The sequence below is a fragment of the Funiculus sociatus GB2-C1 genome (assembly GCF_039962115.1).
Lineage (GTDB): Bacteria > Cyanobacteriota > Cyanobacteriia > Cyanobacteriales > FACHB-T130 > Funiculus > Funiculus sociatus.
The window spans coordinates 1-57,671 of the sequence record NZ_JAMPKJ010000031.1 but is presented as its reverse complement, the minus strand read 5'-3'; the positions used below and the strand labels follow the sequence as shown (position 1 = coordinate 57,671).

Below are 57,671 nucleotides of genomic sequence, written 5' to 3'. Positions count from 1 at the left end.
TCCAGTACCGAAAGGGAAAAGAGCAAAAAATCCAATGATAATGCCAAAAAGTAGTCCTAAAGGCACTTTTAAAGCTACAAATGCTAGTGTTAAAGCAGATCCCACTATAGTTGCTAATGTCACCTGACCGATGAAATAATTGTGGAAATCTTCCCGGAGGGATTGTCGCACTTGGACTCCAAAGCTAGGAGGAAACCATTTAAAAACTCCGTCCCAAAGGCGCTCTCCGTTTAATATCAGGTAAAAAGTTAATACTACGGTAAGCAGCACATTAAAGACACTACCAATAGTATCAAAAGCAAAATTAACAATTCTACCTGTTATGCTTTGAAGTTGGTTAGATAATCGGTCTGTCAGTTGAGTAACTAACCCGCTTAAATTAATCGGCAATTGTTGTTCCAAAGCCCAATTTTGGAAAGTTTGAAGTTGTTGTCTACCAGAATCAATCCAACTGGGTAAAATGTTAGCCAGTTCATTTAGCTGTTGCAGAATCAGCGGTACTAAGGTTATACCCAAACCTACTAAAATTACCCCAGCGAGCAAGGAAACTACAACAACGGCGGTGTTTCTTTTTACTCCCCGTTTTTGTAAAAATTGAATTGGATAGTCCAAAACAAAAGCCAGCAGTAGGGCGGCAACTAAAACGCTTACTAATGGTTGAAGATACTTCAAAACTAGCAGCAATAGCCAACCATTAAGAACAGCGAGGGGAAATGCCAATCCTAATACAACCCATCGCGGTAATTTGTTTTGTGATTGCATCATCGTAACTTTCGGAACTTTTGTCATTGCTAATTGAAAGATTGCTAATTTCTAATTGTTGAACAGGCATTAGCCATTAGCAAAAAATTAAAAGCCGGCTAATAGATTAAGTTGGGAAACTTCTCAATAAAATCCAGTAAAATTTTTTGGTGAGGAGTGCCTACAGGTCTGACTTGGTTTGCTTTTTCAGAGTAACGTTCGCCCAGGCGAATTTCTTCAGGTGTTAATAAATCCATATCCCAACCTTCTCCTAACACCAACTGGTCAAGCTCTACCTCTAGTGGTGCATAAAAAACGTGGCGAACAGCGTAGTCGTCGGGATAGTAGTCAAACAAGGTGGGGTTAGGCGGAACATAGGAGATTTCTTCGAGTAATTCCCGTTTCAATGCTTCTTCCGGGGTTTCTCCAGGTTCCATGTGTCCGCCAAAAAATGCCCAGTGTCCGGGGTAGAGAATGTTAGGGATGTTGTCGCGCAGTTGCAGGAGAAACTTGTTTTGGCGATATAAGATAGCGATCGCTACCTCGGCTGGTTTATTGTTCATAGCTCCCTTCTGGTAATATAGGCGATCCTTTCTTCGCTGGTGTCCTTTCTAGCTGTTGAAGCTGCTGAAGGTAAACTTCTCCTAAATCTTTCCCAGCTACGGGAATGCTTTGATACTGCACTTTACCCTGAATTAAAACTTCATCCCCCTCTACTGGGAGCATTTCGCTACTTAAAACCCAAATTTTCCCAGTTGGATCTTGCAACTCGTAAGCACCGCTTCCTAACATAGGAGCTGGAGATCCCACTTTACCTTGCAGGTAAACCGTCGAGTCACCCTGCTGATTTTGCTGGATATCGCCGATTTTGGTGACAGGGACGCGGTTACTAAATATACCGAATCCTGACTGAGGTAATTTACCACAGCTAAACAATCCCCCCAACAGCAGCGTCGCCGTGGTTAATTGCAATACCCTTGTTTTTAATGGCATCATCTCCATGCTCTTGAGTAACGTCTTTTCCATGCTAAGTGCCAAATAGGTTTAACACACATCCTCAATCATTTCGCATCTTGTAGATTGAAATCTGGGAAACTATCGTAGAGGACGCAGTAACCGTATTACAATTTCATCCGCAAATACTACAGAGATTTCTCACCGAACCTCAATGGATGCCAAAACTGCCCAGTTGCTAGATGGTAAAGCTCTAGCCGAACAAATTTACACGCAACTACAACAGCAAATTCAGCAAATGCAGCCGACTGTGGGACGCGCTCCGGGATTAGCAGTGCTGATGGTTGGTGACAATCCAGCCAGTGCTGCTTATGTGCAGAATAAAGAGCGTGCTTGTGCCAAAGTGGGCATCGCCTCCTATGGGCAGCATTTCCCTACTGAAACCAGCTTTTCAGAACTAGAAAAAATAATCCAAGCCCTGAATCAAGATGACCGAGTTGATGGCATTTTAGTTCAGCTGCCCCTACCGGATCCTTTAGATGCTGTGGCGCTACTGCACCAAATTAATCCAGATAAAGACGCTGATGGACTGCACCCGCTAAATCTGGGACGACTGGTGCGCTCTGAACCGGGTTTACGCAGTTGTACGCCCGCAGGGGTGATGCGGCTGTTGCAAGAATACAAGATTGACGTAAAGGGGAAACAGGCTGTGGTGGTGGGGCGCAGCATCCTTGTAGGCAAGCCTTTGGCTATGATGTTCTTGGAAGCGGATGCCACTGTAACGATCGCGCATTCGCGATCGCACGATCTCCCAACCATTACCCGCAATGCTGATATTCTAGTGGCAGCAGTGGGAAGACCGGGATTAATTACCGCCGAGATGGTCAAACCCGGTGCTGTCGTGATAGATGTTGGCATCAATCGCGTCACCAACGATGCTGGAAAATCTCGCTTGGTGGGAGATGTTGACTTTGATTCTGTTCAAAGAGTCGCTCAGTTTATCACTCCAGTTCCTGGCGGTGTTGGCGCGATGACCGTCGCCATGCTGTTGCAAAATACAGTCTGGAGCTACAGTCAGCGACAATAAAGTGCTTCGGTTCTAGTGCTGAGCTAATCCCAACTCAATACTTTCAGGGATACCTCTTTCCAACCACAAGACGGAATCATTAGGTTTGTCTTATCCCTGGAAGTATTGAATCCCAACTCCCAACTCATAACTCTTAACTCTTTGTGTCCCAAAGCCCCGTAGAATAATTACGGAAAAGATACCAGCACTCAAGGAATCAAGGGATGGTTGCGACGGATGACCTTCATGCCCCAAAAGGGGAAGCCCCGGCTTTTGACCTATCGGCTTACCTGAGCGAGCGGCAGGGCTTTGTCGAAGCCGCTCTAGACAGTTCCCTGCCTGTCACGTATCCAACGCAGATTTATGAGGCAATGCGCTACTCGCTTTTGGCAGGAGGAAAGCGCCTGCGTCCAATTCTTTGCCTTGCCACCTGCGAACTGGCAGGAGGTACTGTAGAAATGGCGATGCCTACTGCCTGCGCTCTGGAAATGATCCACACCATGTCATTGATTCACGATGACTTACCCGCGATGGATAATGACGACTATCGTCGGGGAAAGCTGACAAACCATAAAGTATATGGTGAGGATATCGCTATTCTGGCAGGGGATGGATTGTTAGCTTATGCCTTTGAATTTATTGCCTCCCAGAGCGATAATGTACCCGCCCAACGGCTGTTACAGGTAATTTCCCGTTTAGGCAAAGCCGTTGGCGCTGCTGGCTTAGTTGGCGGTCAAGTTGTTGACTTGGAATCAGAGGGAAAGCCGGATATTCAAGAGGAAACCCTTAATTTCATTCATACCCACAAAACAGGTGCGCTTTTAGAAGCTTGTGTGGTTTGTGGAGCGATTTTGGCGGGAGCCGAGTCGGAGAACTTGCAAAGATTGTCTCGCTATGCTCAGAATATTGGGCTGGCGTTTCAGATTGTGGATGACATTTTGGATATCACGGCGACTCAGGAGGAGTTGGGAAAAACTGCCGGGAAAGACCTCCAGGCACAAAAAGCAACTTATCCTAGCCTTTGGGGAATTGAGGAATCTGCCAGTAGAGCTAAACAACTGGTTAAAGCTGCCAAGGACGAACTCGCACCTTTTGGGAAAAAAGCCGAACCCCTGATAGCGATCGCAGATTTTATTACTACTCGCACTCACTAACAAGGATGAAGGATGAATCAAATTCTGATCATCCTTCATCGGTAAACTCAATCCTTCCTATGCCAATCTTTCCTACCCAACGCAAAACACAATGCAGGACTTTGCCCATATCCTAGAAAACCATGTGCTAGTGGTTGCTACCCTGGCTTGTTTAATCGCTCAAGCATCCAAGATAATCGTTGAATTAGTCCAACATGGCAAGGTAAATGTGCGTGTCTTAGTAACCACTGGTGGAATGCCTAGCGCCCATTCAGCATTAGTAACAGCCTTGGCTACCGGAATTGGGCAAACGCTGGGATGGGCTAGCACTGAATTTGCTCTCGCCACCATTTTTGCGGTCATCGTCATGTACGATGCCGCAGGTGTCCGTCAAGCCGCGGGTAAGCAAGCTCGTATTCTGAACCAAATCATTGACGAACTATTCCAAGAACACCCTAAATTTAACGAAGACCGACTCAAGGAGTTGTTAGGACATACACCGTTTCAGGTGATTGTTGGTTCAGCATTAGGTATCGCCGTCTCCTGTTTAGCTGGGCCTGCTTATTAGTCAGTTGTTAGGGAATCGGAAAGTTATTAAAACCTTTTAACTCTCCAACGCCAACCAACTACTGACTAACAACTGACTTGAGTAGCGTGACTCGGCGACTATCTACAAGCATTGTTAAAAAACCGCGATCGCTTAGTTTCTGCAATGTCGAACTCGCCTCTTGAGAGCTATTTGTATAAACTGCCAATAAGTAGGGACGTTGCCCATAAGAAACTAAGCCCACACTGTTTCCCAACACTTGCCGCATTTGCGTAGCTACTTCCGGTTTATTGAAGTAATCTACCAACACCGCATAACCAGAACCTAAAGCTTGTGGTCTATATGTTGGTAGATTCGGATTTAACGGTATCTCTGGCGGTCGCAGAACGAAGGCAGACAAGCCCACAATTTCATTAACATATCGCGCCCAACTATTGGCATCATCAAGGGTTTTGAAACCACCAATCCGCGTCATCATGTCTTCAAAATATCTACACATTGAAGTCTTGATATTTGGCGGCAAGGTGCGTTGAATTTGTTCTTGACTTGTGCTTGTCTGGTTCACCAACACCAAATACTCGCCCTGTCGCGGCGGCTGGCAAGTTGGAGAAGGGGATTGAGCAGATGCAATTTTTAAAGGTAAAAAGCAAAAGGCAAGAGGTAAAAGAGATATTTTTTTCATGATTTAGCTGTCACAAGGTAAAAAGAAAAAGGCTTTCATGCAAAAGAAATGTTTTTTCATGGATGAGCTTTTTTCTCTTTTCATTCACTTTTTGCTTTTTCTTCGTTACTAATTGGTGAGGAAGCGATCGCATTAGGGTGGAAGTCTTACCCAGTCCCTCGTCCCTAGCCCTTAGCCTCCAGTTCCTTCAATTCAGGACACTGGTGAAAGGGAAGCCAACGGATCGGGAATAGACTCGTTGGGTGCTTGAAATTCCCCAGTAAGTACAAACTCTAACCGCAGCTTTAACCAGGTAATAAATTGGGAATTTGTAGAAATTACAGCGGCGGCAGGTTGGGGACACTTAGCTTTGATTGTTGCCATTTCTGGGGCCTCCAAAAATGCAGGTTGTTTAACTAACCAAAAATCAATTTCTTTTTCTTGTTCGTTGTAGTTGCGGATGCGCTCTTTCAACACTTCGTCAAAGGGTTCTTCTTCTAGTAAAAAACGTTGACTTGCCAAAACGTAGTAGTAAGTTTGCATTTTTGTTAATGGGGATTGGGGATTGGGGAATTGGGGATTGGGGATTGGGGATTGGGGATTGGGGATTGGGGGTTGGGGAAGAGGAAAAAGTCTTACTTAGTCCATAGTTCCTAGTCCATAGTTCCTAGTCCATAGTTCCTAGTCCCCAGTCCCTAGTCCCTAGTCCCTAGCCCCCAGCCCCTAGCCCCCAGCCCCTCGAATTGCTTGTTTCATCTCTCGCACTGCTCGTTCCATGCCGACGAGTGCTGCGCGACTGATGATGGTATGACCTATATTGAGTTCTTCCATACCCTCAAGGCAAGCTACGGGGTAAACGTTCCAGTAGGTGAGTCCGTGTCCCGCGTTGACTCGAATGCCAGCTGCGATCGCAATTTCGCATCCTTTGGCTAAGGCGGCTAATTCCTTCTCCCTACTGGCTTCGTCTTTCGCCTCAGCGTAGCAACCCGTGTGCAGTTCGATAAACTTTGCCTTCATCGTTGCAGCTGCCTCGATTTGGGCTTTTTCGGCATCGATAAATAGGCTGACAGGAATTAAAGCATTTTGCAAGCTTGTCACTATCTCGCCTATCCTGTCGATTGAGGATGCGACATCTAATCCGCCTTCTGTCGTTACTTCTTCCCTTTTTTCGGGAACGAGGGTGACATAATCAGGTTTGATGTCGAGAGCGATCGCTACCATTTCCGACGTAGGGGCGCACTCCAAATTCAAATGAGTCCGCACTGTCTGCCGCAATAATCGCACATCCCGGTCTTGGATGTGCCGTCGATCTTCACGCAGATGCACGGTAATGCCATCAGCACCCCCAAGTTCCGCCAGCACCGCAGCTGCTACGGGATCTGGTTCTACTGTCCGCCGTGCCTGCCGAATGGTGGCAATATGATCGATATTCACGCCAAGTGTAGGCAAGAAAAGAACCCCTCCCTCTCAGAGTCTTCCGCAATTCATATTATCAGAAGTCGTTTGTGGCTAGGGGAGAAGCATTCGTGCAAAAAACCTTATGGTTTCGCCACAAATTCTCGCCACGAATTGCTTCTCCCATACTGATTTAGCGCACCAGTTCAAAAAAAGCATCATCCAACTCGTAACCCAGCATTTTAGCCATTGACTTCAGCCGCGATTGGCTAGGTATTCCCATCTGCTGCATCCAATCCGACAAAACAAAGATTTTTTGCATTACAAAAATCTCTAGGGCTTCTGGGTTATATTGAATCCCCTCTGTACGATGGAACTGGTGTGGTATCAGCATGGCGGCATAGCGGGCAAATTCGCCAGATTTCCAATCCAGCAGAAACGGCATCCAAGGATAGCGACTATCCAGGCGAAGAAACCAAAGTCGTACTTCTGGGATTTCTGAAAGTTCTCGTGGATCTTCCGGTTCGCGGGGGTAGTCGATGTCAAAAAGCAGCTGCTGTTCCCCGGATGCGATCGCCTCTTCTTGCAACAGCTTTTCGATTACCGTTTGCACTGGCGACAGATCCAAACTGTGAATGATGTTAGAATTTAGCGCGATTGTCGTCGTCATTTAACCATGTTTGGGTGAGACATTCCAAATACTGACAACAGCGCTATCTAGCGCTGGCTTCTCTCTCCATTGTTACAGCATCGTTACGCTTTCAACGCTCTCACCTGTTAGCTTTTTGTTATCGCCGCTGTTAGAAATGCGTTAACAGTTACTTTTTTTATTAACGCCCAGCTTGGTTACTCCAATATCAGCCAAGCTCCGAAATCTGTTTTCGGTTCAGTGTAGCAATAAAGTGTTAGCAATCTAGTATTTTCCCTAAATTTTATGAAGAATACATACACACTTTGCTTTTATTCCCGATAAGTTGCGTAAATTCACGAATTTTAACCGTTAAATAGAAACTAAGTATAAGGCGAGGATAGGTAATGATTCCGCAAGAAATGCTGAAACACCTCGTAGAGCAAGTAGATGCTTCTTCTCCATCGAAAGTGCTTCAAAAATCTGAGCAGACGGTGAATGAGGTAATATTTGAGTCAGATGTTGACGGAATACGCTATTATGTGGTAAGGTGCAGCCCTAGTTTTAGGAATCAGATTACTTTAAGTCCGCGTGAACTGGCGATCGCGCGTTTGGTGGCACAGGGTCTACCTAACAAGTGCATTGGGAACCAGCTTGGCATCACCCATTGGACTGTCGCTACTTATTTGCGGCGAATTTTTAGCAAACTAGGTGTAACTTTTAGAACAGCTATGATCGCGCGGCTTATAGAAAAAAATTTGCTGTAAGAATAAAATCGCCTGAGTATTCTATCGTATAGGGTGCTTTACTTTCCCTCAACTTATAAACAGTGGACATTCACAGAAAAACTAGGTTAAAGTTGAAATGAGTTTGTGTTAGCACATAAAAGTGTAAAATTCCAAAGTATGCAAAAAGAAGCGGCACCTGTCAAACCTATACGCTCCTTGGAGGATGCCTTAAATCGGTGTCAGACGCTGGGTATGCGCGTCAGCCGTCAACGCCGCTTCGTCCTGGAATTGCTCTGGCAAGCCAAAGAACACCTTTCGGCGAGAGAAATCTATGACCGCTTAAATCAGGAAGGCAAGGATATCGGTCATACGTCTGTGTATCAAAATTTAGAGGCGCTATCGGCTCAAGGGATTATTGAGTGTATTGAGCGTGCAGATGGTCGCTTGTACGGTAATATCAGCGATGCTCACAGCCATGTAAACTGTTTGGATACCAATCAGATTTTAGACGTTTACGTGGAACTACCGGAATCCGTGCTTAAAGAAATTGAACAACAGACAGGGGTTCGGATTACTGACTATTGTATTAACTTCTACGGCTACAAAGGTAAGGAATCAGACTCTCAGCCTGTATAGTCATTTGTAATTATTTTCAACTCAATACTAAACTCTTGGTAGGGAATAGTTGAGGCACCTTACCCAACAGGGTGAAGCAAAAGTTGGGTTTTGCAGTAGCTCAACCATTCCCAACGTTGTGAGTACCTAGTTGCGATTCAGGGGATTTTCTGCGATCGCTGTCTCATCACGGTACTGGTAATCTGCGTCTGTAGGATCTTCATTAGGCAGAGTCGATCCCTCCATCCCATAAGTGTCTGCTACTACTGTCTCATCTTCTTCGCTCTCGCTCTCCTGATCATCCGGCAAGAACGGTTCTCCTTCGGCACTCTCTATCGGAAAAGCTGTAGATTCTGTTTCCACTTTAGTTTGATTGCTGCCCATTGATGGGAAATAAGCTAAACTTTGGCGGTATGCCTGAAACTCCTCTAAGGAAAATATTGCTCCATTTTTCCTGGCAAAGTGATGGTTTTGGTCATCTAGTAAAGCTTCAAACAGACAAGCATGGTTTACATTCGCTTGGGTAAGATTAGTTTTTAGCAGGTTAGCACCTGACAAATCAGCCCCTTCTAGCTTAGCTCCTGATAGGTTAGCTCCTGATAAGTTAGCTCCTGCTAAGTTAGCCCAGGATAAATTTGCTTGCTGAAGGTTCGCAGCTGCTAAATTTGTTCCAGTTAAATCAGCCCAGGACAAATTTGCTTGTTGCAAGTTAGCATCTGCAAACCAGGCATGATTTAAGTAGGCAGCAGTAAGTTGCACTTGCAAAAGGTTGTGTCGCGCCCGTTCCCAGAAAGCTGTAGGAGACAGAACAGCGGTGCGACCGATGAAACTCAGCAAGGCGTCAGGGTCAAAATCAAGAGGCTGGTTGGGATCGCCGCAAGGCAAAAAGGGAATTCGACTTTGGCGGGCGATCGCGCACAGCAGCAAAAATACATTCACCCCAACCGCAGCATCGATTTGCAGCACTTTTAGGGGGTTGTGCAGTGCTTGAAACTGGGCATAAACCTGATGGGCAATTCCTTCATCCAGCCAGCGACCCCGACAGTAAGCGCGATAGAAGCGATAAAGGCGTTTAAACAGCGCACCTAAACTAAAGTGTACTTCTTTGCGTTCTTGCTGTCGCCGCAGCCGCTCAACCACCATTTCTTCTATTTCAACTGACAACAAGCCATAACCTAGTAATTGGTAAAGATGCTGGGCTACAGCAAGTGAGGATTTGATTGTAAAGTTGAGTTCACCGTAGGTATCTTGAAATTGATCGGTGAGGGCTTGCAACTGGAGGGCAATTTCTTCTGCACAGAGGTATTCTCCCAGGTTGGGATGGGAGAACTCAATGCTGGAGATTGGGGATTGGGAATTGGGGATTTGGAAGAAAAATATTGGTAAGTTGTCTTCTAAGTGCTTCGACTTTAGCGCTGATTGCGTCACCTTGTTTTTACAGGTTTGCACAATCGAAAGTGCTGTAACTTGCATTACTTGGCGCACGTCTTCGGGGCGACGGTTGGCTAAGAGATTAGCGATCGCATCCGTACTGCGGTAGGCATGGGCTAGACCTTCCTTTACTACAAAAGGTATGGTGGTATTGCCAGCATCTGGGTATGCTAACAGCCAAGAATAAATCCGGTCGTAAATTTCAAATTTGACCTCGGATAATGCCCGATGAAAAATGCTGTCGTCTAGCAAACCATCTCGATGTAAAACACCCATCAGATAAAGCATTAAAGGCTGTCCGACAAGAGTGTTAGCTACTGAACTAGCACCGCCTGGGGTTCTTTCTGGAGTTGGAGTAAAAGCACTTCTTTGTTTTAAAAAAGAAAAATATCCCTGTGCGATCGCTTTTGATTGTAGTTTCGCCCAATTCTTGAACCACTGGCGAAATTCATCTTGTTCTAGCGGCTGGATGGTTATTCGCCGCATCAATGGGAATAGAGAGTAGGGAATTTCTTCGCTTCCCTTACCCCATTCCCCGATTCCCCGGCGACTGGTGAGAATAATTTTGTGGCGAGGAGTACCTTTGGTTAAGGAGAGCGATCGCGCCTGAAACGAAGTTACCTGGTTCAGGAAGGCAGCGAAATGATATCCTGTGCGATCTGAGCGGGGCAGTTCATCTAAGCCATCCAGAATCAACAAGCAGGGAGGATGCAGCACTGAGAACCAACCATCTGCATCTTTGAATCTGCCCAAGGGGAAGGCGGAATTCAATGTTTCTTCTAGAGTTTTCCCTAAAGTGGCATCCTTGAGGCGGATTAACACTGGCATCCACTTGGGATACAGTTGCTGGGCAACGTGTGTTGCGAATATCTGGCAGAAACTGGTTTTGCCCATACCCGGATCGGCTTCGATCGCGGTAATAGTTTTCTTATCCTCCAGTTGCAGCGTCACCCACTCCATTAAATCAACTGGTGGCGAAGCGTCATTAGTGATCGCAGCCTTCCCCAAAGGCTGCTTAGTTGTAACTAATACCTCTTTGCCTTTTAGCGGCACGTATAAATCTTTTAAAGAAAAGGGTTCTGCCAGTAACGGGTTTGAGAGAGATTGGAGTAGCGCCGCCCGATAGCTTTCCCGGTGTCGGTTGAGAGGAAAGGATTGGGGGGGGAAATTTAATTCCGGTTCCTCAGAATTAAGAGTTGTTGAGAACCGAGAACTCTGATCGTTGCTTGCTGACGCTGGGATGTTATCATAACCAGTTACTAAACTTCCCAACTGGACAAACTTTTGTAGTTGTGCCAAGGGGAGAGCATTTTGGGCGATCGCTTCCAGCAGATAACCAGGCAGTCCATTAACCAAGCGTTGGGTAATCAGTTTAGCTTCTGTTTCCTCCGCACCATTGGCAATCAACCAGGCGATGCAGGTGCTGTTCATCTGCTGCACTAGAAACGAGTTGCCAATTTGCAACAGGGCTTGTTCTGCTTGAGTATCGCTCAAGCGTCCGGGGCGCAGGGTTTTTAGAAAAGCTTGCAAATGGACATCAGCCAGGGGTGAATCCCACACCTGCCCATACAAGTCTTCCGAGCCCCCTGGTATCCCGGCACGGGATAGCCACGGCCTTCTAAGTAAAGATTCTTGCTCTAAAATGCCTTGTAAAGCATTAATATAGGCAATTTGGAAGGTGAGCCAAGTACCTTCGTTGCGCTTGAGGGGCTTTTTCTGACTTAGAATGTGCAGCAACCCAACACTCAGCTGGGAAACTACTCCTGCCACTAGACTCGCGGTTCTCAGGGGCAGTTCTAGGACTTCTGCCAAGGCGCTGATATCAAAAGGTGTCAGGCTCTTAACTTCCATGTCCTGTGCAATGCGAAAGGCAATTCCGGCGATTTGCGTGCCGGGGTGCCTCAAGGTCGCCAGTTCAATCTGGCGCTCCGCCAGCCAATGCCGAATGCTCAGGCTCATGGCACCTCTATCAAAGGAAATAAATCAATATGCCTCTTCTTAGTTATGTTAAAGGGCAGCAGCGATCGCTTGAGTAAAAGTTTTGCCGGGAGAAAGTTGGAGGAAGGCATAAGTGAATGTGAACCCAATGGGGCTAGACAGGCAAAAGGCAAAAATGAAGAATCCTTCTTAAAGCTTTTTGCCGCCCCCCACGCTCTCCATCTGGTTCGCCAGCTGGGGAAAGATAAGGAAATTTTATTGCTAGGAGGTTGGGAGGAGCGCCTTTTTCCGGTTTTAGGGGGAGAGGGGGTAAAAGGGTTCAGGAGGGACATTCGTTAAATTGAAATTACAGACGGCTTCAAGCGGGGGAGAGGCATTCAAGCGGGAAATCTGTGGCTCTAATCCTAAATTCCAGCATAAAGGTTTAGGCTCTAGAATCTCAAAACTTTTATTATCAGTCTTAGACCCTTTACAGTAGCGACGATTTAAATCCAGATAAAGTTGGCATCGCTTTTTGTTGCAGAACGCAGAATAAGGACAGGACTCAAGGGTAGTGGTTGTGAGAAGACAGTTACAAGAATTTCAAGTACGAGCAGCTAATAGGTTGCGCTCTGGGCAAGGGCGTAAACTGGTGATCAGAGTTGTCCCGAATGCCAAAGGATCTGCCACGAGTGTTAAGGATGACGATTCTCCAGAAATTGAATCTAATGTTGAGGTTATCCAAACCTCTATGGCATCGCCTAAAAAACGTTGCGGCTTATCGGGTTTGTGGTTGTTTTGGTTAACTCTCTTGTTAGGTTTGGGAGGGACGGTAGCAGGGGCGTTCTTTTGGCTGGCAACGATACCGCCGCAGGCTAACTGCAAAAATATCTCGCCTATAGCTCCGGAAACGGATCGGCTGTTTTGCGCTCAGCAGGCGGCCGAGACTGGTAAGTTAGATCAATTGCTCGAAGCAATAACGTTTGTTCAAAGTTTACCGCCGGATCACTCGCTCTACTCTCAAGCGCGGGGGATGATGGAGGAGTGGTCGAAATCAATTTTAGGGTTTGCTCAGGCAAAATTTGACGAGGGAGATTTAGCCGGAGCGATCGCTATTGCCCGCAAGATTCCTTCCTCAAGTCCTTTTCATCCCCAGGTGAAAGAGAGGATGCAACAATGGCAATTAGAATGGCGACGGGGCGAGGAAATTAGTAAAAATTTCCATGTTGCTTTAAAAGAGCAAAAATGGTTTGAGGCTTCCCAACTAATACAAAATCTATCTGCGTTAAATAGCCCTTACTGGGATGACAAACTAATCGAGCGACACGTCGATCGGATGTCGTTAGAAAAAAACGCTTGGCAGCAGTTGGAAGAGGCGCGAAAATTCGCCGATAGAAAGACGAGTGAGAATCTGGCACAAGCGATCGCTTTGGCGGGAAAAGTAGACTCGAAAAGCTACGTCAAACCCAAGGCGCAAGCTGATAGAAATCTCTGGAGTCAGGAATTGCTGAAAATTGCAGCCGAACGCTTTCAGGAAGAAAATTATGACGGTGCGTTGACTGCTGCCAAGCTGGTTCCCTCTGATGCTTCAGTTTATACAGAAGCTCAAGATTGGATTAAACTCGGTCGCTCTTATGTTATTGCCCAACAAGATAATATTTTCAGCTTTTTAGAAGCGAAAGCGGGTGTGCGCGAGATTTCGCCAAAAAGCCCCCTTTATCAGAATGCAAAAGATACAGCCAAAACTTGGGCTAATAATTTGCAAGATCGCGTCCATATGCACTATGCCGAAACCATAGCCAATTTCGATCAACCGTTGGCGTTCCAACTGGCAATTAACCAAGCTTCTGCGATCGCGCCTGAGCGTCCCGGACGCTTACAAGCCCAAACTTTAATTGCTCATTGGCGCAAGCAAATTCAACAGATTGAAGACAGAACGGCTTTATTAACCGCTAGACAACTGGCGACACCAGGAACACTGGAAAGTTTAAAGGCTGCTGTTACCGAGGCGAGTAAAATTAAACAGGGTCAGCCTTTGCGGATAGAAGCACAAACCTACATCGCTCAATGGACTAAAAAAGTCCAAACGATGGAAGATCAGCCAATCTTGAATTTGGCAAAGGGTTTGGCGACTCAGGGAAATCTCAAAGCTGCTGTTGAAGCTGCTCAAAAAATTAGCCCCGGACGGGCTTTATATCCAGAAGCACAGGCGGCGCTGACTGAATGGGTGACACAAATTCAAACTACTGAAGATATGCCCATTCTCGACGCGGCGGTTGCTCTGGCGGCTGAGGGACGGTTGACTGGTGCGATTAATAAGGCTTCTGAGATTCGTTCTGGTAGGGCGCTTTATCGGGAAGCTCAAGGCGCGATCGCTCGCTGGGATGCGGAACGAAATGCGATTTGGGAGGCAAGACGAAGGGCTGCTGAGGCTGCGGCTTCACCAACAGAAGACTTTTCTGAGAGTGATTCCCAATCCCAGGATAATAACTGAAAATATCCATCTTTGCCCTGAAGATGGATATTTTCTACATCTTAACCCTGCTGCAATCTCTTGATCATAGCGTCCCAAGTCCCACGTCCCATCACGCCATCAGGAGTTATGTTTACTGACTCCTGAAAGACTTTGACGGCGGCTTGCGTCTCTGGCCCATAAATGCCATCAATCGGGCCATTATAGAGTCCCTGTTGTGTCAGTACACTTTGAACTTCAATAACTGTTGCTCCTCGGCTACCATAGCTCAGCAGTGGAGCTGTCTTAGGAATATAACCTGTGATCGGACTAGATGCGGTGGGTGTAGCCCTTTCAAGAGGCGCAGTTGGCCCCTCATTTCGCCCAGTTGGATCTAGTGGATTTTGAGCATAAGGAGTTGAATCGAAATTCAACTCCTTTGGTCTTTGATTATTACTACGATTAATATCAGTTGGAGCCTCATTCATCATCCCTGGATTTATCTCCGGGTAACGTGTCTGAGCATTTGCACGTCCACCGTTAAATAATAGCGGTGATAGAGAAATGGCAGAAAAAATACCCAGTGCCATGAGACTTGATTTGACAATTTTGATTGCCATAATCTGAATATCTCCTTGAGAGAATACAACGGAATAAATTCGGTTTCGGCTTTCTATATGTATTTCAGATTACGAAAAATATCGCATCTAAACGTGGCTCTCAAGTTATAAATTACACTGAGAACAAATATAACCATAGATATACGTTAGGAGAAGGGATTTACGTTTTATGCTTTTTTTATGTGCTACCGCTCTTAGCTCAAACCAAGACTCCATCAAGGTTCTCAGCTTTGAACAACATTTATTCACTAGATGATGTTGTTGTAGAAAAAGCACGATTGAATATTATTTCAATAATTTAGGTATAAACAACAATTTTTTTAATGAATGGAGATAAATTTCCCTTAAATATAGGAATCATGTTTAAATTAGGAAAATTCTAGGACAGAAACCTAGTTTCGGGTATTCCCGGTAAATTTATACTGATTTGCCTCGATCCGCTTAGCACTTTAGCCGATTCTCCCTGTAAATGAGTAATCTGTTATAGCAGGGGATTGCGGCGTGAATAAGGAGGTTTTTGATGAGCGATCGCCAACTGGATGCCCAACGAGCGGCTCGCCCGTTTAAACTGATCTTGATTGATAATGACCCAATCTTCCGGCTTGGTCTACGGATGGCGCTGGAGCCGTTTCCCGCCCTGCAAGTCGTCGCCCAAGCAGATTCTGGCGCAGCCGCCTTGGAGAGGCTGTTAAGTAGCACTGGGACAGAAAACACCCCGGACTTGGTAGTGTTAGAACTAGGTTTAGGTTCCTCTGGGTCGGATCGGTCGCCTGGGTTGCAGCTGTGTGGGGAATTAAAGGCGCAGTATCCCAACTTGCCAGTGTTTCTCCTGACTTGGGTTCAGGAACCAGCCCAGCTTGCAGCCGCAAAAGCTACAGGTGCGGATGGCTATTGCCTCAAAGGAACCGACATCTCGGTAATAGCACAAGTTTTGTGTCAGGTAGCCTCTGGCGAAGCATATTGGTCAGAACTTGTACAGACGCAAAATATCCCTTCTGTAAGGGGTTCAGGTGTCACACAGAAAAATCGTTCATTATTGTTGCTGCAAATGCGGCAGTCTGGACTAGGGCAAATTGAGGAAGCGATCGCTCAAGTAGCAGCCGAAATCCAAAATCCTAATCTTTCCAATCTAGACTGGTTGATTTTAACAGGAAGGCTGCGAGAACTCCGAGCATCGCGTTGGCTAGTGAATCAGCTATTGCCAGTGGTAGGAAGTCCAGAGGCGACCAGGAAGACCAAGGAGAATCTATTTTTCACCACCACCCCAGCCCGTAGCACAGATGTCCCGCCTGTGAATCCCCAGCCCTCAGCACTCAGTCCTCAGCCTTCAGCACTCAGCTCTACTTTGAACAAGATCCAGTATGGCGTGCAAAACTTGACTGGCGCTCCGTTGGAAATTGATATCCTGCGAGATGAGAAAAAACGGGAATTGCTTTATCTGATTTTGGATAAATTGCAGGATGTCTTAGATGAATTGCGCCTTTCTCAGGTGCCGCCGGAAGCGATCGCGCAAAAGCGTTCTCTTATTTTACGAGATTTGTGGCAGCAGTCTACTACTGATTTCTTTGGCAAATACTACACGCTGCCAATTGGCAATTTAGAAGTAGACATTGTTAATACTTTACTGCGAGACGTACTAATTGTTCAATCATCTATTTTGGATAAAATTCCTTTTATAGGGGAGATGATTACGCATTTACTGTTTCAGACTCCACTTACAATCGAGAATGCTGTTTATCCCTATGGAACACCAGAAGCAAGGCAACATATAGAATTTATCTTAGAGAATTTAGTAATTCAAGTTGCAAATAGCGTAGTGCAACCACTTCTAAATTATTTTGCCGATGTGGAAGCGATTAAACAAGGTTTTTATACCCGTCGCTTGATTTCATCGCGGGAAATTGCCCGGTTTCGTAATGAGTTGAGTTGGAAGTATCGTCGAGAAATTAATATTGAGGAGCCAAAGGCAATTTTTGAAAGCCGATATATTTTATTGACTTTGAATGGTATCGGTATCAAAAAAGTCTCTATTTATGCGCCTCGCGCATTTGAGTTAGAACAACTAACAGGCTTGCAACTAGCGGTTACGCTGCTGCTAGAAACCCGGGATGCGATCGCGCCTCGTATCCGAGCAACCGTTGCTTTTTTAGGCAGCGGCGTTGTCTATATTTTAACACAAGTAATTGGGCGAGCCATTGGTTTAGTAGGTCGCGGTGTTATCCAAGGGATCGGCACTACTTTGCAGGAAACCCGCTTTGGAAAAAATAGTCAAAAACAAAAGTAGGAATAGCTTAGTCAATGTAAAGTTAAATGCCAAAAGCAGGTAATTCCTCCTTTTGGTGTGCTTCACGGAAAAATGGGCGCTGTAAACTGTAACGATGTTAAATAATAAGTTGCGGGAGATGCCATTATTTCCCTTTTTTAAAAAATCCGCCCTGTTACTGGTAATTTTGATAACAGCAGGTTACGTAGGTAATTATTTCAGCCTACCACTCTTTTTTGGAGTAGATTTTCTATTTGGTAGCATTGCTGTTTTGATTGTGGTGCGTCTCTTCGGAACCCTGTGGGGTACCATAGCCGCTATCATTGCTGGATCTTACACAATTTTATTTTGGAATCATCCTTATGCAGCAATTATTGCTACTGGCGAAGCTTTATTTGTAGGCTTGCTGTTGCGGCGCAAGAACCAGAATATGGTTCTACTGGATGGGATTTATTGGGTGTTGATTGGAATGCCTTTAGTATGGATATTCTATGGCACCATTATGGATATGCCTGCCATACCAACCAGTTTAATTATGTTAAAGCAGGCTGTAAACGGCATTTTTAATGCTTTAGTCTCCAGCCTAATTATTACCTGCTTGCCAATTCATAAATGGGTAAAAAGCCGTAAAGTAAAACAGGCTCTTTCCCTGAGGCAGATTTTATTGAATTTATTGGTAGCGTTTGTTTTTTTTCCAACAATTCTGCTGATGGTTTTGGAAAACCAGCGTGTACTTGACAACAGAACCCATATAATTCAAGCTGAACTAACAGCAACTTCTCAACAGGTAGCTGCTGAACTGATATTTTGGCACGAGGAAAATTTGAATGCACTTAGCGCTTTAGCAAAGTTCGCTGCTAAGTCGGATATGGCACCTTCAGACCGATTGCAGGAAAATACAGAAATTCTACAGCAAACATCCCCAAATTTTAACAACATATATTTGGTTAATGAGGCAGGTAGCATCATTGCTGCTTCCCCAACCACAAATAAAGAGAAAACTTTAAAGATTGGCGTAAACCTCAGCGATAATTACATCTTTAACGCCATAAAAACAGCTTTGCAACCTGTAATGAGCGAAGTTTATGCTAATAGTGACTTGTTGATTCCTCAGATTGATTTAGGCGTACCCGTGCTTGGAGAAAATCGATTTCGTGGGATTGCCTTTGCTTCCCTGGATTTGCCAGACATCAGCCAATTACTCAAAAACAATATTATTGCTCAGGATATGCAAGTAACTCTAGTTGATACTAAAGGTTTTATTATTGCCAGCACTCAGTCGGAACGAGTGGTAATGGAACGCTTCGACCGCAGGAGAGGTGGAGAGATAAAGGAAATTAATGGCGCTATATATCAGTGGCTGCCACCTAAAGGAAACTCACCTCCTATAATGCAGCGGAGAAACTCTTTTTACGTCGAAGAGATTCCCATTGGCGGCAATATTCCGTGGACTTTGGTGGTAGAAATACCCGCCGCAAAACAAGTAAATTACCTAGAGAGCATTTATATTATTGCTCTAGCGCTCATGATATTAATTGCGATGGTGGCGCTGATCCTGGCGATTTTTCTAAGTCGCGGATTAGTTAGCCCATTGTTGCAATTGGCAGGGGTGACTACTGACTTGCCAAATCGACTCTGGGAACGAGAAGCAATTAATTGGCCCAACAGCCAAGTGGCGGAGATAAGTTCTCTAGTTCACAACTTCAAGTTGATGGCGATCGCGCTCCAAGAAAAATTTCAAGAAATCAAACAAGCTAACGAAACTCTAGAACAACGGGTTCAAAAACGTACCCGGCAACTGTTAGAAACTAATGGAAAACTGGAAAATGAAATCGTAGAGCGCCAGCAAGCACAGGAGGAGCTTTATCGTCGCCAGCAGGAATTCAAAGCACTGCTGGAAAATGCGCCGGATGCGATTATGCGTCTAGATAGAGAAATGCGTTATGTTTACGTGAATCCAGCAGTGGAGCGGATAAGTGGAATGCCATCAAACGCATTCATTGGCAAGTCTCCCCCGGAACTAGGCTCACCAGAAGAGTTGTCGCAATTGTGGGAAAAAACGCTACGAAAAGTCTTTGAAACAGGTGAAGAACAAGCAATTGAATTCGAGACTGAGACGGTAAACGGACTCTGCACTTTTCAATCGCGTGTGGTGCCAGAGTTAAATAAGGAAGGCGCGATCGCATCCGCTTTAGTCGTAAGTCGCGATATTACAGACCGCAAGCAGGCGGAAGAAAAAATCCGCACTATGAACGCCGAACTGGAACAGCGAGTCATCGAACGCACGGCGCAACTGGAAGCTGCTAACCAAATCAAGGATGATTTGCTCTTTCGCGAACAAGCTGCACGCGCCGACGCAGAGGCGGCGAACCGCATGAAGGATGATTTCCTGGCGACGGTTTCCCATGAACTCCGCACGCCGCTTAACTCAATGCTGGGCTGGGCTAAATTGCTCCGTTCTCGCAAGTTTGACGAAGTAACCACGGCTAAGGCTTTGGAGACTATCGAACGCAATGCTAAATCTCAGGCGCAACTGATTGACGATATTCTGGATGTCTCGCGAATTATTCGGGGTAAGTTTAGCCTGAATATTCGCCCGATGGAACTGACACCGCTGATTAATCTGGCGCTTGATACCGTGCGCCCCGCTGCTGAGTCCAAATCGGTTCGGCTTGAGAGTGTACTCGATCCCTCGGTGGGTGCAGTGTTGGGCGATAGCGATCGCTTACAGCAAATCATCTGGAATCTACTCTCTAATGCGATTAAGTTCACCCCTGAAGGCGGGAAGGTGGAGATTCGGTTGTCAGTTGTCAGGGAAGAGTTGTCAGGTTCTAACAGCGTTCCAACGCCAACGAACAACTATGCTCAAATTACAATTAGCGACACGGGGAAAGGTATTAGCCCTGACTTTTTACCCTACGTTTTTGAGCGGTTCCGCCAAGCCGATAGTTCAATTACAAGATCGCACGGCGGACTAGGTTTAGGTCTTGCTATTGTCCGCCACTTGGTGGAGTTGCACGGTGGAACCGTTCGCGCCAGCAGCCCCGGCGAAGGCAAAGGATCGACTTTCACGGTGATAGTGCCACTCATTGATAAGGGATTAGGGACGCAGAAAGACTCACGCCCTACCCCAATCACCAATCACCAATCCTCAATCTCCCTCAAAGGTTTGCGGGTGCTGCTTGTGGATGACGAGGCGGACACTCGCGAGGTTATTAAGGTAGCGCTAGAGGAGTGGGGAGCCGAAGTGACGGCAGTGGAATCAGCAATCGTAGCCTTCCAGACACTGGAAGATTGGCAGCCAGATGTCTTGGTGAGCGACATTGGGATGCCGGAAGAGGATGGTTATGCTCTAATTCGTAAAATCAGGATGCGCGACTCCCAGGCTGGGGGAGAAATTCCCGCTGTGGCCCTGACGGCTTACGCCAGCGATCGCGATCGCGCTTTTGCTATGGCAGCTGGCTTTCAGAGGCATATCCCCAAGCCTGTTGAGCCATCTAAGTTGGCGGATGCGATCGCGCAACTTGCCAGACGAACTTCATAGGTAAAATGCAAAACAACTAATTGCTAATTGTTTCTTCTTACCATTAGCAATTAGCCTTCTTCTGTCTTCCCATTCGCCTAATTATTACTCAACCAATTACGCAAATCATCGACAGTTGAAAAATCCAGTAAAGCCTCTGCCAAATTTTCTAATTGTGCCACTGGTAACTGAGAAATCTGTTGTTGAAATTCCGGGTCAAGTGTACCAAACCGACGATTGAGCAGACGCAGGACAAGTTCCTGTTTTCCCCGCTCAATTCCTTGCTCGATTCCTTGCTCGATTCCTTGCTCGATTCCTTGCTCGATTCCTTGCTCCATCCAACTTGTGACAATTTCCATAACTTCCTCCCGTTCGACTGGTTCAATCCTAACAATCTCGGCTTGAAACTGCCTTTCTTCCTCTGCATTCAGCCGCAGATAGGTGTCCACAAACCCAGAAATCAACTGCATCCTTGCGGGATCTAAACGCAGCGTTACCAGCAAACGCAGGCATTCTAACTTGACTCTAATTCTATCTTTCCGGGCAATTCGCATCTTAGACATTAATGCAGCGGCTACTGGGTTAGGTTGCTGCAAAAAATCTCGCCAGTTGAGTCGATTTAGCTGGATGACAGCGTGGTTAAAATCTAACACTACTTTGTCAGGAAACTCGACTCGATGAAAATTTCGCTGCTCCTCCAGAGGGTAATCGAAAGAAAATATTACGACTGGGTACACAGGTAAGCGATGTTTTTCATACAAACGAGCGAAGTAAAAAAACATCCGTTCGCTAAAATCTGTTTGTGATTGAGATTGGTTCTCGACATGAATTAGAAAACATGACTCTTTACCCCTAAATTGGCATTTTGCCACTAAATCGACTTCGCGGCGATCGCCTGATGTCACATCTGTAAATATTTCCTGCGGCAAAAAGGTTATTGGTTCTCTTTCTAAGTATGCAGAGACTTCGGGGAAGAATAATTCGATAAATTCCCAGAAAAAGGTAGAAATTAATTCTTTGAATAAGCGATCGTGGTCTATCATGAAATCAAGCTAATGGCTAATCGTAGTAACAAACCATTATTTAAAAATCATTGTAGTTGAGGCACCTCAACCAAGATAACATAAGTATTTGTTGGGTTTCGCTATTGCACAGTCCCAACCTACTCTTACTAATTGCTAATGGTAAGAAAACCCCATTAACCATTAGCAATTATTTATTTCTTGATCGCAGTTAATTTTTTAAACATGGCTTCTCGTGCCTGCGTTGCTAAAGTATCATCTAGCGGTTCCAAAGACACTGGGGTTTGATACTTTTCTAATAATGCTGTCTGAATCAACCAATCAGCGACGAAGGGATTTTTAGGTAAAAGCGGGCCGTGAGAGTAGGTAGCGATCGCATTCCGATAAAACGCCCCTTCCGTCCCATCTTCCCCATTGTTACCGTAACCGCTAACCACACGTCCCAACGGTTCCACCTTCCCCAGATAAGTTCTACCGCCGTGATTTTCAAACCCAATTATTACTGGCGCAGCGCCCAGCATCTTTTGCAAATCCTGCGCCAACCGTGTCGCCGTCACCTCAAAAACTACATTACCGATACAGCGACGCGCGTCTGGGCCTGGATGCTTGCTTTCCATATCCAACAAACCCAATCCCTCAATCCGCTGACCTAACGCTGGTTCATAGTAGTGTCCCAACAACTGCGGCGACCCACAAGTAAACACCCCTGGTGTCCCAGCTTCAATCTTCTCGCGGATAGCCTCCGCCTTCGCCCCCCGCAAATCCCGCATCACGATTTCTTGCTGTCGGTCTTGTGCGCCGCCACCAACCAACACATCCACCTTGTGAAATTCTTCTGGCGGCGTATCCTGCGCCAAAGACAACACATTCACCTGAATTCCCCGCCATTCGGCGCGCTGGCGCAAGCATATCACATTGCCCCGATCGCCATAGGTACTCATCAACGACGGATAAAGCCAACCAATAGTTAATTCCATCTACTCCCTCTGTTCCCTCTCTTCCTCTGCGTCCTCTGCGCCACTGCGGTTTTTAAAATCACAAAATCTGCCGCCCAGTCAAAATCCCGCGCACTTCCAACATCGCCGAATAAGTAGGTAAAATGTGCAAAGTTTCCCCTGTCGGAGTGTGTTCTAAAGCTGTAGCGATCGCATCCTGCAAATCTTCCTTTACAATCAACTTGCAGACATTTCCCTCAGCTTGACTATAGCGGATACGCAGCGCCATATCATAGACGCGATCGCCGCTCACCACCACAGTTCCCCCCTTCTCCACCAACTTTTCCGTATCCACATCCCAAATCCACGATACATCTGTACCGTCGGGCGTGCGATCGTTCAACACCATCAGTGTTGTAGAGAAACCACCATTACTTCTTTGCTGATTAACGGCGCGAATAGTTTCATTCAACGCCACGGGATTTTTTGATAACAAAATCCGCACCTTTTTTCCCGCAACTTCTAATTCCTCAGACCGCCCAAAAGCCGCGTGGAAGTTTTTAATTGTATCGAGAAGAGTATCTGTATCGACCCCAATTTCTTGAGCTGCTAATACAGCCGCCAGCGTATTATATTTGTTGTAAATGCCGATTAATATTTGAGGCCATTTTCGGCTGTCAATTGCCAGCTTGCTTTTCTCAAAGCCACAACTGGGACAGTGAAAATCGCCTTGATGAGATAAGTAGACGCCCTGATAATCGAGAGAATGACCGCACCGAGGACAATAAATAGAATCTACCGCGTGAGGAATTTCGTCAAGATAGGCTTCTGGTTCGCTTAGCCCAAAAGATAAAACCCGTTGCGGCAACTGCTGACCCAAATAAGATAACGTCGGGTCATCACCGTTTAAGATTACCACAGTTTCTTTTGGAAGCTGCGCGATCGCATCTTTCCAACGTTGGCTTATCGTATCAACTTCACCGTACCTATCCAGCTGATCCCGAAACAGATTTAAACATAAAATAAATTTCGGTTGAATAGAAGGCAGAACCTTGGGCAGAATATTTTCATCTACCTCCAAAATCGCATAATCAGCGCTCAACTGACCGATTAAGTTCGTGTTTGCCAACAGTGCTGTCATTAATCCATTTACCAGATTAGCACCAGCAGCATTGTGGGCAATTCGCCATCCCTGACGTTCCAGCATCGTCCGCAACAGCAGCGATGTCGTCGTCTTCCCATTCGTCCCCGCAATGAAAATAACCCCGTGTTTCACCTGACGAGACAGCAGCTGCAACAGATTCGGATGCAGGCGACGGGCAATTTCCCCAGGTAATACACTAGCAGCCCCCAGCCGCAGCGATCGCACCAGCGCCGTTACCGTCTTCGCCACCGCCACCGCCACGCCTAGCCGAAATCTATCGAAAAATGATATCCTCACACCACACTCCTACCAAGACGCGATTTATCAAGTTTCTACAAGCGTCTTTACTGCTTATCTACTGAGCTGTTGTTGGCTCGTCAGCATTTTACCTTAACAAGAGCCTACATCCACTTATTTTCCAGAACAAGCTTCTGTGTTTGGATTCCGTAGTAGGAAGATTTCTTCGGTAAAGTCTGGCTAAAAATCGCTCTTCGTCGCTTTTAAATTTAAGTGTTTTTCACCCATTTTTAGGAAAATTTCTTGTTTAAACCCCTAGACTTATCTTGGTTTTTTCTGATATAATTTATCTTGATAAGGAAGAACCACGCTGCAATATTATTTATATAAATATTTTCATTATTGAACTAAGAGGCCGAAGCGAGAAGGCGTATAGTAACAAGTGATACATTTTACTTTTTTTTAACGCCTGACGATTAAAGCCTGTGGGCTTATATATGCGCGATCGCTTATTTTTTGCCCAGAATTGCACAAATCAAAGTCTCTCGTTCTCGACCTCTCAATTGAAGGTTTTTGACGGGTCGGGCGTAATAGCGATCGCGCACATATCCATAGGTTTCGCCAGTAACTAACAGACGATACGGATTGCCTTCTTTGACATCCTTATTCATCGCCTCTAGTCGCGCAGCAATATTAACAGTATCTCCCAGCACTGAGTAATTTAAACGTCGAGAACCGCCCACACTACCAGCGATAATTAGACCAGTGTGAATGCCAATGCCAAATTCAATTTTTGGCTTGTTTTGAGCCAGCAGGTGTTCATTAAGCTGTTGCAGCCGTTCGTGCATGGCTAAACTAGCAGCGATCGCATTCAAAGCATCTTGCTGAATTTCTTCCGGCTTCGTGTGAGGAAACGGAATACCAAACACTGCCATAATTGCATCCCCAATATATTTATCTATAACGCCGCCGTTGTTCATAATGCAATCGCTCATTGCATCCAAATACTCGTTTAGCCAAATTAGTAACTCGCGGGGTGTTAGTTTCTCCGAAATGGTAGTAAAACCCCGAATATCCATAAATAAAACCGTCGCTACCATTTCTTGAGCTTTTAACTCACCTTTATGAAAAATTTCAGTTTTCCGCCGCCAAATTAAACTAGCAGTCTCCGGAGCCATGTATTTTTCAAACAGACTCATTAGCTGTTGCTTTTCCTGCTGTTCTCGCAATTGTAAAATCACCCCTGATAGCACCATTGTCCCAATTGGTGCGGCGATGGAAATCCAGACATTAGCGAAGGTGAATAATAATAGTGCAGTTGCATACCAAACTATCAGCAATAAAAACGCGATCGCAATTCTTCCTTTTGACCCTTGGGTGGAAAATAACCAACTGGAAACAGGGCCAACCAACAGCAACAACAGCACCATTCCCCAGATGGGTACAGTAGAAAGCAGCCTGTTATTAAGCAAATTATCGATTACAGCTGCATGAATATATACCCCAGCAGTCGGAGGATTTTGATTTAAAGGTGTCAGCAGGGGATCGGAAGCTGTAGCTGTGATACCAACTAAAACCAACTTACCAGCGAAAGCGTTTTTAGGAAATTTCCCAGCCACAACATCCACAAACGAATAAGTTGGTAAAGATTGGGTTTTTCCAAGCCAATTAAGTAAGACAGGCTGAAATTCAACAGAGCGATCGCTTACGGGTATTTGGTTACTGTTATTATAAACTTGCAGCATTGCCACCCCTAGCGATGGAATTTCACGCACAAATAGCGTCGCCTGACGGCTGATACCATCTGTATCAGGTTTGTGTAAAATATGCCCTTGTGCAGCAGCAGCTTCTACTAAATTTGGTACGATTGGTAAAGGTTTACCTTTGTCATCCCAAACCCTCGCCAAAACTACATTTCCCTTAGCAAACATAGCGTCAGCAAATTGGCTATCTTCGGGACTTTCTTCAGCAAATAGAATATCAAAACCAATCACATCTGGTGGAGATGCTGATAACGCTTGCAATAGCTGTGCATAGCGATCGCGTTTCCAGGGAAATCGCCCATACTCCTGCAAACTGGTTTCATCAATTGCAATTACCACCACCCGTTCGTCCCATTTTGGCGATAGCAAAATTCCCCTATCGCGAATTTGAAACAGCGTATTGTACCCCAGATTTTCTAGCGGTTTCCATCCCTCCAGTTGCCACATCGTCACGGAAATTACACCAGCAATAACTCCCGGCAATAAAGAATTTAACACCGAAATTTTAATAGTCATTAGTTATTAATCATTAGCCAGTTGCTAAGTGCTAATTCTTCAAAAACCATTAGCCAAGGACTACTGACTATTGACTCCTGATTCCCGAAGTTTTGCACTTAAGTTATAATATTTTTCGTCTCCCAACGGGCTACGAACCACTAGCCGCAAATCAGAATTGGCTGGCGCAGGAAGTATTGCATCAATTTTACCCTTTTGATTTATCTCTAGGGAACGGTTATTAAGGAATGCCAAATTTAGCGGATCGACTATACAAATCAACCGGATTTTGTTGTTGCCGATTGCTGACAAACTTTCCAATTTGTATTTTAATTTATCCTTCGTCAACCGAGGTGAGGTTGGCGGGGAACCAGGAAAAATAACAGAAGAGTAACCACCATTTATCATCACAGTTTGCCCTTTAGCTGTGGTGGCTACGGCGCCTTCAAGCGTAGAAATTCCTGTTTTCCCTTTGGGATCAACCGCAACGCCAAACACGGTGCCGCGAACGCCAGCAACACCAGATGGAGAGCTAATTTCCAAGCGCGAATTAGGGTTTTTTAAGGTTCGTGCTTGTATCCTTGCCTGCCCTTTAGGCACCCCCAGGACAGTCACCCTACCGCCCTTGGCAGCTAGAGAAAGATTTTTAACTTGTAAAATGGAATTTTCTGAAACATTGATAGTAGCGATCGCAGTGTCTACAGCTAAAACAGCGCTGGAGTTTGCTCCCGTAGCGATTTGCTGCCCAGATGTTGTCAAGCGATCGCCTACTTTTGCCTGTCTTCCTTGGTAAGTTACTGTCCCGCGAATCTGCCTCACTTCCACAAAGCGGCTCGAAGGCAATTGAAGATCCTTAGCCAGCAAGGGTAAGGCTACTAATAAAATACCCGTTAATACCAATGCTAACAGTCGGAAAGTTCTAGCTGGGTGCAATTTCATAGGGCAGAAGATTATTAAATCGAAAATAATTTGGCTATGTAGCTATATTATTTATCGCTTTTTAGTGGGGAATTTATGCAAAAATATTATTGTTTAGACTAGATATTATATCCCCAATAAGTTCCGCTTTAGATTTAGATGCGGAGATCATGCGTTTAAATAGCACAAGCATTTAATCAAAATATCTTTTTACCCTGAATGCAGTAAATTATAATAGCCTGTTTTCGTTTCCGCAGTTGAATGGTACGGACGGCGCGACCATGATAGTTTCCACAGCAACCTTGATATGAATATTCGTCTTTTACTTTTTCGATTCGGTATTCTGGCAGCTTATCGCCGTTCGTGGCGGCATCTTTTTGACCGCTACTTGTTGAGGCTAATTGCTTGTTTGGGTTTGCTGCTGCTGCTGGGAACTCCCTCAGCCTTAGCAGGCATCAACGACGATTACTTTGACGGCAATATCTTCGCTCTCTACGCTGGCAATGGCTCACTGGTGCCGCCGAAAGCGACTTTGGCAGACTCTTTCGCCCGGAAAAAACCTGCGCTGCTGGTGTTCTTTGTAGACGATAGCAGCGATTGCAAGCAGTACGCGATCGTCGTCAACCGCTTACAAGCTTTTTATGGTCGGGCGGCAAATATTATGCCCATCAACGTAGATGCTATTCCAGAAAAATCCACCTTTACAGCTACCGAACCCGGCTATTACTATGAAGGTGTCGTCCCTCAGACAGTCTTGCTCAACCAGAAAGGCGAGGTTGTGCTGAACGAGAAGGGCAAGGTCGAGTATGAGAAGGTAGATGATGTCTTGCGGGAGGTGTTTGACTTGTTGCCTCGTTCCGAATCAGCAGAACTGAAGCGGCGAACATTCAATGAGTTTAATACCGAATTAACCAAATAATTTTATTTTGGGCCGCTTGCATTAGTGTCAACTTCGGCTCTGGCGAATAGAATTCGCAGCTATACAAACTCTAGTCCGCCTGCGCGGAGTATCGGAATATCACGGGTTTTGAACTCCGCCTGCGCGGGTTTAGCAAAGCCGCAGATGCTCCGCCTCCGGTCTGTGTAGCTGCGGTTTTAACCGCCCAGCTGACGTTAATTTGATACTGACTTGTTGACCTATTTCAAGGCAAGCGACGCTAAACTATCTGTAACCGCGACCAGATGGTGTTCTGATGCCAAAAGTCTACACCACCGAGGAGCTAATCAAAATCTTGGCTACTGAGCGCCGCGCCTGTCTCAATGGGCAGCGCCTTAATTTAGCTGCCAAGACTTCTGGAGTTAACCCATTGATTGACAAGTTTCTCAAGCCGGAGGGCATCCAAAAATTCACAGCCTATCAAGACTTTAAAGCCGCAGTTCATCGCTACCAGAGGGAACACAACGTTTCCGGCATTGTCTGGCGACAGCTAACACTCAAGGACAAAACTCTACGAATTCCAGAAGTAGATGCTCAGCTAATTGCTCTTCCGAGTGATATAGAGACGCTGAAAGCTGCTAAAAATTCAATAATGTTATTTTGGCATGAAGCAACAGCCGAGATGGACTTGTACCTGAGCGTTAATAACGGTAAAGACCACCGGATGATTATGGCACCAGATGTAGACAGAATTTCTTGTGGCACCGAATGGGCAAGCCTTTGGAAGTGGGAGAAGTCAGATTTTTTAGAAATTGTCTTGCAACTCGGTTGGGGAAAGCCAGAGGAAGCTGCTTATAAACGGGGGTGGCCCCATTCAGGAAGCGAGTATATTCATGCAGTGAATCCTGGGAATAGTCCTATTTGTTAAGGGTGGTGGCAATACCGTTCGCTAAAGAATAATTTTTCAACCTGTTTCTACACATATATCAACATTTGTGGAGCGATCGCATAAGTCAGAAATATGTTCCCAAATATTTTTTACTCAATTCTCTGGGTGATTATATAGCGATCGCGCGCCCAATCCTGCTCTAAACTATAAGCTTATAGGGTGCTTTGACCGAATGCGATCGCATTTCTACTCTTTTCCATAGTGCTATTGTCCGTCAGTCTCAACAAATTTCAAAAGCCAGCTCTTGTTAATCCATCTTCTCTAGACCTGCCAGTCCGATGCTACTGCATACAGCTTTAAGCTCATCCTTTACTTGATTAACAGTTTTAATTGCTCCAACTTTCACTAGCCTTGTTAGGATACAATTGTCGGCTGAGTAAGAACTGCCAGATGCTGCCTCTTGATAAGCGAGGAAATAGTCCACACTCCAAGGACTCGCTTCTGGGGGCGGCTAATACACCTGCCTCGATAACAACCTTATTACCACCCTCCTACACGAGCCTCTTATGGAAACTAGAGAATACACAGAAGATATAGATTTTAAAAAATACTGGCTTATCCTCAAACGGCGTTGGCTACCCGCCACCACCGTTTTTGTATTTACAGTTACACTAGCTACCGCATTTGCGTTCTTAAAAAAGCCCACCTATGAAGCAGAAGGTAGGCTTTTGTTTAAGAAGCAAAATACGACTTCTGCCTTAGTCACAGAGGCAGGAGCAAAAATCGGGCAGTTGGAACCGCTAAACGTTCTGAATACCCCTCTCGATACTGAAGCAGAGATAGTCCGTTCTGAACCTCTAATACAAGAGACGATAAATTCCCTAAAGCTGAAAGACAAAAAGGGAGACCCCCTAAAAACTATCGATTTCCTAAAACAGCTTACGGTAAAAGGTATCAAAGGGACTGATGTTTTGCAGATATCCTTTAAAAGCAAAGATCCCCAAGAAGCTGCAAAGATAGTCAACAAAGTTATGAGTCTTTATCGCGAGAAGAACATACTTAATAACCGCGCTCAAGCAGCTGCGGCTCGCGAATTTATTACTAAGCAGCTACCCAAAACTGAAGCTAATGTTCGTAAAGCAGAAGCAGATTTGCGTAATTTCAAAGAACAGAATAACATTGTAGCTTTAGAAGAAGAAGGAAGCTCAGCTGTAAAAGCGATCGCAGAGCTAGACAGCAAAAAAGCTCAAACTCAGGCTGAACTTGAAGATGCAAGTGCTAGAGTTGCCGCCTTCCAAAATAAGATAGGTCTGAATTCACAGCGGGCTATGACACTAAACTCGCTCAGTCAATCTCCCGCAGTTCAGCAAGTGTTGATAGAACTCCAAAAAATTGAAGGCGAGTTGACAGTCGAGCGCACCCGTCTTCAGGATGAAAACCCCAGAATAATTAATCTGGAAAGTAAACAAGCAGCATTAAAAGCTTTACTACAGGAACGGGTAGGTCAGGTTGTTGGCAGTAACCAACAAGTATCCGGGGAAAATTTACAAATTGGTGAACTTGAACAAAAACTAACCGCAGAATTAGTCAATGCAGAGGTGCAACGCTTAGGCTTGGCTAATCAAGTCAGTTTTCTATCTCGCGCTCAGTCGGCCTACAGGCAAAGGGCTAACATTTTACCCAGATTGCAACAGGGTCAGCGGGATTTACAACGACAAGTAGAAGCCGCGCAATCAACCTATCAAATTCTCTTGAAAAATCTTCAAGAGGTACAAATTGCAGAAAATCAAAATGTAGGTAACGCTAGTTTAATTGCCGCCGCTACAGTTCCAGAAAAGCCCGTAGGTACTCGCAAGATAATAATCCTAGCTGCCGGAATTGTGGCAGGCAGTCTACTTTATGTAATCACTGCTTTCCTTGTAGACCTGAAAGATCCAACCATCAAAACCGCCAAAGAGGTGCGGGAGTTATTTAAGTATACCGTCCTGGGAATGGTTCCTTCTTTGAAGAAAAAAGTAACTTTTCGCAGTAAGAAGCTAGAAAGAATTGTTCCGCAGCTTCCCGTTAGAGATAATCCACATTCGGTTATCAGTGAAGCTTACCGAATGCTTCAGGCAAACTTGAAGTTTCTCAGTCCAGATCAAGAGCTGAAAGTCATTGCGGTGACAAGTTCTGTTTCTAAGGAAGGCAAGTCTACGGTTTGTGCCAACTTGGCTATGGCTATGGCTCAACTGGGAAGACGAGTTTTATTAATAGATGCGGATCTGCACCATCCCATGCAGCATCATATCTGGGACTTGACTAATGCAATTGGTCTGAGCGATGTCATCGTTAATCAAGCTGAGTTTGGAATGGCTGTGCGAGAAGTGATGGATAACCTCGATGTGCTTCCTTCTGGGGTGATTCCTCCTAATCCATTAGCTCTTGTTGACTCAAAGCGGATGGCTGCATTAATTGACAATTCTTCTAAAAACTACGATTTTATAATCCTTGATACGCCTCCAATCGTTCTGGTGGCGGATGCTCTAGCAGTGGGCAAAATGACTGATGGTATTTTATTGGTAGTCCGGCCAGGCGTGGTTGATACTGTCAGTGCTGCTGCTTGTAAGCAATTTTTGGTGCAATCAGGTCAGAAGATTTTAGGTTTGGTAGTCAATGGTGTGATTGTAGAGAACGAACCTGATAGTTATTTCCACCATGCCAAGGCATACTACAAGGAAGATGCCAGTACGCCAAAAATGCTGACAGCTAAGGCTCCCAAAAATAGCGATCGCTTTTAAATCGGCATTCGTCGATACTTCTAGATCGAACCATAAGCGTACCGTTGTAGAAACGTTCTATACGCTTATGGCAAATCATCTTATCCTAACCGTATTAGGCTAGGGGCAGTGGAAACCTTTTTTACAGGAGAGGGGCGGCTCCCCTTTCCTGGCGGCGAAGGCAGCTAACTTATACAGTTGCTTAAATGCCCTTACGTACATAGCCTCTCCTGATAGGGAAAGTAAGCAAATTCGCTTTTGCAGGCTGCTACTGCGGATAAACAAAAACACAATTATTTTTTCATCTTCCTGATGAAAAAATAATTGTGTTTTTGTATTGGGTATGTCAAATTACATTTTTAAATACAGACTTCATTAGCAGTTTATATCCGTTGCCTCGGAAAATTCATTGTAAAGTAAGAAAGTCAAACTTATACAAAAATATACTTTTTAAGTGGTTGTACGCATTAATAAAGTCAGCCAACAACTGTCTTAAGGAGTATTTTATAATTTCCTACTTTTGATAGTAGTAACGGGTTCAATTTTAAGATAGAAGCAGGCTGCCTATGAGCCTAGGAATGGCTAGGCTAGGGTTTTTCGGCTTGGGGACGAAATTATTGCCTAGTGCTATATCAAGTAGATATTTTGGATAAAAAAAATATTAAAACTCATTATTATGAAGTTGCCATGAAGTCAAGTATGGGATTTGAGAATTCTCTGTGAACTCTGGCAAATTCAATTTACTTGAGTAGTGTTTTACAGTAATCTACGTAATAACGCTGAAGAGAATTCCAGAATTTTCAAGTAAGCTAAGCGATAATGCTGAAGAAAATCTACTCACCGGCTGCTAAATTAATCTTTGTTGCTACGAAAAAACTACCAACACACCTAGCTATATATAGGTTTTATAGTTATGCGTAAACCTGTTTTGACTATCTTCTACCAATTCAATCCTAGTGGCATTAGCATCGGGGGTATTCAAACAGTCATACGCACCTTTGTCAAATACGCTCCTAGCGAGTTTGAAATCCGACTGGTAGGAACGGAAAACGATCCATCCCAACCCATAGGAGTATGGCGAGACGCCCAAGTGGCAGGCAGAGAAATCCGCTTTATGCCCTTGTTTTTTATAGAAAACGATAACTTTAAAAAATTAGTACCAACCTCTATTAAATATACGGCTGCCCTTTTGGGTCGTAACTTGAGTTCAGACTTCATGCACTTTCACAGGCTGGAACCGACCCTAGCAACTCTTAAATGGACTGGTGAGAAAACTCTTTTTATTCACAATGATATTCAAAAGCAGGTAAATTCTACAGACAAGAAAAATGCTATTTTATGGCAACGTTTTCCAGCAGCGTATTTTGCGATCGAACACTATCTTATAAGTCAGTTTTCCCAAATCTTGTCGTGCAACACCGATTCAGTGCAACATTACCAGCAGCGTTACCCAGACATAGCAGAGCGCGTTTCCTACGTCAAAAACACAGTAGATAACGAAATTTGCTACCCATTAACCGAGGATGAACGCGAACAAGCTAGGCGAAGCTTAGCACAGCAAATGGGTTTAGCCCAGGATACGCGCTTTATTCTATTTGCTGGTCGCCTTCACGCCCAAAAAGATCCCGTACTGCTAATCCGCTCCATTGCCGCCCTGAACAATGCAAATGTTCACCTGCTCATAGCGGGCGATGGAGACTTAAAAGATGAGCTAAATTCTGAAATTTCCCGCTTTGGATTGTCCAAACAGGTAACGTTGCTGGGACCATTAGCCCAGACAGAACTTGCACAGTTGCAGCGCATATGCAGTGTTTTTGTACTAACTAGCGTCTATGAGGGTCTTCCTATGGTTGCTCTCGAAGCACTTGCCAGCGGTACGCCAGTGGTGACAACCAAATGCGGCGAAACTCCCAACCTGCTGACTCCTGACAGTGGAGTGGTATGCGAGGAGCGAACGCCAGCCGCAGTTGCAGATGCGTTGCGTAAGGTACTGCACAATAGCGGAGATTATCCAATTGAGGCGTGCGTTAAAGCTGCCAAACCTTTCAGTGCCAGGACTGTTGTGGGTGATATCTACAGCGATATGCTAAGCCGCTGGGAACAGGGGAATTTGTCTACTAGCCAGATTAATCATAAAAGCTTTACCGGGGTTTCACAATGAAAATTGCCGTAATTGGAGCGAAAGGGTTGCCTGCCAAACAAGGTGGCATCGAGCATCACTGTGAAGAAATTTACTCGCGGGTAGTTGAACAGGGTCACGAAGTAGATTTGTTTGCTCGTTCCTCATACACCGGAAATGTTTCACTGAGTCACTATAACGTTCATGGTGTGAAGGTTGTTTCTATACCCAGCTTGAATGTCAAGGGAATGGATGCTCTGTTGAGTTCGGCGCTGGGAGCGATCGCTTCTAATGCAAAGCGTTATGATATCGTTCACTTCCACGCTTTAGGGCCATCCCTCTTTACCTGGCTACCAAAATTTGCCTCTTCAGCAAAAGTCGTTGTCACCTGTCATGGCTTAGATTGGCAACGTGCCAAATGGAACAAAGCTTCTAGCGACCTCATCCGTCGTGGGGAACGCGCTGCTGTCCGCTTCTCTGATGAGATGATAGTCGTTTCAGAGGAACTGCGCTCATACTTTAAGCAAACTTACGGTAAAGAGACAATTTATATTCCTAACGCACCCTCAAATATGGGTGATTCAGACCCTACTTTTACTTATGGAACTTCGCTAGGTCTGGAACAGGGACGCTATATTCTATTTTTAGGTAGACTGGTGCCGGAAAAGTGTCCCGACTTACTCATCAAAGCCTTTCAAAACCTTCAGCAAGAAGGATGGAAACTCGTCATGGTCGGCGGTACCAGCGATACCAATGAGTTCACCTCAGAGATAACCGACATGGCGGCGAATAACAAAAACATAATATTCACAGGTGAACTTAGAGGGCCTCGTCTAGCAGAAATCCTTCGGGGCGCGGGATTGTTTGTACTTCCTTCTGAGTTGGAGGGATTACCTCTATCGATGTTGGAAGCAATGCAGGAAGGTGTCCCCGTACTCGGTAGTGATATTCCCGTGCATCAGCAATTGATCGGCAAAGAACGGGGGATGCTTTTCCAGGTGAAAAATGTAGACTCCTGCCTCCGCAGCTTGGAATGGGCAATCAATCACCAGCAGGAACTGGCGGTAATGGCTAAAAACGCCCAGAATTATGTACAAACAAACTATACCTGGAACCAGATTACTGCCGAAACGTTGAAGTTGTACAACACACTCACCGCCCCTGTTCCAAAACCAAAACCAAACCCATTTCCAGTTTCAGACCGTCCTGTCAAGGCTTAAGAGTGCTGTTGCATCTCTAAATTGTCAATATAACTTAATATTTCCCGTCAGGGGATAGGGGCGTACAGTTATTTGTACGCCCCTACTATTTTTTGTCTTTGAATTTTTTTTACCGACAATAGCCAGTGACACTCACTGCACCAATGTTATAAGCGCGACACCCATACTTACACTCAATTACGGCTGTACTAGCACCATTAATTTACAAATCTTAGCTTTTAGGATAAAGTAATAACCAAAATTTGAATTGATGAGTAAAAAATTATACTTACATATATCCACGTAGGTTTTCCAATTTATAAGGGCGTTCTTTACAATTAATTCAAAAAATTCACTGATGCCAACGCCACGTACTGTTTTATATGCTAGAGAGGTAAAGAAAGCTACTCAGAAAAATGAACACGTTTATCAATAAACTAATTTCTACGAGCGTAATGTTGATCTTCACTGCGGCTGGTTTCGTAGTATTAGCATTTTCGGTAGTCTTGATGATGGTTGAATCCCTCGTCTCGCAAGTGTTGTCAGAAGCAACAGCACTACAAAATAATTCTTTAACAGAACGTGTTACTAGCGCGGAAGAACCGTCTAGAGGTTCCCAAATTTGTTAAAGGCTAATGCCTTGGTACTTGGCAGATCAATTTGACCAGTATTCAGGGGCGAACTGCGGGTACGGGCGCGGAAGATAAAGCAGCCTGCTCCTTGGAATCGTCTGGAGTTCCGTAGTAGATACCCCGGCCATTGGTACCAATGAAGACCAAGCCAAACTGCTGCCAACTCGCCTCCATCACATTTGGCTCGCCACCGATGGGATTTTGCTTAGAACCGATGCTTATCCAAGTTTTGCCTCTGTCGAGAGAACGGAAGATTCCCTCGCCCATACCAGAAATTTTTCCATACAAATAAAGCGCCGGAGTTGTACTTCCTGTCTGTGGTTTCCCGAAACTAAACAAATGCGCCTTTTCTACCGAAGGCAGTTTAGAAAACGTTTTGCCACCGTCTGTGGAATGGAATAAACCTTCCCAGTCTAAGCTGAGCCAGACTTCATCTTTCGCGTCTGGAACTGTTTTTAGTGCATAGGAATAATAGTCACTATTAATATTGGGAATCGATGAGTTAACAACGCTGAAGGATGCACCTCCGTCAGTGCTGCGGTAAACTTTGCCGTCGCTGTAATAGTAAAAAGTATTGCCATCTACTTTATCCGCCACCAACGGCTGACCCCAATACCACGGGCCTTCTGGGCCATTAGGTAGTCCTGACACTGCACTCCATGATGCGCCGCCATCAGTGGTACGTAGGGGTGGAGCTTTACTGACAGCTACAACGAATAAATTTGGGTTAGTTGCCGATATAGCTACGCGCAGTGGCATTGATGCCGGAAATGACCCAAACCGCTTCCATGTTAATCCGCCATCTGTTGAAGTTGCTCCTGTATAAGTTGAGTTCCACCTCGAACCGCCAACGCGGACGATACGCAAAGGGTCGGTTTGGGAGTAGGCGATCGCATAGGTGTCGCGATTGGCGTTATTTATGGGAGAAATACCTTCAAACCTTTTGGCGGGAAAGGCGTTCAGTCCATTGTTGTGATAGAAACCGTCTACATCGGCTACCCCGCTCAACAAGACAGCGCCTTTGGGAGGTGCAGCGATCGCAAAAGCAACTACTTCTTCGTGTCCTTGCTCATAGTTAGTCCAAACGGCCGGATTGGCGTTGATATTGTCTGTCTGCCAAATTCCAAACCCGTCAGTTAACCATACTTTCCCTGGAACTTTTGGGTCAAACTCAATAGCGGAAGTCCACAAGGAAAACATGGAGTCGTCCCACCAAGGAACGGTATGGTTTATCGATGCCTTTTTCTCTGTCCAAGTGGCACCACCATCTGAGGTTCTGTAAATTTTAGTAGAGGTAGATTGACCCAAGGCTACCAGTAGGTCGTTGGGATTATTCGGGTTAACACCCAAGGCATTAAAAGCTGCTGGTTTGTTTTCTGGGGTGATGTTGCTCCAAGTTCCCTTTTCATACTTGCTAACCCCTGCCATGTGGGTTACGTACAGAATACTGTTGTTAGCAACAGCCATTCGCTGTGCTTGTGCTGGACTTGCCGCTATTTTGCTCCACGTAACACCCGTGTCAGTAGATTGGTAAATACCGTCTCCGTAAATATTGGCATAGACTAAACCTGGTACTTGGTTGTCAAATACAATGCCCAAGACGCCAACGCCTTTGGTAAAAGTTGGAGATAAAGTTGTGACTTTTGCCCATGTCGCGCCTGCATTCTCCGACTTCCACAGGCCATCGTGCCGCGAACCAAAGAAAATAATGTTGGAGTTGGCTGGATTGACAGCTAGCCTTTTTCCCGCCCAACGATGCTCGTCGTTGCTGTCCATCCCTAAGTCTATGTTTAGTTTAGTCCAGTTTTTACCTTGATCTGTGGACTTAAAAATTGACCCTTTGGGTTGCCACTGGGAGTATTTACCTGCGGCCATATAGACGATATTTGGGTTATTGGGATCTGTCGCGATCGCTTCTCCCCCGTAATATGTTTTCTCTTGCATTGAGAAGCTGTCATTTAATGGAATCCAGGTTTTATCTTTGGCATTCCAGCGATAAAAGCCACCAACGTCGGTTCTGATATAAACCAGATCCTTTTGGGCGTTGTGGGTGTAGACACCTGTAACAAACCCTCCGCCTCCTATCGACACGTTAGCCCAGCGATACCCATTTGCCCCGACGTAGGAAGTTGGCTCAATCGGTGTGGACACAAGGTCTGCTCCTACAATCGGCTGTTGGTTGCTACTTGCACTACAACCAAGCATAATGCCAATAAAAACAGGAGCCACAGCTCGATGGAGAAGTTGTAATATCATGATTGACTAAATACTGGTAAGATTACAGCCATTTTGCAGAGAATAATTGAGTTATCTACTCGTACATTTCAAGTTTTAATGAAAAATTATCAAGCATTCCATAGCTCAATGCCAAATGTGTAAATATTAAGTATCTTTATAAAAGCTTTAAACTTCCAGGGAAAATTCTCACGAACGCACACTGTTGTCTGTGGTAAATTAATTTTGTTTGCCTAGCAAGAGATTGACACCCAATTACAATAACTTTAACTGCTGCTGAGATATTTTTGCCAGTCTGTACTAGCATTATTGGCAATTGACTAATTTATTCAATGAAATATGCTGACGGTCTGTAGAAGACAGTCTGAAATATGCAGTAGCGATGAACCAAGGCAAACTGAGGAGAAAAATGTGCTGGAGCTGATGAGCCACCTGCTCAAAAAAATGATGAGCATTGTACCAATCCCTAATCTTCCGCCGCTAAAGACTCCCAAGCTGCGATCACTATCTATAAATCTCTTTTTCTGGAAGTCCTCATTTGTAGAGCCTCAAAGTTTTTCCCGTAATACTTGCTACTTTGAGGGACGACAAGCATGAGCTTAAAAACTCAAGTCATGAGGGGAGGAATCTACCTGGTATTGCGTCAGGGACTGGGAGTATTCATCAGTCTGGCGGGAGTGATGCTAGTTACCAAGGTGATCGGCCCAGAAAACTACGGTCTGTACGCTGCCGCTGTCAGTATATTTTTGTACCTCCAGATGCTCAGTCAGTTAGGTATTGAAGTTTATCTGGTGCGGCGAGAAGGGGAAGAAGAACTAGGAGTATACCACCAAGCTTTCACCCTACTGCTATTGCAAGCGTTGGCGGGAATGCTTTTAGCTTTTTTGGCGCTTCCCTTAATAGAAAGCTGGGTGAACATTAAAGGGTTTCGCCCGGTAGCGCAAGTCTTGTTTCTGGGGCTTCCCGTCGTTCTCCTCAATCAAGTACCGATGGCCCGGCTAGAGCGCAATCTAGATTACAAGCGGGTAGCTTTAATTGAACTTCTCGGTCAGTTATTTTACTACGTGATAGCCTTTCCATTGGCTTTTCGGGGAGCCGGAGTGTGGGCGCTGGTGGCTGGATGGTGGCTACAGCAAGCTCAAACTCTAGCACTACTCTACTGGAGTGCAGGCTATCGTCCCCGCTTTGCCTGGAACTGGGATTTAGTTAAGCAGATGTGGGGGTACGGCATGAGCTTCTCCGCGTCAATTTGGGTCTGGCAACTGCGTACCCTAATCAACCCCTTGCTAGTAGGTAGGTTCGCTGGGGCCGAAGCGGTGGGATACGTGGCTTTAGCCATCCGCATTATCGAGATTCTTGGTTTTGTCAAGGCAGCAACCTGGCGAATTTCTATCGCTACCCTCTCCCGCTTGCAGGGGGACAAAGAACGCCTAGTAAGAGCTGTAACTGAAGGCATGGGTTTACAGATATTAGCAGTGGGACCCCTGTTAGTCGGAGTTAGTTGGGTTAGTCCTTGGCTAATTCCTCTAGTATTTGGCGATCGCTGGCTTCCCGTAGTACAAGTTTATCCTTTTATTGCCTTGGGCTACCTGACCAACTCCCTGTTTAATATGCACTCCTCCGCCCTCTACGTTCTGCGGCGAAACTGGGAAGTTACAGCCTTTCACATCGTACACATGGCTCTTTTTGCGGGAGCAGCATTTTTGCTTTTACCCCGCCTGGGATTAATCGGATACGGTTGGGCTGAGATAGTGGCCCTGACGAGTTACGTTGTAATTCACTTCTATTTGGTGCGGGATATTGGCAACCCAGACTATCGACTGACTGGCTTGTGGTGGGGTGCTTTTGCTGCGGCTCTGTTTGCTTATCAGTTAGGATGGTGGGCGGCGCTGGGATTAGTAGTGGTGGCTTTGTTGCCCAGTACGCACCGAAAGCTGAGAGATTACATTAAAAGTATCAGGGGAGCAAAGTCTGAAGGCGCGTCTTGAAGTTAGCGCGATCGTAGCTACGGACTCTCAATGTTAAAAGTTATACCATTAGATTTTAGAATTGCAACACTTAAAGTTCTGAAATCCTTTACAGGCAAGGGCTTCCCAATCGGAAATGGTATTAGCGGCTCATCAGAAAATTCAGATTAATTTTCCTTCCCTATGTCACCAGCTCAAACTGTAAGTCCCCTCCTAAACTTCTTTGAAAAAAGATTCGCCATTCTTACCCTGGTAGCTTTCACAGGTGTTTTGAATTTTGCCAGCTATTACAATGTGTCTGAGGGCGTACCAGGATACGGCTTTTACGTCTCGTCATTTTTTGACCGTCTGGTGTCGCTGCTGCAATATGGGATTTATGCGACAACTTTATTCTTTATTGTTGCCCGGTTCAAAAGTGTTGTTCGCCCTGCTCTAAGAGACCCATTCTTATTAGTTTTAATAGGAATTATCGTAACTTCATTCTTTTGGTCTGATTTCCCAAGTATATCGAGAAAAGCTGGTATATTTGCATTAACAACAACCTTATTTGGATTGTATCTTGCTTCCCGCTTTAGCTTAAAAGAGCAGTTAAGAATAATAGCATGGGCGTTGGGTATAGTCGCAGTATTTAGTTTATTGTATACGCTAGGTTTGCGGGGATCGGGAATAGAAAATGGGACTCATTCGGGAGCTTGGCGAGGACCATTGTTACACAAAAATCTCTTTGCTCGGCTGATGCTTGTATGTGCGTTTCCTCCATTACTAGCTGCTCTGGATATTCGCAGCAAGTACCGCTACCTTGCGTTCGGTGTTGCTGGTCTAGCAATTGCTCTAATTATACTTTCAACTTCTAAAACTGCTCTGGTTATCTTTCTTACTTTGATACTTCTTCTACCTCTGTATAGAGCTTTGAGATGGAGCGATAACCTGGCAATTCCTTTCTTCATCACTGCGATATTAATAGGTGGAAGTATGGCTACATTTACTGTAGCTAGTTGGGACAATTTGCTGTTTAGTTTAGGGAAAGATCCTACCCTCAGCGGTCGTACAGAGATTTGGGAAGCTGTCATGCATAAAATTTGGGAGCGTCCTTGGTTAGGTTACGGGTATCAGGCGTTTTGGATAGAGGGAGGAGAGTCAGATTATGTGTGGCGCGTACTTCGCTACAGGGTGTATCAGGCTCACAATGGTTTTTACAATATAGGAGTAGAAATTGGTTTATTAGGAGCGTTGTTTTTCGTGCTTAGTGTGGCTTTTGCTTATATACGAGCAATCAAATACGTGCGTACAAGTACAACTTCAGAATCTCTATGGCCTCTAATTTACTTAACGTTCTTGCCTATGTATAATTACACCGAGAGTACGATTGTCGAACCAAACTCTATTTATTGGGTTTTGTTTGTCTCAATCACTTTCTCTTTAAGAAATGTCCAAGCGGTAACGACTAGGAAAGAAACCGAAAGATTCAGGGAAGAAACTGTGAGTAAAACCGGGATAGAAAGCTTTCCTTAATGTTTCTCGTACCCAGGCTGGAACGGGAGGTACCTCCACCCTCGCAACCACCAAACTTGCGGAGAATGTAAGACGGAGCCTCACAGTAGGCATTCCCAGGCTCAGCCTGAGTACGAGATAACAAGATATCAGGGTAAGCTGGTTACGCATTTCGTCCGATAAATTACTTTGCGCTACCTATCAAAAATAGAGGGATTATTTCATGAATACCCAGATGAAGCTATCGGAAAATACGCAACAATTGCTCAATTGTCCAGTTTGCCAGTCAAAGCTAGAATTGGTCAACGAGGAATTTGAATGTACAAATTCTGAGTGTAAAGCTCATTTTCCTGTGGTTGATGGAATACCTGTTTTAATCAATGAGTCGTCGAGTATCTTTTCTTTTAGCGATTTTTTAAATCGCCAAGATACAACTTTCAATTTTCAATCCCAGTCAAAATTGAAAAAGGTTGTTGCAAATCTGCTCCCGGATATTCATGCCAATATCAAGGGAAAAGCTAATTACAACAAGTTTTTAAAGCTGGTAATGGAGCTGAATAAAAAGCCTAAGATTTTGGTAGTTGGTGGGGGTATAGTAGGAGATGGAATGGAAGCTGTTTTTTCCAATCCAGATTTGGAAATTGTTAGCACTGATGTTTCTTTTGGCCCTTGTACAGCATTAATCTGTGACGCTCACGACATACCCTTTGCTGATAACTCGTTTGATGGGGTAATTGTACAAGCTGTACTCGAACACGTTCTAGATCCCAACCGATGTGTAGAAGAAATTTATCGGGTACTTAAAAAAGGTGGAGTAGTTTACGCAGAAACTCCCTTTATGCAACAAGTACACATGGGAAGATATGATTTTACTCGCTTCACCCATTTAGGACATCGCCGTTTGTTCCGCAAGTTTGAAGAAGCTTCTAGTGGCGCAGTGTGTGGCCCGGGAATGGCATTAGCCTGGTCATATCAATACTTTCTTTTGAGTTTTGTGAAGTCTGATGCGGCAAAATCTGCGGTAAAAGCTTTTACCAGGTTGACATCCTTCTGGTTAAAATATTTAGATTATTTCTTGATTGATAAGCCTGGTACATTTGATGCAGCATCAGGATATTATTTTATCGGGACAAAGAGCGATCGCGTTCTTTCTGACCGAGAATTGCTTAAACTCTACAAAGGTATACAATAGAGTTTTTGCTCATTAAGATTTGTAAAAATTTATTGCCGGATTTAAGATGTCTAATGTGGCAATTTTTCTCACCTCCCTCGAAGGTGGTGGCGTTGAGAGAGTGCTAGTTAACTTGACTCGTGGTTTTATCGAGCAAGGTTTAAGCGTAGACTTAGTTTTAGTTAAAGTCGAAGGGCCTTTCCTGCCTCTGGTTCCGCCAGAAGTAAACATCATAGACTTGCAGGGTAAGCGGCTAATAACCAGCCTTCCTGCGCTAGTACGCTATCTAAAAGAAAACAAACCGCAAGCTTTACTTTCGGCTTTGGAAGATACGAACTTAGTGGCTTTATGGAGTCGAAAAATAGGTGGCGTATCTACTCGAATGGTAGTTAGCGTGCATAACACTCTTTCCATAGAGTCCCAAAATTCAACCCAACTTAAAAGGCGAATTTCACCTTATTTGGCACGCTGGTTTTACCCGTGGGCTGATGCAGTTGTTACAGTATCTCAAGGGGCGGCGGATGATTTAATAAAATTGGGTTTGTCTAAGGAACTGGTTAAAGTAATCTACAACCCAGTTGTTACCCCAGAACTTTTTAAAAAAGTTGCTGAACCTGTGGATCATCCTTGGTTTGCACCGGGTTCGCCTCCGGTGATTTTGGGTGTGGGACGCTTGGAAAAGCAGAAAGATTTTCCAATGCTAATTCGCGCTTTTGCACAAGTGCAGCAGCAGCGTCCGGCAAAGTTGATGATTTTGGGTGAGGGAAAAGAACGTCCACAACTTGAGGCTTTGGTGCAGGAACTAGGTTTAACGGAAGTTGTAGCTTTACCTGGTTTTGTAGCGAATCCCTATGCTTATATGGCTGCATCGGATGTGTTCGTTCTTTCATCTTTATTTGAGGGGTTGCCTACTGTATTAATTGAGGCGATGGCTGGAGGAACCAGGGTGGTTTCTACCGATTGCGAGAGTGGCCCTGCTGAGATTTTAGAGCACGGTCGCTATGGAAAATTAGTACCTGTGGGAGATGTCAAGGGGATGGCAGAAGCTATTATTAAGAGTTTAGAGGAGCCTCGAAATTCTGAAGCTTTACGGCAAAAGGCTGCGGAATATTCCCTAGAAAATGCTTTAACAGGGTATCGGCAGGTATTGAATGTTAGCTAAAGCTATTTTCTTCCTTTGCTTCTGCTTTAATTAGAGGAATTTATTAGGTTGGGTTGAGGAACAAGCCCTAGTAAGGAACTTTGGGTGAGCTTCCTCAACCCAACCTACAAATTCAGTAATCCTTGAGCGGGAAGAAAGTAAGATAACGACTGGTGAAATTTAAAAATTTTGAAGAGATAAAGCATGAACGGTAATCCTAAAGTTAGCATTCTCATTAATAACTACAACTATGCTCGTTTCCTGTCGGAGGCAATTGACAGCGCTCTTAATCAAAGTTATTCTCACACTGAAGTAATTGTAGTAGATGACGGTTCTACCGATAATTCACGGGAAATTATTGCCAGTTACGGAGATAAAATTACCCCAGTGCTAAAGGAAAATGGGGGACAAGCTTCGGCTTTTAATGCTGGTTTTGCAGCGAGTAGTGGGGATATTATTTGCTTTTTAGACGCTGATGATATCTATGTGCCGGAAAAAGCGGCAGAAGTTGTAGAAGCGTTTAGCGATCGCGCAGATTTAGAATGGTGTTTTCACTCGCTTAAGTGGGTGGATGCCGAGGGTAAACCTACTGTTACTGAAAAGGGTAATGAAGGTGGATCTATTAGCAAGAACGGGTCTGAAAATCCCAAACGCGAGTACGATCTGAGAGAATACATCAAAAAGGGAAAACTGAAGGATAAATTAGACAATCTTCCTTCTACGACAGGACTTTGCTTTAGGCGATCGCTTCTACAACAAATTTTACCAATGCCTGAAGCCAAGAGAATTGGTCTTAATGATGGTTATTTGGAATTTACGGCAATAGGACTGGGTAAAGGTCTGATTTTTGATAAAGAATTAGCTCTTTATAGAGTACATGGCTCCAACGCTTATTCGATGAGGAAGGATAAGCAAAAGGTGCAAGCGAGAATAATTGTTCTTACAGCCTATTGGATAAAAAAGAAATTTCCGTCGTTTTCTAAATTTACCAATAATTTGTTAGCAACAGGTTTGGGTATGTATGGGCGTTCTGGAGGAGTTGAAGAAGAATGTCAGGAATTTGTCAAAAGTTATTTATCTTCAGTGACGCTACCAGAAAAAATGGAGATTTATGCGAGGGCGCTTTACAACTATCTGAAAAATACTAAATTTTAAAAAATTAATAATAATAGATATAGCAGCATCCGGTAAGTCGCTCTCACGACGAGAGTGCGATAAACGAAAAAATATTCGTTTAGGACTGCTGTATAACAAAAATTGATAATTGAGCAATAGTCAATCTACCAAGCTCAATTAATAAGACAGGGAAAGCAAGATGAAACGATTCATAACAGTGCTAGTTTCTCTAACCGGGCTGGTTTTTTATGCAGTCCTGGCGGAGGTTCCAAGGGCGGCTAAAGCCCAGGATGATCCGTGCTTTATGGTTGCTCCGGGAGGCAGAACCGTCAACTTAGGTCATCTGTGCGGCGGCGACTCGACTAGCAAACGGGCGTTTCAAGCCCCAATCAAACGCCGACTAGGTGGTACACCCGTAATTGATGTGACATTTAATGGCGGGCAAACTTACGAGATGATTCTAGATACCGGGGCTAGCGGGACGATGATTACCCGCCGAATGGCATCCGCCTTGCGGGTTGTGCCAGTGACAACGGTTAAAGCTGATACTGCCAGTGCGGTAGGAGTAGAATTTCCTGTAGGATACGTGCAATCAATGTCTGTAGATGGTGCCGTTGCCAATAAAGTGCTAGTAGCGATCGCAGGTGCAGATCAAGACATTGGGCTTTTGGGGCATGACTTCTTTGGCAATTACGATGTCACCGTGAAACGGGATGTGGTGGTGTTTCAACTACGCTGAGGTGGTCGGGGAAGATAAAATGCTTACCCTGTGGCGGAAGCGGCGCTAAATCCTAACTGCCAGCACGACACCGCGATCGCCCAATCTTCCTGAGCGTGAACAATTAGCACCCGGATCTTTGATTCAAAAGTGGCGATATCGCGATCGCGCGGGGATGCGGCATTTTCTTGGGGATCTAGTTGCAAACCAAGAAATTCAAAAGCTGCACAGGCTTGCTCTCTTACCGCCGCTGCATTTTCACCGACACCGCCAGTAAACACCAGTGCATCTAAGCCGCCTAAACTTGCAAGCATGGCACCGATGTGCTTGCGGAGTGAATGCACGTAAATATCAAACGCCAAAGTTGCGCGTGGGTTTTCTTGAGCGATCGCACTCAGGATATGGCGCATATCCCCCGATAAGCCGGAAATCCCCTTTAATCCGGAAAGCGAATTGAGCATTTTGTCAAGCTTTTCGGCATCCATCCCTGACTGGCGCAATAAATGAATTAAAATCCCAGGATCGACAGAACCTGAACGGCTGCCCATCATCAACCCTTCTAGGGGCGTAAACCCCATCGTGGTATCGATGCTGTAACCGTTAAGAATTGCCGCCAGGGAACAACCATTTCCCAGATGACAGGTAATCAGGCGCAGAGAGTCGAGGTTTCTCCCCAGAATTTGTGCAGCGCGTTGAGCGCAGTATTGATGGCTGATACCGTGGAAACCATACCGCCGGATACCTTGTTCTAACCACTCGTAAAGACCAGGATATACATAAGCTGCGGGCGGTAGTTGGCTGTGAAAGGCGGTGTCAAACACAGCAACTTGGGGAACGGAATTACCAAGAATTTGCTCTATGGCTTCAATTCCCTCAAGATTGACTGGGTTATGGATGGGGGCATATTCCGCAAGACGAGCGATCGCGTCTTTGACTTCGGCTGTAATCAAAGTGGGGAGGCGATATTCTTCTCCCCCATGCACTACCCGATGACCGACAATATCAATATCTGTAGGTTTTTCCACCACCTGAGTATCGCCACACCAGAGAGTTTCCAACATAGAAGCGATCGCTTTTAACCGATCATCTAGGGGTAACTTGTTCTCAAAAACCGCACCTCCTCTAGTTTTCACCTCAATTAAAGCCATCCCAGGCTGCTTCGTCCAGTCAATCTGCGCCTCCCACAAAGGAGTTAAGGGTTCCTGTGGTAAAGAGTCCCCTAACTCATACAAGCAACTCTTCTGGGTGCTAGATCCCGCATTCAAAACTAATATCTTCATTTTTTCGTTCCCAAGCTCAGCCTGGGAATGCGTATGTGGAGGCTCAGCCTCTTGTTTAGATACAAGAGGCTGAGCCTCTTGGAAGGCGTTCCCAGGTTCAACCTGGGAACAAGCGTAAACAGCTTCTCTTAGCCGCCTCTGTGCTTGCGGGGTTGGGGTTCCTCTAATAAGGCCATTTCCAATCGCGAATTTCCGGCATATCCTCGCCGTGTGTGGTGATGTAATGCTGATGCTCAATCAACTTATCGCGCAGCATTTGTTTCACATAAGCCGCTGCATATCCCAGTTCTGGCACCCGATCGATGACATCCCCCACCAGGTGGAAGCGATCCAAATCGTTGAGAACCACCATATCAAACGGCGTAGTTGTTGTGCCTTCTTCCTTGTAACCCCGGACGTGAAGGTTATTGTGATTCGTCCGGCGGTAGGTGAGACGATGGATCAGCCAAGGATAGCCGTGATAGGCAAAGATGACAGGCTTATCAGTGGTGAAGATGGTGTCAAAGTCTTTATCAGACAAACCGTGAGGATGCTCACTTTTTGGCTGAAGCGTCATCAAGTCAACCACATTCACCACCCGCACCTTCAGATCGGGGCAGTGCTGACGGAGAATGTCAACTGCTGCCAAAGTTTCTAAAGTGGGAACATCTCCAGCGCAGGCCATCACTACATCTGGTTGGCTACCTTTATCATTACTCGCCCATTCCCAGATACCAATACCTACCGTACAGTGCTTGATTGCCGCATCCATATCAAGGAACTGCAAAGCGGGTTGTTTTCCGGCGACGATGACATTGACATAGTTACGACTGCGTAAACAATGGTCTGTCACCGACAGCAGGGTATTAGCATCGGGGGGTAGGTAAACCCGGATGATTTCTGCCTTCTTATTGACAACGTGATCGATAAAGCCGGGGTCTTGGTGGGAAAAACCATTGTGATCCTGCCGCCAGACGTGGCTTGTTAGCAGGTAGTTGAGGGAAGCGATGGGTCGCCGCCAGGGAATGTGGCGAGTAGTTTTGAGCCACTTGGCGTGTTGATTGAACATCGAGTCGATGATGTGGATGAACGCCTCGTAACAGGAGAATAACCCGTGGCGACCAGTTAGGAGATATCCTTCCAACCAACCTTGGCACATATGTTCGCTTAAGACTTCCATCACGCGACCATCAGGCGAAACATTGCCGTCGATGGGGAGAATTTCGGCGGTAGATACTCGGTCTGTGACTTCAAATACAGAACTGAGGCGGTTTGATGCCGTCTCGTCTGGCCCGAATAATCGAAAGTTCCGGCGTTCGCCGTTGAGTGTCATGATGTCCCGCAAGAACATTCCCATGACGCGGGTAGCTTCGGTGGTAACGGTGCCTGGTTTGGGGACATCGACAGCGTAATTGCGGAAGTCTGGCATCTTCAGGTCTTTTAGTAACAAGCCACCGTTAGCGTGGGGGTTCGCACCCATGCGGCGATCGCCTAATGGTGCCAGTTCTTTAAGTTCGGGAATTAGCGTTCCGTTTTCATCGAAGAGTTCTTCGGGTTTGTAACTCTTCATCCAGTCTTCGAGCATTTTCAGCTGCTCTGGCTTGTTCACCAAGTCTGATAATGGGACTTGATGCGATCGCCAGTAATTTTCTACTGGTTTACCATCTACTTCTTTTGGCCCCGTCCAGCCTTTGGGAGTCCGCATGACAATCATCGGCCATTGGGGGCGCTTGCTGAACCCATTGCTTCGGGCATCTTGTTGGATGTCTTTAATTTCTGCGATCGCACTCTCCAGGGTTTGCGCCATCAACTGGTGAACATCTTCAACAGGATAAGATCCCTCAACGAAATAAGGCTTGTAGCCGTAGCCAACGAACAGGTGTTCCAGTTCCTCATCACTCAGCCGCGCTAACACTGTTGGCCCAGCGATCTTATAGCCATTCAGGTGTAAAATCGGCAGCACAGCCCCATCGTGGACTGGGTTAAGAAACTTATTACTGTGCCAACTGGTAGCGAGGGCCCCAGTTTCCGCTTCTCCGTCCCCAACAACGGCACAGACAATCAGATCCGGGTTGTCGAAGGCAGCACCGTAGGCGTGGACGAGTGCGTAACCGAGTTCTCCGCCTTCGTGAATTGATCCGGGAGTTTCGGGCGCAACGTGGCTAGGGATACCACCGGGGAAAGAGAACTGTTTGAACAGCGACTTCATGCCCTCAGCATCCTGGGATATGTTGGGGTAGAACTCGCTGTAAGTGCCTTCTAAGTATGTGTTGGCGACTAAACCGGGCCCGCCATGACCAGGCCCAGCAATGTAGATTACCTGAAGGTCATACTTTTTAATCAGGCGATTGAAATGGACGTAGATGAAGTTCAGACCCGGAGTTGTTCCCCAGTGTCCAAGTAGCCTGGGTTTGACCTGTTCTATCGTCAGCGGTTCTTTGAGTAGCGGATTGTCTAATAAATAGATTTGTCCGACGGAAAGGTAGTTAGCAGCACGCCAGTAGGCGTTGATCTTGTGCAGTTCTTCGGCGGTCAGCAGACCTTTTTGGAGTGTGGGAGCGATCGCTTGAACCATAATGATTTTCTACCTTCTGGATCGTGGGAATTAGTTGGTAGCAGTACGAAATGCAACTGACAGCTTCAAATTACTAAATGAAGTTGTCTTGTTGCCATAATTATCTGTGCGACATCCAGATCCGTGCCAATTTGTTAAGAATTGCTTTAACAAGTTGCAAAATTTTATTAGTTTTGTTTCAGAACTATTTCTCTTGACGGATGCAAATAAGGAATATAGTAATCCTAAATAATTCGTGAAACCCTGTAGGGACACGGCACTGCTGTATCCTTACACCAAGGCGAATACTTGTTAACAATCTAAATAGGATTGCTAGATTCCATTCGGAATAAGTTGATAGTATTGACGGATGAATTTGTCAGTGCCAGAGGCAAGTCCTGAATCAGACCTCACTTTTGCGACCTGGCAAGTGGCAGTATAACCGTAAACGTCGTCCCTACTCCAGCTTCACTTTGTACGGAAATCTGACCCCCATGTGCCTCTACGCACTTTTTAACAATCGCTAGACCAAGACCATTGCCAGGAATTGTGCTGACATTTCTAGCGCGATTGAAAGGTTGAAAAAGTCTTTTTTGGTCTTCTAAAGGAATACCAATCCCCCGATCTTGAATCCGAAAAATGACTGTTTTCTCCTGACCAATCAGTTCAAACCAAACTGTGCCGTCTTCGGGTGAATACTTAATTGCGTTGGCGAGTAAATTTCCTAAAATATGCCGCAACAAGTTTTCATCCCATAGCGCCTCGCCCAATTCTCCTTGACAGTTGAAAACAATAGTAAAATGCTTTTCACCTGTACTAAGTTGTAACTCTTCGACCAGTTGGCGGCAAAACGGTTCTAAAGCTAACTGAGTAGGTTGATACTGAAGTTTACCTAAATCGGCTTTACCGATTAATAAAACCTCGTTCAATAGCTGATCCATGTTTTTGATCGCCGAACGCATCCGCAAGAAGTGAGTAAGTTTTGTCTCCTTGGTTAATTTGTCGTCATGGTTTTGGAGAAATCCAGTAGAGAGGAGAATAGTAGTTAGTGGATTGCGGAAATCGTGAGAGAGCATCGAAACAAATTCAGATTTCATCTGGCTGACTTCTTTAGCTTTAACCAGTTCAGCCGTTCGTTCCTGAACCCGAATTTCTAACGCTTCATTTGCCTCTCGTAATGCTTCCATAACTTGCGATCGCTCAATCGCATAGCGTATAGAGCGAACCAGCAGGTCTACATTCAGCTGCCGCTTAACTATATAATCTTGCGCCCCCTGCCGAACCGCCTCAATTGCTAATTTCTCATCATTCGTATTTGTTAGCACCACAATCGGTAAGCTAGGGGCGTGGCTGTTTAAGGGAGCCAGGGATTCTAATCCTTGACTATCTGGTAGCGTCAGATCCAACAAGATGATATCAAAACAATCTTCCTTGAGTCGGTTGAGGGCTTCCCCCAATCGCTTGACATGAACCAGACTAAACTGATTGCCGTTGGCTTGCTTCAGATATTCTTGCAAAAGTCTGGCTTCTGCCAGGTTGTCCTCAATTAACAAGATTTTTATTGAGGTTGCAGGCATAGTCTTTTAGTTTTTCTCCCTCCGCTCCCCAATGTTTGAGTTTTGAGTTTTGAGTTTTGAGTTTTGAGCCAAAAGTGACGAGTGAGAAGTTTTAAGTGTAAATAAATTTTGAATTTAAAACCATTCCCTGAGCTAAGCCAAGGGGTCAAAATTCCTAACTTCTCACTTATAACTTCTAATTCCTAACTTCTCATTTTTAACTCAAAACTCAAAATTTTATTCTGACGGTAGGGTGACGGTTTCTAGCCAAAACTCTTCAATCCCTTTGACAATTTTGAAAAGCTGGCTGAGATTGCGGGATTTAGTGATGTAGCAATTTACGTGCAACTCATAGCTTTGGGAAATGTCATCCTCGTTTTTTGAAGTTGTCAGCACTACCACCGGAATGCGTTTTAGGTTAGGGTCGGCTTTAATTTCCGCCAGAACCTCTCGACCATCCTTCTTCGGCAAGTTCAAATCCAACAGAATCAGGTCTGGACGAGGTGCATCAGCATACTCGCCTTCCTGACGTAAATAAGCCATAGCATCCATGCCATCCCTGACAATCATTACTTGATGTGGCACCGAGCTATTTTTCAACGCTTCTTGAATTAAGCGGATATCAGCTTTATTGTCCTCCACCAAAAAGATTGTTTTGAGCTTTTCGTCCGTTTCTACGCTCACGATCGCGTCCCCCTACTGGAATCGTAAAGTAGAATGTCGCACCCTGACCAAGTTGCGACTCTACCCAGATGTTGCCTCGGTGGCACTCTACAATCTTCTTGCAAATAGCCAGACCCATGCCTGTACCAGCATACTCATCCCGCGTGTGCAGGCGTTGAAAGATGACGAAAATGCGATCGCTAAACTGCGGATCGATGCCAATGCCGTTATCCCGCACTGAAAATAGCCACGCATCCTCTTGGCGAGAAACTCCTACATGAATTTCTGGCTGCTGGGTACTCCGGAACTTGATAGCGTTGCCAATCAGGTTCTGGAACAACTGCATCAGCTGCGTACTATCAGCCATGACGCTTGGCAAAGGATCGTGGGTAATAACAGCTTTGCTTTCCGCGATGCGTCCCCGCAAATTGCCTAAGGCTCGGTCTAAAGGTGTCTCTACTTCCGTTAGTTCAAACTCGATACCCTGCACATCCACCCGCGAGTATGCCAGCACATCATCTATCAGCGTCTGCATCAGGCTGACTCCCTCGACAGCAAAGGTAATAAACTCTTTGGCATCTTGGTCAAGTTGCTCTTCATAGCGCATCTCTAACAGTTGCACATAGTTCGCTACTTGATTTAGCGGTTCTTGTAAGTCATGGGAGGCGACGTAGGCAAACTTTTTCAGTTCAGCGTTGGAACGTTCTAGATCGTGAGCTAACTGAGCCAGTTCATCGGCTTGACGCAGCACAATATTAATAATTGCCTTTCGCAGTTCAAGCGCTGCTTTAATTTCCACCTGTTTCCAGGGTAAAGATGTTAAACGAACCGTTTCTTTCCACAATTCAAATGATTTCCGAGGGGACAGATGTACGCTTCCCTCTGAGTGAGTTGCTTCAAACGCCTTATTGGGATCGCCTCCCCAATTGACAGTTTGAATCACTTCTGGTCGAAACCACAAAACATAGTTTTTCTTGGAAATTGGAATAGCTAGTAAACCACTGGCGACGTTTTTGAATTTTTCTGCGTCCGGGTAAGTTTGAGCCAGAGAATTTGTGTAGAAGACTTCTTGATTGACATTATTTTTTAGCCATTGAACTAAAAAAATCAAGTCTTCTTCTTTAGGAGTCTCGCCGACAGTTGTGCAAGTCCCACCAAAACACACGGCTGCTCCTTGAGCGCTGGCAAGATCGAGGAGATTCGGCTGGTGTTTAAGTAAACCATCAATAAAATTTTCTTCTTGGGACAGATATTCAATCAAAGCTGATTGGATATATGTCAACTTCATGCGATAGTCGTAGTCTTCTGTTTCTTCTCTAACTGAAACTTCTGAAAAGATTACTCTTCCTAAGAACTCACAAGCTTTACGCAACTCATAGGAAACATACTTTGCCGACTGATGATGACAAGCAATAAGTCCCCAAAGTTTTTGATCTTTAATCAAAGAGATAGTCAGACTTGCACCAACACCCATGTTGTGCAAATACTGTATATGACAGGGAGAGGCGCTTCTCAGAATGGAGTTTGTTAAATCTAGCGATCGCTGATTTATCGGATTATTCACAGGGAAGATTTGAACAGGCTGAGAATTGGCATCTGGTATTAATCTGATCCAATTGGAAGCGAATAATCTTCTCGCTGGTTTAGGAATATCTGACTCTGGGTAGTGAAGACCTAGATAAGGTTCCATACTTTCTAGTTTTTCTTCAGCAATGACAGACCCATGCCCATCATCATCAAATTTATATAACATCACTCTGTCAAATCCAGTGACTTTTCTCACCTCTTTGACAATGATTTTACAAAAGTCCCGGAGACTTGATGTTTCTTCTAGCTGATTGATAGAAGCTCTAGCTAGATGATAAAAGCTTAAAAATGGAATATTTTCTTGGGAAACTGCTGGTTCCAGTTCCAGAATCAAAAATCTGTCTGAATTACGGTGAAAAACTGCATCAAATACTAAGAAGTCATCACCTTTTTTTCTGATCCAAACCTTTGTAGGGTTGATGTAATCAAGAGTTTCCTCTGCTAGTCCGGTTTTAATTCTTTCTACTTGAAATGGATCAATAACTTCATCCAGTTGTTTTCCAAGTATATTTTCGGGGGTTATTCCAAAAATAGTGGATGTATTACTGCTAACTTGTAATATTTTTAGTTCAGGCTCTTCCAAAACGAAGATTAACCCGTGAGGCTGAATTTGACCACAATTATGGATTGATTTTTGTTCCAAACTAGCCAAATTAACATCTTGTATTTGTAAATCTATTTCCGCCATGATTCTCCTTTATTATCCGGCGTAACAAAAACTAGAAAACTCATAGGATATGAAATCCTATCGTGGGTAAAATACCTAAATGTAACTTCCGTACCAGTTAAAAATTTACTTGGTTGATGCCGCAGACGGAAAGGGGCTGGAAAATTTTGTTCTTGACTCTAATTAGCCGTCTTTCGCAGTTTTTCCCTGACCTGCTTGCGTTCATCAGCATAGCACAGGTATTTAACTAGCATTCCTATAGTAAATGTTAAAAATTGTGCGGCGACAAGACACTTTTTTACTCGTTTTATTTTTCCTAGACAGACGACGGGATAACGATTTCTAGCCTGAACTATGCAATTGTAAGACACGCAACTTTGGTTATGTGTCTTACAATGTAACAATTTATTCGTAATCTGTAACTCTTGAAAATATCCTCTTGATGTTTTGAAATCTTTAGCAGTACCACCGGAATGTGTTTTATCATCCTTCTGCCGCTGCTTTCGGGGGTAGCGGAGGCGGCGAGAGTTTCTGGAAAACAATATGTTTGAGTACAAATCTCGTTCTGTAAAAATTTGCTAAACAACAATACGGTTCAATTAGAGTTAAAAATTTAGAATATGCAATTTGTTAGTTCAGGTTCCTCAAACGCCACGCCCGCGAATAACCGTGACTCCCATTCCCTACAGTTACTTTGAACAAAAGCAACTTTTTGGTTTTATATTAAATAAAAAGATATTTTAATTGTATATTACAAATTTTCGTAAATAATCCTATATATTTCTATAAGAAATTCTACAGTAAGTTTACTCTTCCAACAACATTAGCCGCATTGGATCTAACCGGACGTACCAAGGGGAAGATTGGTCTTTGAAAACCGCCCATTTTTCTTTAAAAACTTCTGCTTGCAGATGGTAATCGTGAGGAGTGATGGGGGAAGAGTTGAGCTTGAGATATAGAGTCATTCGGTGTGGGGTTTCACTGCTTCTCACCAACCAACAGGGGAAAGTATTCTCTTGATTCGGGTCTTTAGTAAAGGTTACTTGATGGGCGCGAATTCCGACGTAGGAGAGCAAATCTGAAACAGGTTCGATAACTTGGAGAGTGCAACCCCAATCTATTGCTTCTACTTCTTGGGATGCACTAATTCGGGCGCGAGAAAAGTTTTTGCAACCTGTTAATTTGGCAACGCTTACAACCTTTGGGCGCTCAAAAATATTCTGCTTTGAACTGTAAGCGATCGCATTCCCTTTTTCCAGCACCAGCAAATCTTGACAAACCCGATAAGCTTCTTCCAAATTGTGCGTCACAAATAAAGTCACGCCCTGATAATTCCCCAAACTGGCGATTAATTGCTGTTCTATCTGACTTCGCAAGTGAGTATCGAGTGCGGAAAAAGGTTCGTCCAATAGTAGCGCTTCAGGTTGACTTGCCAAAGCCCTTGCTAAAGCGACTCGCTGCTGTTGACCGCCAGAAAGTTCGCGGGGATATCGGTGAGAATATCCCTGCAACTGCACCGCTGCAAGTTGGATTTCCACCTGCTGTTTAATTTTGGAAGCTGAGGTCTTTTTTGGTAAGCCGAAAACAATATTTTCAGCAACAGTTAGGTGAGGGAATAAGGCGTAATTTTGGACTAAATAACCGATACAGCGATCGCGACTTGGAATATCTATTCCTTGTTCTGAGTCAAACAGCACTCGCCCATTTAAAACAATCCGTCCTTGGGTGGGTGTTTCGATTCCAGCAATGCAGCGCAATATCATACTTTTACCAGCGCCAGAAGCGCCCAGCAATCCCAAAGGCTGTTCATCGCTGCTGAAGCAAACTTTTAATGTAAAGTCAGAAAGTTGCTTTTGAATATCAACAAAAAGTCCAGAATGGGGAATTGGGAATTGGGGATTGGGAATGGGGGATTGGGATAAGTTTTGTTTTTGCCTTTTTCGACCATCTTGCCAGAAATTGACAGATGCGATCGCTAATAAAGAAATACCCATAATCGCCAGCGCCCAAAACCAAGCTTCATTCATCGCCCCCGCTTCCACCGCAAAATAAATCGCCATTGGAATCGTTTGCGTTTGTCCCGGAATATTGCCAGCTAACATCAAAGTAGCGCCAAATTCTCCCAAAGCACGGGCAAAAGCCAACGTTGTTCCCGCGATAATTCCTTTAATAGCTAAAGGTAAACTAATTCTCAAAAAAATTGACCATTCAGAAGCGCCAAGAGTTCTAGCTACTGCTAATAAATTCGCGTCAATTTGTGCAAATGCTCCCAATGATGTTTTGTACATTAATGGGAAAGCAACTACTGTAGCAGTTATTACAGCGGCGTACCAAGTGAATACAATGCTAAAATTTAGAGGCAGCAGCATCCCAATAAAACCATTTTTTCCGAACAACAGCAGTAATAAAAAGCCTACGACTGTTGGTGGCAAAATCAAGGGTAAAATAAAAATTGCCTCAATTAGCGATTTCCATTTTCCTCGATATCCTAGCATCCAATAAGCAGCTAAAATGCCCAGAAAGAAGGTAATAATGGTCGCAATTGAAGCAATTTTAAGAGAAATCCATAGAGGAGATATATCAAGTGGCATCGGCAATTTTTTTAATGCAAAAGTAAAAATACGAGGCGATTGGAAATCGCGGCTACACAAACCAAGTCCGCCTCCGCGGACTCATTCAGCCTGGGTCGGCAGGCTTTGGCTGTGTAGCCCAGACTTCTAGTCTGTGGGCGATTTGCAAATACGGTAAGCTCCCAGGTTTTATACTTACTTTACAGTCCTTCTTCCGTTCCCAGGCTCCATAAAACGAGATTAAAATAGAAAATTTTATTTGCCATAGAAATCTTAACTTATTTAGAAACTTCTCCCTTTCCTCCTCCTTTGTGCCTCAGCAGTTCGTTTTTCACAACTCTGCCGAGAATAGCTATATCCCAAATCCATATTTTTGAAATAGCGTTCTAGCTTGATTACTAAATAGGAACTGGATATATTCTTTAGCCGCAGGTATATTTTTGCTATTTTTAAGCACTGCTACGGGATAAACAATCGGGGAATGTAAGTTTTCTGCGGCTGTTGCTACCTGTTTTACCTGCTGTGATGTTCTCGCGTCTGTAGCGTAAACAACACCTGCATCAACGTTGCCACTTTCTACCGCTGCTAAAACTTGACGAACGTTGTTTCCTAGCACAAATTTTGGTTTAATTTGCTGCAAAATCCCTAAATTTATGAAGACTTGTTCAGCGTATTGTCCTGCTGGTACGCTTCGTGGTTCTCCAACAGCAATTTTTTTCACTCTAGCGTTTGTCAGTTGGCGGAAATTGCTAATTTCTGAAGAATTTCTTGGCACAATCAAAACTAGACGATTAGTTAGCAGGTTGCGGCGAGTATCGGGGAGGATAAGTCCCTTTTCTTGTAAGGCATCAATTTGCTTTTTGCTAGCAGAAATAACTACATCCGCTGGCGCACCATTTTCAATTTGTTGTTGTAAGGCACCGGAAGCACCAAAGTTATAAGTAACGTTAGCGTTCTGTTTGGTTTGTGGGTAAACAAGCTGAATTTCTTGGAGTGATTCTCTTAAACTAGCGGCGGCAGATATGAGCAATTTATTATTTTTCTGTGCCACAAAGGGAATGTCGAGATTTGCTCGGATTGTTAAGATGGTTAATGTAGCAAGGAGTAAGGAGAAAAATATAATAATGCGTTTTTTTGTCATAGATTATCTGAGTTGTTAAAATTAATTGATTTTGAAATATTGCTAAATCTGTCGCAGATCTGAGGGGGCGACATGAAAGCTAAAACGTTGATACAATGAGCTTCATAGCCCTCATCCCTCGTAAATAATGCTCTAATTTATTGCGATTTAATCTCATTAAATCTTCAACGAT

General features: G+C 44.8%; 43 protein-coding genes (1 of these 43 running past the window's edge). 21 read left to right on the top strand and 22 right to left on the bottom strand.

The window, feature by feature from the left end:
* The 3 genes from NDI42_RS15800 to NDI42_RS15790 form a co-directional block, all read right to left on the bottom strand.
* A protein-coding gene (locus NDI42_RS15800) for an AI-2E family transporter (protein WP_190456648.1) crosses the window boundary here: on the bottom strand, window positions 1–762 show its 5' portion. 363 nt of this gene lie to the left of the window's left edge; the window shows 762 of its 1,125 coding nt (coding positions 1–762); the start codon lies at window positions 760–762; its stop codon lies beyond the left edge, outside the window.
* 98 nt (window positions 763–860) lie between these two features.
* Window positions 861–1,304 (bottom strand): NUDIX hydrolase, encoded by a 444-nt coding sequence (locus tag NDI42_RS15795; RefSeq protein ID WP_190456622.1) that lies wholly within the window; start codon window positions 1,302–1,304, stop codon window positions 861–863.
* Window positions 1,294–1,767 carry a hypothetical protein gene (locus NDI42_RS15790; RefSeq protein ID WP_199311227.1) on the bottom strand — a complete coding sequence of 158 codons (474 nt, stop codon included), beginning with the start codon at window positions 1,765–1,767 and terminating at the stop codon, window positions 1,294–1,296. Before NDI42_RS15790 ends, NDI42_RS15795 begins: the two co-directional genes overlap by 11 nt.
* Window positions 1,768–1,909: 142 nt before the next feature.
* Between NDI42_RS15790 and folD the strand changes: the two genes are divergently transcribed.
* The 3 genes from folD to NDI42_RS15775 all read left to right on the top strand — a co-directional run bounded on the left by folD (window position 1,910) and on the right by NDI42_RS15775 (window position 4,462).
* Window positions 1,910–2,782 carry a bifunctional methylenetetrahydrofolate dehydrogenase/methenyltetrahydrofolate cyclohydrolase FolD gene (gene folD, locus NDI42_RS15785; protein ID WP_190456620.1) on the top strand — a complete coding sequence of 291 codons (873 nt, stop codon included), beginning with the start codon at window positions 1,910–1,912 and terminating at the stop codon, window positions 2,780–2,782.
* A 203-nt stretch (window positions 2,783–2,985) separates the two neighbouring features.
* The gene (gene crtE, locus NDI42_RS15780; RefSeq protein WP_190456619.1) at window positions 2,986–3,915 is read left to right on the top strand and encodes a geranylgeranyl diphosphate synthase CrtE; all 930 of its coding nucleotides are present in this window, start codon (window positions 2,986–2,988) and stop codon (window positions 3,913–3,915) included.
* 91 nt (window positions 3,916–4,006) lie between these two features.
* The gene (locus NDI42_RS15775) at window positions 4,007–4,462 is read left to right on the top strand and encodes a divergent PAP2 family protein (RefSeq protein WP_190417294.1); all 456 of its coding nucleotides are present in this window, start codon (window positions 4,007–4,009) and stop codon (window positions 4,460–4,462) included.
* 58 nt (window positions 4,463–4,520) lie between these two features.
* Here NDI42_RS15775 and NDI42_RS15770 read toward each other — a convergent pair whose 3' ends face one another.
* The 4 genes from NDI42_RS15770 to NDI42_RS15755 form a co-directional block, all read right to left on the bottom strand.
* Complete coding sequence (locus NDI42_RS15770; RefSeq protein ID WP_190456617.1) at window positions 4,521–5,123, bottom strand: hypothetical protein; 603 nt, start codon at window positions 5,121–5,123, stop codon at window positions 4,521–4,523.
* Window positions 5,124–5,315: 192 nt separating this feature from the next.
* On the bottom strand, window positions 5,316–5,645 hold the full coding sequence (locus NDI42_RS15765; protein ID WP_190456614.1) for an MgPME-cyclase complex family protein: 330 nt from the start codon (window positions 5,643–5,645) through the stop codon (window positions 5,316–5,318).
* Between the two features lie 180 nt (window positions 5,646–5,825).
* Entirely contained in the window at window positions 5,826–6,551 is a 726-nt protein-coding gene (locus NDI42_RS15760) for a pyridoxine 5'-phosphate synthase (RefSeq protein ID WP_190442187.1), read from the bottom strand.
* Window positions 6,552–6,690: 139 nt separating this feature from the next.
* The gene (locus tag NDI42_RS15755) at window positions 6,691–7,167 is read right to left on the bottom strand and encodes a CRR6 family NdhI maturation factor (protein WP_190456605.1); all 477 of its coding nucleotides are present in this window, start codon (window positions 7,165–7,167) and stop codon (window positions 6,691–6,693) included.
* Window positions 7,168–7,532: 365 nt separating this feature from the next.
* On the opposite strand from NDI42_RS15755, the gene NDI42_RS15750 reads away from it, so the two are divergent.
* Both NDI42_RS15750 and NDI42_RS15745 read left to right on the top strand, forming a co-directional pair.
* The gene (locus NDI42_RS15750; protein WP_190456604.1) at window positions 7,533–7,892 is read left to right on the top strand and encodes a response regulator transcription factor; all 360 of its coding nucleotides are present in this window, start codon (window positions 7,533–7,535) and stop codon (window positions 7,890–7,892) included.
* 138 nt (window positions 7,893–8,030) lie between these two features.
* Window positions 8,031–8,489, top strand: coding sequence for a Fur family transcriptional regulator (locus NDI42_RS15745; RefSeq protein WP_190442193.1), 459 nt, complete (start codon window positions 8,031–8,033; stop codon window positions 8,487–8,489).
* A gap of 126 nt (window positions 8,490–8,615) precedes the next feature.
* On the opposite strand, the gene NDI42_RS15740 is transcribed toward NDI42_RS15745, so the two are convergent.
* Window positions 8,616–11,858, bottom strand: a complete 3,243-nt coding sequence (locus NDI42_RS15740; RefSeq protein ID WP_190456602.1) for an NACHT domain-containing protein — start codon at window positions 11,856–11,858, stop codon at window positions 8,616–8,618.
* Between NDI42_RS15740 and NDI42_RS15735 the strand changes: the two genes are divergently transcribed.
* Both NDI42_RS15735 and NDI42_RS15730 read left to right on the top strand, forming a co-directional pair.
* Window positions 11,838–12,176: a hypothetical protein gene (locus NDI42_RS15735; RefSeq protein WP_190456600.1), complete on the top strand. Its 339-nt coding sequence runs from the start codon at window positions 11,838–11,840 to the stop codon at window positions 12,174–12,176. The genes NDI42_RS15740 and NDI42_RS15735 overlap by 21 nt on opposite strands.
* A gap of 220 nt (window positions 12,177–12,396) precedes the next feature.
* Window positions 12,397–14,310, top strand: coding sequence for a hypothetical protein (locus NDI42_RS15730; protein ID WP_190456598.1), 1,914 nt, complete (start codon window positions 12,397–12,399; stop codon window positions 14,308–14,310).
* A gap of 41 nt (window positions 14,311–14,351) precedes the next feature.
* On the opposite strand, the gene NDI42_RS15725 is transcribed toward NDI42_RS15730, so the two are convergent.
* Complete coding sequence (locus NDI42_RS15725; RefSeq protein ID WP_190456596.1) at window positions 14,352–14,888, bottom strand: peptidoglycan-binding domain-containing protein; 537 nt, start codon at window positions 14,886–14,888, stop codon at window positions 14,352–14,354.
* A 520-nt stretch (window positions 14,889–15,408) separates the two neighbouring features.
* Here NDI42_RS15725 and NDI42_RS15720 point away from each other — a divergent pair.
* Together NDI42_RS15720 and NDI42_RS15715 are read left to right on the top strand one after the other, a co-directional pair.
* Window positions 15,409–17,172, top strand: a complete 1,764-nt coding sequence (locus tag NDI42_RS15720) for a DUF3685 domain-containing protein (RefSeq protein ID WP_190456595.1) — start codon at window positions 15,409–15,411, stop codon at window positions 17,170–17,172.
* A 94-nt stretch (window positions 17,173–17,266) separates the two neighbouring features.
* Complete coding sequence (locus tag NDI42_RS15715; protein WP_190456593.1) at window positions 17,267–20,695, top strand: ATP-binding protein; 3,429 nt, start codon at window positions 17,267–17,269, stop codon at window positions 20,693–20,695.
* Between the two features lie 77 nt (window positions 20,696–20,772).
* On the opposite strand, the gene NDI42_RS15710 is transcribed toward NDI42_RS15715, so the two are convergent.
* From NDI42_RS15710 to NDI42_RS15690, 5 genes are all read right to left on the bottom strand, one after another.
* Entirely contained in the window at window positions 20,773–21,717 is a 945-nt protein-coding gene (locus NDI42_RS15710) for a DUF4351 domain-containing protein (RefSeq protein WP_190456575.1), read from the bottom strand.
* A 173-nt stretch (window positions 21,718–21,890) separates the two neighbouring features.
* A complete protein-coding gene (locus NDI42_RS15705; RefSeq protein ID WP_190456573.1) occupies window positions 21,891–22,673 on the bottom strand; it encodes a type 1 glutamine amidotransferase in 783 nt (260 codons plus the stop codon).
* Window positions 22,674–22,731: 58 nt separating this feature from the next.
* Window positions 22,732–24,072, bottom strand: a complete 1,341-nt coding sequence (locus NDI42_RS15700) for a MurT ligase domain-containing protein (RefSeq protein ID WP_313931220.1) — start codon at window positions 24,070–24,072, stop codon at window positions 22,732–22,734.
* Between the two features lie 449 nt (window positions 24,073–24,521).
* Window positions 24,522–26,291 carry a CHASE2 domain-containing protein gene (locus NDI42_RS15695; protein WP_190456572.1) on the bottom strand — a complete coding sequence of 590 codons (1,770 nt, stop codon included), beginning with the start codon at window positions 26,289–26,291 and terminating at the stop codon, window positions 24,522–24,524.
* 60 nt (window positions 26,292–26,351) lie between these two features.
* Window positions 26,352–27,209: a FecR family protein gene (locus NDI42_RS15690; protein WP_190456568.1), complete on the bottom strand. Its 858-nt coding sequence runs from the start codon at window positions 27,207–27,209 to the stop codon at window positions 26,352–26,354.
* Between the two features lie 286 nt (window positions 27,210–27,495).
* Here NDI42_RS15690 and NDI42_RS15685 point away from each other — a divergent pair, with 286 nt between their 5' ends.
* The 6 genes from NDI42_RS15685 (at window position 27,496) to NDI42_RS15660 (ending at window position 35,660) form a co-directional block, all read left to right on the top strand.
* Window positions 27,496–28,107 (top strand): thylakoid membrane photosystem I accumulation factor, encoded by a 612-nt coding sequence (locus NDI42_RS15685; protein WP_190456567.1) that lies wholly within the window; start codon window positions 27,496–27,498, stop codon window positions 28,105–28,107.
* 274 nt (window positions 28,108–28,381) lie between these two features.
* Window positions 28,382–28,993, top strand: a complete 612-nt coding sequence (locus NDI42_RS15680; RefSeq protein WP_190456565.1) for a hypothetical protein — start codon at window positions 28,382–28,384, stop codon at window positions 28,991–28,993.
* Window positions 28,994–29,520: 527 nt separating this feature from the next.
* Window positions 29,521–31,734 (top strand): GumC family protein, encoded by a 2,214-nt coding sequence (locus NDI42_RS15675; RefSeq protein WP_190456563.1) that lies wholly within the window; start codon window positions 29,521–29,523, stop codon window positions 31,732–31,734.
* A gap of 892 nt (window positions 31,735–32,626) precedes the next feature.
* The gene (locus NDI42_RS15670) at window positions 32,627–33,874 is read left to right on the top strand and encodes a glycosyltransferase family 4 protein (protein ID WP_190456561.1); all 1,248 of its coding nucleotides are present in this window, start codon (window positions 32,627–32,629) and stop codon (window positions 33,872–33,874) included.
* The gene (locus tag NDI42_RS15665; RefSeq protein WP_190456558.1) at window positions 33,871–35,052 is read left to right on the top strand and encodes a glycosyltransferase family 4 protein; all 1,182 of its coding nucleotides are present in this window, start codon (window positions 33,871–33,873) and stop codon (window positions 35,050–35,052) included. Before NDI42_RS15670 ends, NDI42_RS15665 begins: the two co-directional genes overlap by 4 nt.
* Window positions 35,053–35,486: 434 nt before the next feature.
* Window positions 35,487–35,660 carry a hypothetical protein gene (locus NDI42_RS15660; RefSeq protein ID WP_190456556.1) on the top strand — a complete coding sequence of 58 codons (174 nt, stop codon included), beginning with the start codon at window positions 35,487–35,489 and terminating at the stop codon, window positions 35,658–35,660.
* Between the two features lie 42 nt (window positions 35,661–35,702).
* Here the strand turns inward: NDI42_RS15660 and NDI42_RS15655 are convergent, their stop codons facing one another.
* The gene (locus tag NDI42_RS15655) at window positions 35,703–37,919 is read right to left on the bottom strand and encodes a hypothetical protein (protein ID WP_190456554.1); all 2,217 of its coding nucleotides are present in this window, start codon (window positions 37,917–37,919) and stop codon (window positions 35,703–35,705) included.
* A gap of 572 nt (window positions 37,920–38,491) precedes the next feature.
* Between NDI42_RS15655 and NDI42_RS15650 the strand changes: the two genes are divergently transcribed.
* The 6 genes from NDI42_RS15650 to NDI42_RS15625 all read left to right on the top strand — a co-directional run bounded on the left by NDI42_RS15650 (window position 38,492) and on the right by NDI42_RS15625 (window position 45,523).
* Complete coding sequence (locus NDI42_RS15650) at window positions 38,492–39,886, top strand: oligosaccharide flippase family protein (RefSeq protein ID WP_190456552.1); 1,395 nt, start codon at window positions 38,492–38,494, stop codon at window positions 39,884–39,886.
* Window positions 39,887–40,048: 162 nt separating this feature from the next.
* Window positions 40,049–41,377, top strand: coding sequence for an O-antigen ligase family protein (locus NDI42_RS15645; protein ID WP_190456550.1), 1,329 nt, complete (start codon window positions 40,049–40,051; stop codon window positions 41,375–41,377).
* Between the two features lie 202 nt (window positions 41,378–41,579).
* Entirely contained in the window at window positions 41,580–42,548 is a 969-nt protein-coding gene (locus NDI42_RS15640) for a methyltransferase domain-containing protein (RefSeq protein WP_190456548.1), read from the top strand.
* A gap of 46 nt (window positions 42,549–42,594) precedes the next feature.
* A complete protein-coding gene (locus NDI42_RS15635) occupies window positions 42,595–43,689 on the top strand; it encodes a glycosyltransferase (protein WP_190456546.1) in 1,095 nt (364 codons plus the stop codon).
* A gap of 183 nt (window positions 43,690–43,872) precedes the next feature.
* On the top strand, window positions 43,873–44,823 hold the full coding sequence (locus NDI42_RS15630) for a glycosyltransferase family 2 protein (RefSeq protein ID WP_190456544.1): 951 nt from the start codon (window positions 43,873–43,875) through the stop codon (window positions 44,821–44,823).
* A gap of 160 nt (window positions 44,824–44,983) precedes the next feature.
* The gene (locus NDI42_RS15625; RefSeq protein WP_190417821.1) at window positions 44,984–45,523 is read left to right on the top strand and encodes a retropepsin-like aspartic protease family protein; all 540 of its coding nucleotides are present in this window, start codon (window positions 44,984–44,986) and stop codon (window positions 45,521–45,523) included.
* 23 nt (window positions 45,524–45,546) lie between these two features.
* Here NDI42_RS15625 and NDI42_RS15620 read toward each other — a convergent pair whose 3' ends face one another.
* The 7 genes from NDI42_RS15620 to modA all read right to left on the bottom strand — a co-directional run bounded on the left by NDI42_RS15620 (window position 45,547) and on the right by modA (window position 57,499).
* The gene (locus NDI42_RS15620) at window positions 45,547–46,782 is read right to left on the bottom strand and encodes an acetate kinase (protein ID WP_190456542.1); all 1,236 of its coding nucleotides are present in this window, start codon (window positions 46,780–46,782) and stop codon (window positions 45,547–45,549) included.
* Window positions 46,783–46,945: 163 nt separating this feature from the next.
* Window positions 46,946–49,336, bottom strand: coding sequence for a phosphoketolase family protein (locus NDI42_RS15615; RefSeq protein WP_190456540.1), 2,391 nt, complete (start codon window positions 49,334–49,336; stop codon window positions 46,946–46,948).
* A gap of 389 nt (window positions 49,337–49,725) precedes the next feature.
* Window positions 49,726–50,892 carry a hybrid sensor histidine kinase/response regulator gene (locus NDI42_RS15610; RefSeq protein WP_190456538.1) on the bottom strand — a complete coding sequence of 389 codons (1,167 nt, stop codon included), beginning with the start codon at window positions 50,890–50,892 and terminating at the stop codon, window positions 49,726–49,728.
* A gap of 216 nt (window positions 50,893–51,108) precedes the next feature.
* Window positions 51,109–51,555, bottom strand: a complete 447-nt coding sequence (locus NDI42_RS15605; RefSeq protein ID WP_190417814.1) for a response regulator — start codon at window positions 51,553–51,555, stop codon at window positions 51,109–51,111.
* The gene (locus NDI42_RS15600; protein ID WP_190456536.1) at window positions 51,500–53,809 is read right to left on the bottom strand and encodes a sensor histidine kinase; all 2,310 of its coding nucleotides are present in this window, start codon (window positions 53,807–53,809) and stop codon (window positions 51,500–51,502) included. The genes NDI42_RS15605 and NDI42_RS15600 overlap by 56 nt, the downstream gene beginning before the upstream one ends.
* A gap of 785 nt (window positions 53,810–54,594) precedes the next feature.
* Window positions 54,595–56,379, bottom strand: coding sequence for a molybdate ABC transporter permease subunit (modB, locus tag NDI42_RS15595; protein ID WP_190456534.1), 1,785 nt, complete (start codon window positions 56,377–56,379; stop codon window positions 54,595–54,597).
* Window positions 56,380–56,710: 331 nt separating this feature from the next.
* Complete coding sequence (modA, locus tag NDI42_RS15590) at window positions 56,711–57,499, bottom strand: molybdate ABC transporter substrate-binding protein (RefSeq protein WP_190456532.1); 789 nt, start codon at window positions 57,497–57,499, stop codon at window positions 56,711–56,713.
* Window positions 57,500–57,671: the final 172 nt, after the last annotated feature.

Coding starts and splice junctions, on each gene's coding strand:
- NDI42_RS15745 (WP_190442193.1), top strand. CDS start 8,031: ATGCAAAAAGAAGCGGCACCTGTCAAACCTATACGCTCCTTGGAGGAT.
- NDI42_RS15750 (WP_190456604.1), top strand. CDS start 7,533: ATGATTCCGCAAGAAATGCTGAAACACCTCGTAGAGCAAGTAGATGCT.
- NDI42_RS15660 (WP_190456556.1), top strand. CDS start 35,487: ATGTTGATCTTCACTGCGGCTGGTTTCGTAGTATTAGCATTTTCGGTA.
- NDI42_RS15630 (WP_190456544.1), top strand. CDS start 43,873: ATGAACGGTAATCCTAAAGTTAGCATTCTCATTAATAACTACAACTAT.
- NDI42_RS15640 (WP_190456548.1), top strand. CDS start 41,580: ATGAATACCCAGATGAAGCTATCGGAAAATACGCAACAATTGCTCAAT.
- NDI42_RS15715 (WP_190456593.1), top strand. CDS start 17,267: ATGTTAAATAATAAGTTGCGGGAGATGCCATTATTTCCCTTTTTTAAA.
- NDI42_RS15710 (WP_190456575.1), bottom strand. CDS start 21,717: ATGATAGACCACGATCGCTTATTCAAAGAATTAATTTCTACCTTTTTC.
- NDI42_RS15600 (WP_190456536.1), bottom strand. CDS start 53,809: ATGGCGGAAATAGATTTACAAATACAAGATGTTAATTTGGCTAGTTTG.
- NDI42_RS15770 (WP_190456617.1), bottom strand. CDS start 5,123: ATGAAAAAAATATCTCTTTTACCTCTTGCCTTTTGCTTTTTACCTTTA.
- NDI42_RS15665 (WP_190456558.1), top strand. CDS start 33,871: ATGAAAATTGCCGTAATTGGAGCGAAAGGGTTGCCTGCCAAACAAGGT.
- crtE (WP_190456619.1), top strand. CDS start 2,986: ATGGTTGCGACGGATGACCTTCATGCCCCAAAAGGGGAAGCCCCGGCT.
- NDI42_RS15625 (WP_190417821.1), top strand. CDS start 44,984: ATGAAACGATTCATAACAGTGCTAGTTTCTCTAACCGGGCTGGTTTTT.
- NDI42_RS15775 (WP_190417294.1), top strand. CDS start 4,007: ATGCAGGACTTTGCCCATATCCTAGAAAACCATGTGCTAGTGGTTGCT.
- NDI42_RS15655 (WP_190456554.1), bottom strand. CDS start 37,919: ATGATATTACAACTTCTCCATCGAGCTGTGGCTCCTGTTTTTATTGGC.
- NDI42_RS15755 (WP_190456605.1), bottom strand. CDS start 7,167: ATGACGACGACAATCGCGCTAAATTCTAACATCATTCACAGTTTGGAT.
- NDI42_RS15645 (WP_190456550.1), top strand. CDS start 40,049: ATGTCACCAGCTCAAACTGTAAGTCCCCTCCTAAACTTCTTTGAAAAA.
- NDI42_RS15740 (WP_190456602.1), bottom strand. CDS start 11,858: ATGAGCCTGAGCATTCGGCATTGGCTGGCGGAGCGCCAGATTGAACTG.
- NDI42_RS15795 (WP_190456622.1), bottom strand. CDS start 1,304: ATGAACAATAAACCAGCCGAGGTAGCGATCGCTATCTTATATCGCCAA.
- folD (WP_190456620.1), top strand. CDS start 1,910: ATGGATGCCAAAACTGCCCAGTTGCTAGATGGTAAAGCTCTAGCCGAA.
- NDI42_RS15690 (WP_190456568.1), bottom strand. CDS start 27,209: ATGAAATTGCACCCAGCTAGAACTTTCCGACTGTTAGCATTGGTATTA.
- NDI42_RS15670 (WP_190456561.1), top strand. CDS start 32,627: ATGCGTAAACCTGTTTTGACTATCTTCTACCAATTCAATCCTAGTGGC.
- NDI42_RS15615 (WP_190456540.1), bottom strand. CDS start 49,336: ATGGTTCAAGCGATCGCTCCCACACTCCAAAAAGGTCTGCTGACCGCC.
- NDI42_RS15695 (WP_190456572.1), bottom strand. CDS start 26,291: ATGACTATTAAAATTTCGGTGTTAAATTCTTTATTGCCGGGAGTTATT.
- NDI42_RS15765 (WP_190456614.1), bottom strand. CDS start 5,645: ATGCAAACTTACTACTACGTTTTGGCAAGTCAACGTTTTTTACTAGAA.
- NDI42_RS15725 (WP_190456596.1), bottom strand. CDS start 14,888: ATGGCAATCAAAATTGTCAAATCAAGTCTCATGGCACTGGGTATTTTT.
- NDI42_RS15675 (WP_190456563.1), top strand. CDS start 29,521: ATGGAAACTAGAGAATACACAGAAGATATAGATTTTAAAAAATACTGG.
- NDI42_RS15610 (WP_190456538.1), bottom strand. CDS start 50,892: ATGCCTGCAACCTCAATAAAAATCTTGTTAATTGAGGACAACCTGGCA.
- modB (WP_190456534.1), bottom strand. CDS start 56,379: ATGCCACTTGATATATCTCCTCTATGGATTTCTCTTAAAATTGCTTCA.
- NDI42_RS15685 (WP_190456567.1), top strand. CDS start 27,496: ATGAATATTCGTCTTTTACTTTTTCGATTCGGTATTCTGGCAGCTTAT.
- modA (WP_190456532.1), bottom strand. CDS start 57,499: ATGACAAAAAAACGCATTATTATATTTTTCTCCTTACTCCTTGCTACA.
- NDI42_RS15620 (WP_190456542.1), bottom strand. CDS start 46,782: ATGAAGATATTAGTTTTGAATGCGGGATCTAGCACCCAGAAGAGTTGC.
- NDI42_RS15720 (WP_190456595.1), top strand. CDS start 15,409: ATGAGCGATCGCCAACTGGATGCCCAACGAGCGGCTCGCCCGTTTAAA.
- NDI42_RS15635 (WP_190456546.1), top strand. CDS start 42,595: ATGTCTAATGTGGCAATTTTTCTCACCTCCCTCGAAGGTGGTGGCGTT.
- NDI42_RS15790 (WP_199311227.1), bottom strand. CDS start 1,767: ATGGAAAAGACGTTACTCAAGAGCATGGAGATGATGCCATTAAAAACA.
- NDI42_RS15650 (WP_190456552.1), top strand. CDS start 38,492: ATGAGCTTAAAAACTCAAGTCATGAGGGGAGGAATCTACCTGGTATTG.
- NDI42_RS15705 (WP_190456573.1), bottom strand. CDS start 22,673: ATGGAATTAACTATTGGTTGGCTTTATCCGTCGTTGATGAGTACCTAT.
- NDI42_RS15680 (WP_190456565.1), top strand. CDS start 28,382: ATGCCAAAAGTCTACACCACCGAGGAGCTAATCAAAATCTTGGCTACT.
- NDI42_RS15735 (WP_190456600.1), top strand. CDS start 11,838: ATGCCGAATGCTCAGGCTCATGGCACCTCTATCAAAGGAAATAAATCA.